This is a genomic window from Arthrobacter sp. Soil_C_60, assembly GCF_057656375.1.
In genome coordinates, this window is sequence record NZ_JBDGKM010000006.1 from 1 (window position 1) to 55273 (window position 55273).

General features: G+C 65.7%; 55 protein-coding genes, 1 pseudogene and 1 riboswitch (1 of these 57 cut by a window edge). Of the genes and pseudogenes, 28 read left to right on the forward strand and 28 right to left on the reverse strand.

Annotated features, from left to right (window positions below):
• The first annotated feature begins 115 nt into the window (after positions 1-115).
• The 5 genes from AC3A4M_RS13350 to AC3A4M_RS13370 all read left to right on the forward strand — a co-directional run bounded on the left by AC3A4M_RS13350 (position 116) and on the right by AC3A4M_RS13370 (position 4450).
• A complete protein-coding gene (locus AC3A4M_RS13350; RefSeq protein WP_498736200.1) occupies positions 116-361 on the forward strand; it encodes an AbrB/MazE/SpoVT family DNA-binding domain-containing protein in 246 nt (81 codons plus the stop codon).
• Positions 358-723, forward strand: a complete 366-nt coding sequence (locus AC3A4M_RS13355) for a PIN domain-containing protein (RefSeq protein WP_498736201.1) — start codon at positions 358-360, stop codon at positions 721-723. Before AC3A4M_RS13350 ends, AC3A4M_RS13355 begins: the two co-directional genes overlap by 4 nt.
• A gap of 141 nt (positions 724-864) precedes the next feature.
• Positions 865-1887, forward strand: coding sequence for a nitrilase-related carbon-nitrogen hydrolase (locus tag AC3A4M_RS13360; protein WP_498736202.1), 1023 nt, complete (start codon positions 865-867; stop codon positions 1885-1887).
• A gap of 2 nt (positions 1888-1889) precedes the next feature.
• Positions 1890-2927: an agmatine deiminase family protein gene (locus AC3A4M_RS13365; RefSeq protein ID WP_498736203.1), complete on the forward strand. Its 1038-nt coding sequence runs from the start codon at positions 1890-1892 to the stop codon at positions 2925-2927.
• Entirely contained in the window at positions 2924-4450 is a 1527-nt protein-coding gene (locus AC3A4M_RS13370) for an APC family permease (protein ID WP_498736204.1), read from the forward strand. Before AC3A4M_RS13365 ends, AC3A4M_RS13370 begins: the two co-directional genes overlap by 4 nt.
• A gap of 96 nt (positions 4451-4546) precedes the next feature.
• Here the strand turns inward: AC3A4M_RS13370 and AC3A4M_RS13375 are convergent, their stop codons facing one another.
• Positions 4547-5857, reverse strand: coding sequence for a Glu/Leu/Phe/Val family dehydrogenase (locus AC3A4M_RS13375; protein ID WP_498736205.1), 1311 nt, complete (start codon positions 5855-5857; stop codon positions 4547-4549).
• A gap of 222 nt (positions 5858-6079) precedes the next feature.
• Here AC3A4M_RS13375 and AC3A4M_RS13380 point away from each other — a divergent pair, with 222 nt between their 5' ends.
• Positions 6080-6364: a hypothetical protein gene (locus tag AC3A4M_RS13380; RefSeq protein ID WP_498736206.1), complete on the forward strand. Its 285-nt coding sequence runs from the start codon at positions 6080-6082 to the stop codon at positions 6362-6364.
• Positions 6365-6389: 25 nt separating this feature from the next.
• Here the strand turns inward: AC3A4M_RS13380 and AC3A4M_RS13385 are convergent, their stop codons facing one another.
• On the reverse strand, positions 6390-6782 hold the full coding sequence (locus AC3A4M_RS13385; protein ID WP_139005136.1) for a TraR/DksA family transcriptional regulator: 393 nt from the start codon (positions 6780-6782) through the stop codon (positions 6390-6392).
• A gap of 199 nt (positions 6783-6981) precedes the next feature.
• On the opposite strand from AC3A4M_RS13385, the gene AC3A4M_RS13390 reads away from it, so the two are divergent.
• Positions 6982-8517, forward strand: a complete 1536-nt coding sequence (locus AC3A4M_RS13390) for an FAD-dependent monooxygenase (RefSeq protein ID WP_498736207.1) — start codon at positions 6982-6984, stop codon at positions 8515-8517.
• Between the two features lie 85 nt (positions 8518-8602).
• On the opposite strand, the gene AC3A4M_RS13395 is transcribed toward AC3A4M_RS13390, so the two are convergent.
• The 7 genes and pseudogenes from AC3A4M_RS13395 to AC3A4M_RS13425 form a co-directional block, all read right to left on the reverse strand.
• Entirely contained in the window at positions 8603-9076 is a 474-nt protein-coding gene (locus AC3A4M_RS13395) for a carboxymuconolactone decarboxylase family protein (RefSeq protein WP_498736208.1), read from the reverse strand.
• Positions 9064-9426 (reverse strand): GNAT family N-acetyltransferase, encoded by a 363-nt coding sequence (locus tag AC3A4M_RS13400; protein ID WP_498736209.1) that lies wholly within the window; start codon positions 9424-9426, stop codon positions 9064-9066. Before AC3A4M_RS13400 ends, AC3A4M_RS13395 begins: the two co-directional genes overlap by 13 nt.
• A gap of 58 nt (positions 9427-9484) precedes the next feature.
• Positions 9485-10489, reverse strand: coding sequence for a pirin family protein (locus AC3A4M_RS13405; RefSeq protein WP_498736210.1), 1005 nt, complete (start codon positions 10487-10489; stop codon positions 9485-9487).
• Between the two features lie 76 nt (positions 10490-10565).
• A complete protein-coding gene (locus AC3A4M_RS13410) occupies positions 10566-11585 on the reverse strand; it encodes a universal stress protein (RefSeq protein ID WP_498736211.1) in 1020 nt (339 codons plus the stop codon).
• Positions 11586-11655: 70 nt separating this feature from the next.
• On the reverse strand, positions 11656-11997 hold the full coding sequence (locus AC3A4M_RS13415) for an FG-GAP repeat domain-containing protein (protein WP_498736212.1): 342 nt from the start codon (positions 11995-11997) through the stop codon (positions 11656-11658).
• A 586-nt stretch (positions 11998-12583) separates the two neighbouring features.
• Positions 12584-13054: pseudogene (locus AC3A4M_RS13420) on the reverse strand (CAP domain-containing protein); the annotation flags it as partial.
• Positions 13055-13253: 199 nt separating this feature from the next.
• A complete protein-coding gene (locus AC3A4M_RS13425) occupies positions 13254-15530 on the reverse strand; it encodes a hypothetical protein (RefSeq protein ID WP_498736213.1) in 2277 nt (758 codons plus the stop codon).
• A 532-nt stretch (positions 15531-16062) separates the two neighbouring features.
• Here AC3A4M_RS13425 and aztD point away from each other — a divergent pair.
• The gene (aztD, locus tag AC3A4M_RS13430; RefSeq protein WP_498736214.1) at positions 16063-17316 is read left to right on the forward strand and encodes a zinc metallochaperone AztD; all 1254 of its coding nucleotides are present in this window, start codon (positions 16063-16065) and stop codon (positions 17314-17316) included.
• Between the two features lie 68 nt (positions 17317-17384).
• Here aztD and AC3A4M_RS13435 read toward each other — a convergent pair whose 3' ends face one another.
• The 3 genes from AC3A4M_RS13435 to AC3A4M_RS13445 all read right to left on the reverse strand — a co-directional run bounded on the left by AC3A4M_RS13435 (position 17385) and on the right by AC3A4M_RS13445 (position 21115).
• Positions 17385-19052 (reverse strand): HNH endonuclease, encoded by a 1668-nt coding sequence (locus AC3A4M_RS13435; RefSeq protein WP_498736215.1) that lies wholly within the window; start codon positions 19050-19052, stop codon positions 17385-17387.
• Between the two features lie 125 nt (positions 19053-19177).
• Positions 19178-20527, reverse strand: a complete 1350-nt coding sequence (gene nhaA, locus AC3A4M_RS13440) for a Na+/H+ antiporter NhaA (protein WP_498736216.1) — start codon at positions 20525-20527, stop codon at positions 19178-19180.
• 180 nt (positions 20528-20707) lie between these two features.
• Complete coding sequence (locus AC3A4M_RS13445) at positions 20708-21115, reverse strand: four-helix bundle copper-binding protein (RefSeq protein ID WP_498736217.1); 408 nt, start codon at positions 21113-21115, stop codon at positions 20708-20710.
• Between the two features lie 453 nt (positions 21116-21568).
• Here AC3A4M_RS13445 and AC3A4M_RS13450 point away from each other — a divergent pair, with 453 nt between their 5' ends.
• The 4 genes from AC3A4M_RS13450 (at position 21569) to AC3A4M_RS13465 (ending at position 25255) form a co-directional block, all read left to right on the forward strand.
• Entirely contained in the window at positions 21569-21787 is a 219-nt protein-coding gene (locus AC3A4M_RS13450; RefSeq protein ID WP_498736218.1) for a heavy-metal-associated domain-containing protein, read from the forward strand.
• 28 nt (positions 21788-21815) lie between these two features.
• Positions 21816-23960 (forward strand): copper-translocating P-type ATPase, encoded by a 2145-nt coding sequence (locus AC3A4M_RS13455; RefSeq protein ID WP_498736219.1) that lies wholly within the window; start codon positions 21816-21818, stop codon positions 23958-23960.
• A 106-nt stretch (positions 23961-24066) separates the two neighbouring features.
• Entirely contained in the window at positions 24067-24528 is a 462-nt protein-coding gene (locus AC3A4M_RS13460; RefSeq protein WP_498736220.1) for a DUF6153 family protein, read from the forward strand.
• A 112-nt stretch (positions 24529-24640) separates the two neighbouring features.
• On the forward strand, positions 24641-25255 hold the full coding sequence (locus AC3A4M_RS13465) for a DUF305 domain-containing protein (RefSeq protein ID WP_498736221.1): 615 nt from the start codon (positions 24641-24643) through the stop codon (positions 25253-25255).
• Between the two features lie 79 nt (positions 25256-25334).
• On the opposite strand, the gene AC3A4M_RS13470 is transcribed toward AC3A4M_RS13465, so the two are convergent.
• Entirely contained in the window at positions 25335-25736 is a 402-nt protein-coding gene (locus AC3A4M_RS13470; protein ID WP_139005126.1) for a hypothetical protein, read from the reverse strand.
• Positions 25737-25810: 74 nt separating this feature from the next.
• Positions 25811-26536, reverse strand: a complete 726-nt coding sequence (locus tag AC3A4M_RS13475; RefSeq protein WP_498736222.1) for a hypothetical protein — start codon at positions 26534-26536, stop codon at positions 25811-25813.
• Between the two features lie 219 nt (positions 26537-26755).
• Here AC3A4M_RS13475 and AC3A4M_RS13480 point away from each other — a divergent pair, with 219 nt between their 5' ends.
• Positions 26756-27484 carry an HAD family hydrolase gene (locus tag AC3A4M_RS13480; RefSeq protein ID WP_498736223.1) on the forward strand — a complete coding sequence of 243 codons (729 nt, stop codon included), beginning with the start codon at positions 26756-26758 and terminating at the stop codon, positions 27482-27484.
• Between the two features lie 21 nt (positions 27485-27505).
• On the opposite strand, the gene AC3A4M_RS13485 is transcribed toward AC3A4M_RS13480, so the two are convergent.
• Positions 27506-28198 (reverse strand): TetR/AcrR family transcriptional regulator, encoded by a 693-nt coding sequence (locus tag AC3A4M_RS13485; RefSeq protein ID WP_498736224.1) that lies wholly within the window; start codon positions 28196-28198, stop codon positions 27506-27508.
• Between the two features lie 140 nt (positions 28199-28338).
• Here AC3A4M_RS13485 and AC3A4M_RS13490 point away from each other — a divergent pair, with 140 nt between their 5' ends.
• Entirely contained in the window at positions 28339-29283 is a 945-nt protein-coding gene (locus AC3A4M_RS13490) for an NAD-dependent epimerase/dehydratase family protein (protein ID WP_498736225.1), read from the forward strand.
• Between the two features lie 107 nt (positions 29284-29390).
• Positions 29391-29663: a DUF3040 domain-containing protein gene (locus AC3A4M_RS13495; protein ID WP_498736226.1), complete on the forward strand. Its 273-nt coding sequence runs from the start codon at positions 29391-29393 to the stop codon at positions 29661-29663.
• Positions 29664-29802: 139 nt separating this feature from the next.
• On the opposite strand, the gene AC3A4M_RS13500 is transcribed toward AC3A4M_RS13495, so the two are convergent.
• Positions 29803-30663 carry a pullulanase X25 domain-containing protein gene (locus AC3A4M_RS13500; RefSeq protein ID WP_498736227.1) on the reverse strand — a complete coding sequence of 287 codons (861 nt, stop codon included), beginning with the start codon at positions 30661-30663 and terminating at the stop codon, positions 29803-29805.
• Positions 30664-30901: 238 nt separating this feature from the next.
• Complete coding sequence (locus AC3A4M_RS13505; RefSeq protein WP_498736228.1) at positions 30902-31405, reverse strand: GNAT family N-acetyltransferase; 504 nt, start codon at positions 31403-31405, stop codon at positions 30902-30904.
• 79 nt (positions 31406-31484) lie between these two features.
• Here AC3A4M_RS13505 and AC3A4M_RS13510 point away from each other — a divergent pair, with 79 nt between their 5' ends.
• A complete protein-coding gene (locus AC3A4M_RS13510) occupies positions 31485-32480 on the forward strand; it encodes an NAD-dependent epimerase/dehydratase family protein (RefSeq protein ID WP_498736229.1) in 996 nt (331 codons plus the stop codon).
• 113 nt (positions 32481-32593) lie between these two features.
• Entirely contained in the window at positions 32594-32821 is a 228-nt protein-coding gene (locus tag AC3A4M_RS13515) for a hypothetical protein (protein ID WP_498730214.1), read from the forward strand.
• Positions 32822-32877: 56 nt separating this feature from the next.
• On the opposite strand, the gene AC3A4M_RS13520 is transcribed toward AC3A4M_RS13515, so the two are convergent.
• Positions 32878-34011 carry an ABC transporter ATP-binding protein gene (locus AC3A4M_RS13520; protein ID WP_498736230.1) on the reverse strand — a complete coding sequence of 378 codons (1134 nt, stop codon included), beginning with the start codon at positions 34009-34011 and terminating at the stop codon, positions 32878-32880.
• A complete protein-coding gene (locus tag AC3A4M_RS13525) occupies positions 34012-35826 on the reverse strand; it encodes an ABC transporter permease (RefSeq protein ID WP_498736231.1) in 1815 nt (604 codons plus the stop codon).
• Positions 35827-36136: 310 nt separating this feature from the next.
• Here AC3A4M_RS13525 and AC3A4M_RS13530 point away from each other — a divergent pair, with 310 nt between their 5' ends.
• Positions 36137-36427 carry a DUF3040 domain-containing protein gene (locus tag AC3A4M_RS13530; protein ID WP_498736232.1) on the forward strand — a complete coding sequence of 97 codons (291 nt, stop codon included), beginning with the start codon at positions 36137-36139 and terminating at the stop codon, positions 36425-36427.
• Between the two features lies 1 nt (position 36428).
• On the opposite strand, the gene AC3A4M_RS13535 is transcribed toward AC3A4M_RS13530, so the two are convergent.
• On the reverse strand, positions 36429-37460 hold the full coding sequence (locus AC3A4M_RS13535) for an ABC transporter substrate-binding protein (protein ID WP_498736233.1): 1032 nt from the start codon (positions 37458-37460) through the stop codon (positions 36429-36431).
• Positions 37444-38328, reverse strand: coding sequence for a metallophosphoesterase family protein (locus AC3A4M_RS13540; RefSeq protein ID WP_498736234.1), 885 nt, complete (start codon positions 38326-38328; stop codon positions 37444-37446). The genes AC3A4M_RS13535 and AC3A4M_RS13540 overlap by 17 nt, the downstream gene beginning before the upstream one ends.
• A gap of 183 nt (positions 38329-38511) precedes the next feature.
• Here AC3A4M_RS13540 and AC3A4M_RS13545 point away from each other — a divergent pair, with 183 nt between their 5' ends.
• Both AC3A4M_RS13545 and AC3A4M_RS13550 read left to right on the forward strand, forming a co-directional pair.
• Positions 38512-40260 carry a pyruvate dehydrogenase gene (locus tag AC3A4M_RS13545; protein WP_498736235.1) on the forward strand — a complete coding sequence of 583 codons (1749 nt, stop codon included), beginning with the start codon at positions 38512-38514 and terminating at the stop codon, positions 40258-40260.
• Between the two features lie 65 nt (positions 40261-40325).
• Positions 40326-40565 (forward strand): DUF6221 family protein, encoded by a 240-nt coding sequence (locus AC3A4M_RS13550; protein ID WP_498730226.1) that lies wholly within the window; start codon positions 40326-40328, stop codon positions 40563-40565.
• Positions 40566-40655: 90 nt separating this feature from the next.
• Here AC3A4M_RS13550 and AC3A4M_RS13555 read toward each other — a convergent pair whose 3' ends face one another.
• The 5 genes from AC3A4M_RS13555 to AC3A4M_RS13575 form a co-directional block, all read right to left on the reverse strand.
• A complete protein-coding gene (locus AC3A4M_RS13555; protein ID WP_498736236.1) occupies positions 40656-42260 on the reverse strand; it encodes a 4-hydroxyphenylacetate 3-hydroxylase family protein in 1605 nt (534 codons plus the stop codon).
• Between the two features lie 28 nt (positions 42261-42288).
• The gene (locus AC3A4M_RS13560; protein WP_498736237.1) at positions 42289-42879 is read right to left on the reverse strand and encodes a flavin reductase family protein; all 591 of its coding nucleotides are present in this window, start codon (positions 42877-42879) and stop codon (positions 42289-42291) included.
• A gap of 66 nt (positions 42880-42945) precedes the next feature.
• Positions 42946-43791, reverse strand: coding sequence for a catechol 1,2-dioxygenase (catA, locus tag AC3A4M_RS13565; RefSeq protein ID WP_498736238.1), 846 nt, complete (start codon positions 43789-43791; stop codon positions 42946-42948).
• Between the two features lie 184 nt (positions 43792-43975).
• On the reverse strand, positions 43976-45034 hold the full coding sequence (locus AC3A4M_RS13570; RefSeq protein WP_498736239.1) for a helix-turn-helix domain-containing protein: 1059 nt from the start codon (positions 45032-45034) through the stop codon (positions 43976-43978).
• 87 nt (positions 45035-45121) lie between these two features.
• The gene (locus tag AC3A4M_RS13575; protein WP_498736240.1) at positions 45122-45313 is read right to left on the reverse strand and encodes a hypothetical protein; all 192 of its coding nucleotides are present in this window, start codon (positions 45311-45313) and stop codon (positions 45122-45124) included.
• A gap of 163 nt (positions 45314-45476) precedes the next feature.
• Between AC3A4M_RS13575 and AC3A4M_RS13580 the strand changes: the two genes are divergently transcribed.
• Positions 45477-46874: a dihydrolipoyl dehydrogenase family protein gene (locus AC3A4M_RS13580; RefSeq protein WP_498736241.1), complete on the forward strand. Its 1398-nt coding sequence runs from the start codon at positions 45477-45479 to the stop codon at positions 46872-46874.
• Positions 46875-46922: 48 nt separating this feature from the next.
• Here AC3A4M_RS13580 and AC3A4M_RS13585 read toward each other — a convergent pair whose 3' ends face one another.
• Entirely contained in the window at positions 46923-47321 is a 399-nt protein-coding gene (locus AC3A4M_RS13585) for a hypothetical protein (protein WP_498736242.1), read from the reverse strand.
• Positions 47322-47492: 171 nt separating this feature from the next.
• Here AC3A4M_RS13585 and AC3A4M_RS13590 point away from each other — a divergent pair, with 171 nt between their 5' ends.
• The 4 genes from AC3A4M_RS13590 (at position 47493) to gluQRS (ending at position 51077) form a co-directional block, all read left to right on the forward strand.
• Positions 47493-47837: a hypothetical protein gene (locus AC3A4M_RS13590; protein WP_498730237.1), complete on the forward strand. Its 345-nt coding sequence runs from the start codon at positions 47493-47495 to the stop codon at positions 47835-47837.
• 71 nt (positions 47838-47908) lie between these two features.
• A riboswitch (TPP riboswitch) is annotated at positions 47909-48003 on the forward strand.
• Positions 48004-48054: 51 nt separating this feature from the next.
• Positions 48055-48819 carry a 3-oxoacyl-ACP reductase gene (locus AC3A4M_RS13595; RefSeq protein ID WP_498736243.1) on the forward strand — a complete coding sequence of 255 codons (765 nt, stop codon included), beginning with the start codon at positions 48055-48057 and terminating at the stop codon, positions 48817-48819.
• Positions 48819-50159 carry an LLM class flavin-dependent oxidoreductase gene (locus AC3A4M_RS13600; protein ID WP_498736244.1) on the forward strand — a complete coding sequence of 447 codons (1341 nt, stop codon included), beginning with the start codon at positions 48819-48821 and terminating at the stop codon, positions 50157-50159. The genes AC3A4M_RS13595 and AC3A4M_RS13600 overlap by 1 nt, the downstream gene beginning before the upstream one ends.
• A 9-nt stretch (positions 50160-50168) precedes the next feature.
• The gene (gene gluQRS / locus AC3A4M_RS13605) at positions 50169-51077 is read left to right on the forward strand and encodes a tRNA glutamyl-Q(34) synthetase GluQRS (RefSeq protein WP_498736245.1); all 909 of its coding nucleotides are present in this window, start codon (positions 50169-50171) and stop codon (positions 51075-51077) included.
• Between the two features lie 21 nt (positions 51078-51098).
• Here the strand turns inward: gluQRS and AC3A4M_RS13610 are convergent, their stop codons facing one another.
• A complete protein-coding gene (locus AC3A4M_RS13610; protein ID WP_498736246.1) occupies positions 51099-51797 on the reverse strand; it encodes a FadR/GntR family transcriptional regulator in 699 nt (232 codons plus the stop codon).
• Positions 51798-51921: 124 nt separating this feature from the next.
• Between AC3A4M_RS13610 and AC3A4M_RS13615 the strand changes: the two genes are divergently transcribed.
• The 3 genes in view from AC3A4M_RS13615 to AC3A4M_RS13625 are tightly spaced (at most 43 nt apart) and all read left to right on the forward strand, a layout consistent with a single transcriptional unit that may run on beyond the window.
• The gene (locus tag AC3A4M_RS13615; RefSeq protein ID WP_498736247.1) at positions 51922-53280 is read left to right on the forward strand and encodes an SLC13 family permease; all 1359 of its coding nucleotides are present in this window, start codon (positions 51922-51924) and stop codon (positions 53278-53280) included.
• Positions 53281-53323: 43 nt separating this feature from the next.
• On the forward strand, positions 53324-54559 hold the full coding sequence (locus AC3A4M_RS13620; RefSeq protein ID WP_498736248.1) for a CaiB/BaiF CoA transferase family protein: 1236 nt from the start codon (positions 53324-53326) through the stop codon (positions 54557-54559).
• Between the two features lies 1 nt (position 54560).
• On the forward strand, positions 54561-55273 hold the start of the coding sequence (locus tag AC3A4M_RS13625; RefSeq protein WP_498736249.1) for a carboxyl transferase domain-containing protein. It continues 793 nt past the right edge of the window; 713 of the gene's 1506 nt are visible here — the first part of the coding sequence; its start codon is at positions 54561-54563; its stop codon lies beyond the right edge, outside the window.

Consider the following 55273-nt stretch of genomic DNA (forward strand, 5'->3'; position numbering starts at 1 on the left):
GACACACCGCTACGCGGGCATTATCCAATGATTCTTCGATAGCAGCTACGCGGGCATCTTTGATGAGTCAACGCGGGCCCTGTGCGGGGGCTTCGCTGAGTGGGAGTATAGGAACATGAGTGGGACATATCAGGTAGTCATGGGCGAACGCGGCCGCCTGGTAGTGCCGGCTGAGCTGCGCGAGCGCCTCCACCTTGGGGCTGGAACGGTGCTAATTCTGCTCGAGACTCCCCAAGGAGTGGTTTTAGCCACGCGCGAACAGATCAAACGACTCGTGCGGGGCGAACTTGAGAGCACCGATATCGTCGGCGAACTGCTTGCGGATCGGCGGCGACAGGCGGCGGCCGAAGATGCTGCATGAATCTCTTTGATGCCTCCGCGTTACTGAGTTTTCTTGCCGCGGCAGACGGCGCCGACATTGTCGAGGAGCAATTGGTCAAAGGCGGAGCCTGCAGCGCCGTCAATTGGTCGGAAACCGCGCAAAAACTGCTCTCGCGAGGCAAAGACTGGGAGCTGTCGCGTCGCTTGCTTTTGAGCTACGGCCTCGTGATTGAGCCGGTCCACGCATCCGACGCCGAACAAGCCGCCCGTCTTTGGCGCCGGGGCAGCGGCCTGTCTCTTGCGGATCGTCTCTGTCTCGCTACAGCCGAACGACTTGATGCCCTCGTCTGGACCGCCGATACGGCGTGGGGCGCGGAGGGAAGAATCAGGCAAATCAGGTAGGACCGCCTCAACAGAACGCGCGGCATCCGCAGTTTAACGAACGGGATTCATTTTGCTCTTGTGTTGGGCGGCTCACACCTGCATAATAAATGAATCAAATTCATTTGATGTGACCCGCATCCCACGGAAGTGTTTCTCCCAATGATTGAACTGACTCAACTGGATCCGCCTGTCTCGTTTGCCCGTACCGAGCGGAGCGACCGCACTCCGCTGCGCGTCGGCCTGGTCCAACACCGCTGGCATGCCGACCCGGAGCAGACAAAAGCCGAGCTCGCCGAAGGGATCGCGCGTGCGGCAGCCCTCGGCGCCGCCGTCGTTTTCCTGCCTGAACTCACGCTGTCCAAATACCCCGCTGACAAGTTGCCCGAAGGCCGTGCCGCGGAACTGGCCGAAGACCTCCTGACCGGCCCCACCTTCACCTTCGCCGCCGAGGCCGCCCGCGCCAACAACGTGTGCGTGCACGCCTCGCTGTACCAGCGCGCCGATGACCCGGCCGACGAGCTCGGCCTGAACACCGCCATCCTGGTCTCGCCACAGGGTGAGCTGCTGGCCACCACCCACAAACTCCACATTCCGGTCACGGCCGGCTACTACGAAGACAAGTATTTCCGCCAGGGGCCCGCCGGCGAGGACGCCTACACAGTGCACGAGCCGGCGGAACTGGACGGTCTCCGGCTGGGCATGCCAACCTGCTGGGACGAGTGGTTCCCCGAACTCGCGCGGATGTACTCCCTCGGCGGCGCGGAACTCTTGGTCTACCCCACGGCCATCGGCTCGGAGCCGGACCACCCGGACTTCGACACCCAGCCGCTCTGGCAGCAGGTCATCGTGGGCAACGGGATCGCCAACGGCCTGTTCATGGTGGCCCCGAACCGCTGGGGCAACGAGGGCACCAACACCTTCTACGGCTCCTCCTTCATCTCCGATCCCTACGGCCGCATTCTGGTGCAGGCTCCGCGGGACGAGTCGGCGGTACTGGTGGCGGACCTGGACCTGGACCAGCGCAAGGACTGGCTGACACTCTTCCCGTTCCTGACCACCCGCCGCCCGGACACCTACGCCCGGCTGACGGACCCGGTCCGCGCGGACCAGCCCTTCGGCTCGACTTCGGCGCAGCCGGCAGCAGGATCCGTGGCAGCAGCCACTGCAAGAACGGTGGCCTGACCATGGCCTGGAAGATGCCCGCCGAAACGGCCGAACAGTCCCGCATCTGGATGGCTTTCCCGCCCGGCGGCTACACACTGGGCGACACCGAGGAGCAGGCCCATGCCGCCCGCTCCACCTGGGCGGCCGTTGCCAACGCCACCGCCGAATTCGAACCGGTCACCATGGTGGTGGACCCGGCCGACATCGCCACCGCGCGGGACTACCTCTCCCCGGCAGTCGAAACGGTCTCGGCCCCGCTGAACGACGCGTGGATGCGGGACATCGGCCCCACCTTCGTCACGAACGACGACGGCGGGCTGGCTGCGGTCGACTGGGTGTTCAATGGCTGGGGCCAGCAGGACTGGGCCAGCTGGGACAAGGACGAAAAGATTGCCGCCCGTGTGGCCGAACTTGCCGGCGTCGAACGTATTGCCTCCGCGCTGGTCAACGAGGGCGGCGGGATCCAGGTGGACGGCGAAGGCACCGTCCTGGTCACCGAGACCGTCCAGCTGGACCCGGGCCGGAATCCCGGGGCCACCAAGGCGCAGATCGAGGCCGAACTCGCTCGTACCATCGGCGCCACCAAGGTCATCTGGCTGCCGCGCGGACTGACCCGCGATTCGCAGCGCTACGGCACGCGCGGGCATGTGGACATTGTGGCCGCGATCCCCTCCCCCGGGACGCTGCTGGTCCACGCCCAGAACAACCCGGAGCATCCGGACTATGAGGTCAGCCGCGAGATCATCGCTTTCCTCCACGGCACCACCGACGCCGCCGGCCGGAACTGGAACATCGTCGAGGTGCCCGCGCCGGAAACGCTGCGGGACGACGAGGGCTTCGTGGACTACAGCTACATCAACCACCTGGTGGTCAACGGCGGCGTCATTGCCTGCACCTTCGCGGACCCGTCGGATGAAAAGGCGCTGGCCATTCTCGCCGACGTCTATCCCGGCCGCCGCGTTGTCGGCGTGGATGCCCGCGAACTCTTTGCCCGCGGCGGCGGCATCCACTGCATCACGCAGCAGCAGCCCCGCACCTCCCGAAAGGCCATGACATGAGCCAGACAACACGCACCGCCCCGGCGGCCCGGACCGGCAAGGGGCTCGCCAGCGGACAGCTCGGCCTGCTCGCCGTCGTCGTTATTGGTATTTCCACCATCGCCCCGGCCTACGTGCTGACCTCCACGCTGGGTCCCACCGTGCAGGCCATCGGCACCTATCTGCCGGCCATCTTCATTGTTGGCTTCGTCCCGATGTTCCTGGTGGCGCTGGGCTACCGCGAGCTGAATGCGGACTCGCCGGACAGCGGCACCACGTTCACCTGGGTAACCAAGGCATTCGGACCGTTTGTGGGCTGGATGGGCGGCTGGGGGCTGCTCGCCGCGAACATCATTGTGCTCTCTAACCTGGCCGGCGTTGCGGTGGACTTCTTCTACCTCTTCCTCTCCCAGCTCACCGGTTCCCAGGCCATTGCCGATCTGGCCGCGAACAAGGTAGTCAACGTGCTGACCTGCCTGGTGTTTGTGGCGCTGGCGGTGTGGGTTTCGTGCCGCGGCATGAAGACCACCAAGACCGTGCAGTACGTGCTGGTGATCTTCCAGCTGGGCGTGCTGGCCTGGTTTGTGCTCGGCGCGCTGGCCAAGATCGGCACTGTCCCGGAGGCGCAGCCGCTGGCGTTCGACTGGGAGTGGTTCAACCCGTTCGGCATTGAGAGCTTCTCCGCCTTCGCCGCTGGCCTGTCGCTGTCTATCTTCGCCTTCTGGGGCTGGGACGTCTGCCTGACCATGAACGAGGAAACCACCAACGGCAAGCGGACTTCCGGCATCGCCGCCGCGGTTACCGCCGTCGCCGTTCTGGTCATCTACCTGCTGGGCTCCGTTGCGACCATCATGTTCGCCGGCATCGGGGACACCGGACTGGGGCTGAACAATCCGGACATCTCCGAGAACGTCTTCACGGCCATCGCCGGCCCGGTGATGGGACCCTTCGCTATCCTGCTCTCGCTGGCCGTGCTCTCCAGCTGCGCGTCCTCGCTGCAGTCCACCATGATCTCCCCCGCCCGCAGCCTGCTGGCCATGGGCTACTACAAGGCCCTGCCGGAGCGGTTCGCGAGGATCAACCCGCGTTTCCAGTCGCCGGTGTACGCCACCGTGGTGGCCGGTGCCGTATCGGCGGGCTTTTACACGCTGATGCGCTTTGTCAGCGACAACGTCCTCAACGACACGATCATGGCGCTGGGCCTGATGATCTGCTTCTACTACGGACTGACCGCGCTGGCCTGCGTCTGGTATTTCCGCCGGACCGCGTTCGTGAACGTGCGCAGCTTCCTGTTCCGGTTCCTGTTCCCGCTGCTCGGCGGCCTCGCCCTGGTGGTCGTCTTCCTCCAGACGGCGGTGGACAGCTGGGATCCGGCGTTCGGCAGCGGCTCGGAGGTCTTCGGGATCGGGCTGGTGTTCATCATCGGCGTGGGCATCATCGCGCTGGGCCTGGTGGCGATGCTGCTGTTCTACCGGCGGAACCCAGGATTCTTCCGCGGCGAGACGCTTGAGCAGGATTCGCCGGCCCTGGTGGTGCCGGAGTAGTTCCTGCGCACTCACCTCGATAAAAGGGTGCTGCCGCAATCTGCGGCAGCACCCTTTGCTGTACCTGTACCTAGGCCCGGGGCTTAGGCTCCGGGCTTAGGGGTAGAGGCCGCGGGTGAGGTGGGCTTCCGCCACGCGCTCAACAGCGGTCACGGTTGCCGCCTCGCGCAGGCTCAGGCCGCGCCGGGCCGCAACGGCCAGCACGTTCTCCCACGCGGCGAGCATGCGCTGTTCCAGCCGCTCCTCGACCTCGGCCGCGGTCCACCAGTAGGCCTGGTTGCCCTGCACCCACTCGAAGTAGGACACGATCACGCCACCGGCATTCGCGAGGATATCGGGCACTACCAGCACGCCGTTCTCGCGGAAAACAGCATCCGCGGCAGCCGTGGTGGGTCCGTTGGCGCCTTCCACGATGACCTTTGCCCGTACCCGGCCGGCATTCCCGCCATGCAGGACACCTTCGACGGCGGCCGGCACGAGCAGGTCGACCTCCAGTTCGAGCAGTTCTTCGGAGCCGACGGCCTCAGAGCCCTTGAATCCGACCACGCTGCCCGTTTCGCGGACATGCTCGGTAAGCGCCTTGATCTCCAGCCCGGCTGCGTTGTAGATCGCGCCGTACTGGTCTCCAACAGCGACGACGGCGACGCCGGCTTCGGCGAGGAATTCCGCGGCACCGGCACCAACCTTGCCGAAGCCTTGCACGGCGGCGGTACTCCCGACTGGGGCGATGCCAGCCTGCCGGAGGGCGGCCAAGGCAACGTGGACCACACCGCGGGAGGTCGCGCTGGCCCGGCCAAGGGAGCCGCCCACGCTGACAGGCTTGCCGGTCACCACGCCGGGCACCGTGTAGCCGACATTGACGGAGTAGGTGTCCATCATCCACGCCATGGTCTGTTCGTCGGTTCCGATGTCCGGAGCCGGAATGTCCTTTTCGGGGCCGATCACCGGCAGGATCTCGCTGGTGTACCGGCGCGTCACGCGCTCAAGTTCCTGCTGCGAGTAGTTGCGCGGATCAATCGTGATCCCGCCCTTGGCCCCGCCGTAGGGCACGTCAAGGAGGGCGCATTTCCAGGTCATCCACATCGCCAGCGCCCGGACCTCGTCAAGCGAAACCTCCGGGCTGTAGCGCAGACCGCCCTTGGCCGGCCCGCGGGAGAAGTTGTGCTGGACGCGGTAACCGGTGAGGATTTCCACGCTGCCATCGTCCCTGCGCAACGGGATGCTGACAGAGAGCTCGCGGCGCGGCCGGGCCAGCATCTGGTGCAGCCCGGAGCTGTAGCCGAGGGTGCGGACGGCCGAGGCCAGCTGGCTTTGTGCGCTCTCCCAAGGGCCCGCGTCTGTGCCGGCGGCGGCCGGGTCCTGGCCGGAATTGCTTGAGGGGTGCGGTGATAAAACAGTTGTCGTCATTGACGTTCGATCCTTATTTATCTGGATGGCGGATAGCTGCCTTCCTGAGGCTATAAGGACGAACGGGGAACGTCAGTGGGCGAGTGCACAGCAGCCCGCCTCGTTGTTGTGGCCAACTACAGCGCGCCTGACCGCCTGCGAGCCGCCCGGATCTGCGCCGTGCCATTGCAGCCGGCCGGTAGGGCTCATAGGGTGGAAAGACCCCCAAGCGAAGGAGCGACCATGTCTACCCCACGCGAAGAAAACTCCCCCAACCTCGACGACGTCATAGACCCGCAGGAAGACGCGCTGCCGCAGTCGACACGGACCGGCCACGGCAAAATGCCCGAAACCGTGGACGACGACGATCTGCAGGCCGCCGCTGAACAGGAGCGCGTGGCCGCGGGGCTGCAGGACTACGCGCCGGGCCAGGTGCCGCCGGCAGCAGATCCGCTGCCTGAGGAAGCCTCCGATGAGGCCGACCGTGCCCAGCGCGGGCTGAGGGACGATCCCGGCACCGACGTATAAGCAAGCCCAGGCTTGGCGGCGGTCTTTACCGCCGTCGGGCGCTGGCGCACTGCACGCAGAACCGCGCTTCCGGCCGGACTTCGAGCCGCTCGCGCGGTATCTCGCGCCCGCAGTTCTCGCACGTGCCGTAGGTGCCCTTCTCGAGGCGGTCCTCGGCTTCCAGCAGTTCGGCGAGCGACTTCTCGGTGCCGTCGAGCAGCGCGACCTCGCGGGCACGTTCGAGCGTGAGCGTGGAACCCTCCGGGTCGTGCTCGTCGTCGGCCGGAATATCGTGCGCGGCCAGTGTCGCCTCGTGAATGTCAGCCGTCAGCCGCTCGATCTGCAGGCGGGCCTCGGCGATCTTCTCCTCCAGCAACTGCCGGTACATTCCTTTATCCGCCGTGGCTGCCGTGGACCCTACATCCAGCGCATCGCTCATGACGCCACCATCCTCTCGGAGTTATGAGAGCATCATAGTCCCCTCCGGCGCCGTTATATCCGTCTTGCGGCCCCTCTGTTATGCGATCGTTCCGCAACTGTCACCCGCCCCTCCCCTTGACCGTTTCCGGCTCGGTACCGCACGCTGAGGTGAGGGCCCGGCGGCGCCGCTGCCCGGGCAAAAATCGCTCGATTACGGGGTGCGGACTGACATGGCGGAGCGGCAGATCCAGACCGATGTCCTGGTGGTCGGCGCGGGACCGACCGGACTGATGCTGGCCAACTGGCTGGCCAAGCTAGGCGTGCCCATGCTGGTGGCCGACGGCAAATCGGAGCCCACGCGGGAGTCCCGCGCCCTGGGCCTGCAGGCCAGAAGCATGGAGATCTACGACCAGCTCGGCGTGATCGACAAGGTTCTCGCCGAGGGCACCGTCGCACAGAAGCTGGTCTTCGGCTACGAAGCGCGCGAGCTGGGACGGGTTCCCATCGGGCGCCTGGGCCGCGGCGTGACACCGTATCCCGGCATCACCTTCCTGGAGCAAAGCCGGAACGAGCAGCTCCTGGTGGACAATCTCAAGGCGCTCGGCTCCGATGTGTTCTGGCAGCACCGGCTGACTGCCCTGGACGTGGACCTGTCCGACCCGCTGCCGGTGACGGCAACGCTGGCGACCGACGACGGCGTGGTGCGGATCCGCGCACGGTACTGCGTGGGTTCCGACGGCGGTTCCTCCACGGTGCGTTCGGTGCGCGGCATCGCGTTCGAAGGAGTCACCAACGCGCACACTTTCTACGTCTCGGATGCGACCGAGGTCCGGGGGCTCGCCCTTGATGCCGTCAACATCCGGCCGGGCACTGAGGACTTCCTGCTCGGCTTTCCGATGGGCGGCGACTCCGACGTGCGGCTGATCGGTACGGTGCGGAACTCCGACATCGCCGGCGACGAACTCTCCGAGGACACGGTGCGCCGGCGCCTGCAGCGGATCTACTCCGTCAGCTATGGACCGTCCCGCTGGTACTCCACCTACAAGGTGCACCACCGCACCGCGGCAGTCTTCCGCGATGGGCCGGTGTTCCTGGCCGGCGACGCCGCGCACGTACACTCCCCCGTTGGCGCCCAGGGAATGAACACCGGGTTGCAGGATGCACACAACCTTGCCTTCAAACTCGCAGACGTATTGCAGGGCCGGGCGTCAGAACGCTACCTCGACCGCTACGAGGCCGAACGGCGTCCCGTTGCGCGCCGGCTGATCTCGACTACGGACCGGCTGTTCGGCATCATCACCTCGGCCCGTCCGGTGCCCCGGACCCTCCGCAGGCTGATCCTTCCCGTGCTCGCACCGGTGGCGACGAACATCCTGCCCCGGCTCAGGGGTGCTCCGCGCCTGTTCGAGTACGTGTCCCAGGTGCGGATCCACTACTGGATGAGCGATGAAGCCAAGCAGGCAGCCAAGGGCCGCCGCGGCAAGGTGGACGGGCGCCGGCTGCCGTACACCGGTTCAAACTTCGAGACGCTCCGCTCGCTCACCTGGCAGGTCCACGCCTACGGCGGGATCGACGACGTCGCCGTCCACCACGTCCGCTCCGCGCTGGGTCTGGACGTCCAGGTCCTGCCGCTGAACGGCAATACGAAGCTGCAGCCGGGGTATTTCTACCTGGTCCGGCCCGACGGTTTTGTCGCGGCGGAGTCCCTGCCGGTCAGCGCCGTCTCGACGTTCTCCGCCGCGATGGCACGGTGAGCCCGAGGCGGCCAGTGCCTTTTCGGCTAGAGCGGGAGGCATTGCTTCCATGGCCTGCCGCATCGGAGGGAGGACCGGCAGATGCTCAGGACTTGGCAGGTCGCACCGGATGCTCACTGACGATCGAGAGCCGGTTGAAGGCATTCATGGTCAGCGTGATCCAGCTGACGGCGGAGAGCTGGTCCTCGGTGAGGCATTTGCGCGCAAAGGCGTAGGCCCGGTCCTGGCTCTCATGGTCCGGCAGTTCGGTCAGCGATTCGGCGAGGGCCAGGGCGCCCTGTTCCTGGGCGGTGAACAGCTGGGTATCCCGCCACGCCGGCAGGACCACGATCCGCTGGATGGTTTCCCCGTTGGCCAAGGCATCCGTGACGTGCATGTTCAGGCAGTAGGCACACCCGTTAATCTGGGAGACCCGGATGTTGATCAGTTCGGTGACCGTGCGGTCGATCCCGGCTGCATCCGCGGCTTCGCGAACCTTGAGGCCCAGACCGTTCAGCGCCCGGTAGGCCGCCGGGTGCTGCTTATCGATGAAAATCCGCTCCCGTGTCACTTGCTCCACCGGGCCTCCTCGGTTTCAGCCTCGCCCTGCGCGGGGACGTCCAGGACGTCGTCGTACTCGTGGTGTTTACGAACGAACGCGGCGATGTAGGGGCAGAGAGGGAGGATCCGGCGGCCGCTGGATTTCACGTCGTCGAGGGCGAAACGTGCCAGCTTCGAGGCCAGCCCCTGGCCGGCATAGGCATCATCCACTTCGGTGTGGATGAACACCACCTGGTCCTGTCCGGGCTGCAGCCGCCGGTAGATGGTAAAGCCGATGGTGGCATCGCCGTCGCGCAGTTCATAGCGGTGGCGCTCGGGCGCGTGGACCACGGTGATCTCCCGGGCCTCGGCGGCAGTTTCGTTGGACATGGTGTTCCTCTCCTCGATGGATAAGTGGCGCGCCCGGAGGGCGGGGCTGGCGTTGCTGCTAGCGGCGCGGGCGGATGCGCGCATTGGGCAGCGTCGGGGCGGGAAGCGGAGCCAGAGTGTTTCCCACCACCGTGCCGAACTGATTGGTTGCCGCGGCTGCGGCCGGATGCGGTTCGGCGCCGATCTCGGCCTGCCAGTTGGCGCGGAATTCGACGACCTCGTCGTGGTCGCGTCCGACGAAGTTCCACCACATGACGATTGCTTCGCCCATCGGCTCGCCGCCGATCAGCAGCAGGCGGACGGGCTCGTCCGTCTCCGAGGCCAGCTCGATTTCCCGGTGCCCGGTGGGCAGGTAGGCCAGCTGGTCGGCGGTGGCCGTGGCCCCGTTGAAGCGGACGGTACCGCTGTCTACCAGGACGCCGTATTCGAAGGATTCCTCGACGTCGAAGACGGCGCTCTGCCCCGGCTTCAGCAGGAGCTCCGCTCCGAGCAGCGGCGAGTGGAGCGCCACCGGGGACACGCTGCCGGCGAGCGACCCCATAAAGACGCGCAGTTCAAAGGCATCGGTGCTGACCGGCTCCGGCGCGTAGTGGTCGAATCCGGGATCGGTGAAACGGGCATGATCCGGCAGCGCCACCCAGAGCTGGGCGCCGTGCAGGACCGTTGTTTCGGCGGTGGAAACCTCGGAGTGGCAGATACCCCGGCCCGCCGTCATCAGGTTCAGTTCGCCGGGGCGGACAAACGCGTGGAATCCAGCGCTGTCGCGGTGTTCAATCTCGCCGGTGAAGAGCCAGCTCACCGTCTGCAGGCCAGTGTGCGGGTGCGGCGGAACGCGCATGCCGCCGGTTTCGGACACCTCGTCCGGACCGTAGTGGTCTACAAAGCACCAGGCCCCGATCAGGGAACGCTGCCGCTGCGGCAAAGTGCGCCGGACGTTCATGGCGCGCGGGCCGCCGAGCGGCAACTCGCGCGGCTCCAGCAGTTCCACGCGCGACCGGGCTACGCCCACTTCGGCCTCGTTCCCGCATAGCATTTCCTGCGGATGCGGCTCCAGGTTACTCATTGCCCAACGCCCTTTCCCTGTCCACGCTTACATGCAAACACATGTATAGCTTACACGCTGTCCTCGCAGACCAGGCCTACTGCTGCTCTGACTGCTGTCTGGACCTCGGTACCACCATCATGGGCGAAGCTCCGTGCTGGAGGACGGCCTGACTGACGGATCCCAACAGCAGCCCGGGAAAGCCGCCGTGTCCACGGGTTCCGAGCACCAGCAGATCCGCGGTCTGCGTGGTTTGGACCAGGATCTCTGCAGGCTTGGCGATGTAGAACTGCCAGCTGGCCTTGACGTTTGGATACCGCGAGCGGACTTCCGCCAGGACAGAGTCCAGGTCATGGGCGACTTCCTGGCGGAACCGGCTGGCACCTTCGGCATGGTCCAGCCAGACCGAGTCCCGGTAGTACGGCGCGCGGGTGGAAACCAGGGTCAGCGCCTTGGCATGGAACTGCGCCGTTTCCGCTGCAGCCCAAAGGGCCGGATTCTTCGTTCCGAGGGCATCCATGGCCATGACAATCTGGCCTGAGTAGCTCCAGGACTGGCTCTCGTCGTCGGGGTGCACGCCCTCGGCGCTCATGCCATCCGGGGCCGATACCAGCCATGGAACCGGTGCCGTCTCCGTCCTGCGGGCAGGTACTTCGCTGCGCTCCGCTGCAGTGAAGCCGGCGTTCCGGGCTGCATCGCCCGCTTCGGGAATCACCACGGTGGGGCACTTCGAGTGCGCCGCCAGCCCCGAGGAGACACTGCCCATCAGCCGGCCGGCAAACCCACCGCGGCCCCGCTTACCGACCACGGCCAGCGCGGCGGACTTCGAGAGGTCCACGAGCACGCCGCCGGGATTCCCCGCCACCACGCGGGACTCCACCGTCACGCCGTGGTTCTTGGCCCGCTCGAGGGCTTCCTGCAGCATGGACTCGCCCCGGCGGGTCTCAAGCTCGACGTATTTGCCCTCCACCATAGGATCGGTAATATTCTGGGCCGGCGAGAAGGCAGTCACCAGCCGCAGCGGCCAGCCACGGAGCCGGGCCTCGTCGATGGCCCAGTCCAAGGCGCGGCTGCTGGCCGGCGAACCGTCATAGCCCACAAGTACAACGTCTTCCATGACTCAACCCTAGGCGTCCTCGCGCTGGCTGAGTAGAGGGAAGGCGCGGCAGGCAGGAGAAGCCTCTATATCAGTGGCCGGCGAGCTCCATGCCGTTCCAACCGGTCCCCACGGTGACCCGGCCGGCCCATCTGGAATCATTCGCCTGGTAGTAATACAGGAGGCCGGCAGTGGAGCGGGCCAACAACCCCTGGGTTCCCGGACCGTTGTAGCCGCGGATCGAGGTCAGCGCAGTCATCGAGTTCCACCCGCCGTTGCCGATGATCCTGCGGCTCTCCGCAACAAACTTCCCGTTGCCGTTGGTGCGGTAGAGCTTCAGCTGTCCGGCCGACGTGCGGGCCACGATGTCGGCGTTTCCGTCCTTGTCCCAGTCGAGCTGGTTGATGGTCAGGGATTTCCAGCCGGTGTCCACCTGGCTCCGTGCGGAGCCCGGTGTCCACCTGGCTCCGTGCGGAGAGTTTGCCGCCGGAGAGGTTCGGGTAGTGGAACAGAATGCCCGAGCCGCTCTTGGCGACCACGGAGGGGTAGCGGTCCGTTTTCTTCCAATTCCCGACCGTGACCTCGTAGCCGGCCCAGCCGCTGGCGCCGATGGTGATGGCGCTGGAGAAACCGCCGCCGGGCTTGCCCGGGTAGACGCTGAGCTTGCCGCTCTCCCACTGGGCCACGATGTCCATCGTCCTGTCCGCGTTCCAGTCTGTGACGTGGACTTCCTTCGCGTTGCCAAAGCCGGAACCAATCTTCCACGCGGAGGAACTCGCGTTGTTCTTGCCGGTCCCGTAGTTCCACAGCACGCCGGTCTGATCCACGGCCACGATGTCCCCGGCGGACTGGATGGACGGTCCAGCCGGAGCAGAAACAACAGCAGGAGCCGGGGCGGGCGACGGCGAGGACGCGGTGGAGCCGAAGAATGCCGAGGCCGTGTTGTACTGCCCGGCCGGAGGCGTACGGAACTTGAAGAAGTTCACCGTGCCGTACATCTTCACGCGCCCGTTCGCGTCCTTCTTGATGGAGATGCCGACGCCGATCGTGTCGTACGCCGGGTCGCTCATGATCCGGTTGTGGCCGGGAGAGCCTATCCACTGGTCCACCAGCCCCTGGCCCCTGGTATCCGTCCGGTAGGCGATGATTTCGCCGGCATTGGACCAGCGGTCGGCGACGCGGGGATCTTGGGTGTAGCCGGGGTTGTGCTTGAAGTCGCCCGTACTGGCCATCTTGTCCGACCAGTCCTCGGACAGCTCGGAGACGGTGGCATTGAACTTGACCGGCTCGAGGCCCTTGCTCGCCCGGAACTTGTTGATCCCGTTGAACACGTCGATGATCTGCTGCTTGTTCGCGGTGTTGAGTTTGTCCCCCGCGGCCTGCGGAACAACGACGCCGGCACCTTGGTTCGGCTGCACAGCGGCCAGGGCGGCGGGTACGGGCCCCACAACGGCTGCGGCAGCCACGGAGGCGCCGAGAGCAAGGGACATTAATGCTTTAAGTTTCGACACTGTCTTTATCCTGTTTTTCCTTGGGGAGGGTCACAACGACGGCGGCGTTCCATCTCAGGTGGGGCGCCGCCGTCGTTAGCTCACAAAACCATAACGAATGCGCGCACAATGGCCCAAAGACCCTTGTCGGCGCCCGTCATCTGCTACTGGCCGAACCGGCGGGATACTGCCTGCGGGCCTATTTGAAGATGTCAGCCCGGACGCCCATCACAATCCGGTCGCCCTTGTCCGCCGTCTTCAGGTATCTCGTCACATTGGACAGATCCAGCGCGATGCAGCCGTAAGTAGGAACCGCATTCGCGTGCAGGAAGATGGCGAAACCTGCCCCCTGCTTGATCTTCTGCCCCGGCCCGCGGTTGTAGTCGATCACCGCGCCCTGGCGGTAATCGCCGGTGGGAGCGCGCATGATCTGCCACATCTGCTCGTCCGGCCAGCGGTTGAAGGAGGACTCGAAGTACTTGTTGTACCCGCTGCCCGGCGTGCCGGACCACTGCGACCGCGAATTCAGCTTCTGGTAGTTGAGCCCGGTGCCCGGGTTGCCTTCACCGAACGCATCCGTGACGGTGAAGCTGCCCTGCGGCGACCAGCGGTACATCGTGTGACCAGAAGCGACGCCGGGCTTCTTGAAGCCCTTGAGACCTACCGTGGCCCTGGACGTTTTCCATTCCTGCTTGTAGACGGAGCCGATCCGCACGCAGTTGATGAAGCTGGCCTTGTACGTGCCGTACTTCTCCGAGATGGTGAACGAGACGCGGTTGGCCCAGCCATGGTAGTAGCGGGTCTTGTGCGCGCCGATGGCCCAGCACTCGTTCTTCGGCAGGTAGCTGGCCCCGACCTTCGCGGCGATCAGCGAGCCGCCTTGGAAGACCTGCGTGGTTTTGCCGCTGCGCGTCACGGCGTCCTGCAGCGGGTAGCCCAGCGTCCCGTTCTGGCTGCTGCGTGACTTCCAGCTGTAGTTGATCTGGGCGGTCAACGTCCGGGCGCCGGTGGCCGGCGAGTACGCGATCTGCCCCTTCTGGAAGACCTGCACGCAGCCTCTGGACTTCAGACCGCACTTCATGTCCCCCATGGGGTAGCCGAGAACGCCGCGCTCGTATTTGGCCGCCGTAAATTTCTTACCGACGGCGTGGGTCAGTTCCACGGTGCGGGCACCGGTCTTGGCGGTCCAGTAGATGGCCATGCGCCGCTTGCTCGAGAGCGAGGGCTTGTAGGTGCGCACGCAGCCGTTGCCGGCCAGGCGGCAGTTATAGTCGTTGACCGCCGTGTAACTTAGTTGCTTGGCCCGGGCATCCAGGGCCTTCAGGCCGGCCGTTACATGCGCCGGCGTGTGGACAATCTTGCCCTTCTGGAAACTCTGCGTTGCCACCAAGGTCCTCGAATTCACGCTCAGATCCGAGGTCGGGTAGCCGTACTTGCCCTTCTCGTAGCCGGACGCCCTGTACGCTTTTCCGACGGCGTGGGTCAGTTCCACGGTCCGCGCACCCGTGGCCTGGGTCCAGTAGATCGCGATGCGCTTGCTGCTGCCGGCCGGTTTGTACGTACGCACGCAGCCGTATCCCCGTAGTTCGCAGGCGTAGCCGTTGACCGCGGTGAGCTTCAGTTTCGAGGCCCTGTCCGCCAGCGCCTTCCTGCCAGCGGCATAGTGGGTTGACGTATCGACGATTTTGCCGCGCTCGAAGGACTGCACCGAAACCTTGGTGTTCGGCACGTCGGACATGTCCGACGTCGGATAGCCGTACTTGCCCTCTTCCCACCCCGCGCTGCGGTAGGCCTTGCCGACGGCATGGGTCAGGTCCACAGTGTGTGCGCCGGTGGCGGCGGTCCAGTAGATCGCGATGAGTTTGGCGCCCGACTTGTATGTACGCACGCAGCCATCGCTTGCCAGCAGGCAGTTGAAGTCGTTCGCGGCCTGCGTATAGTTCATCGCCGCGGCCTTGGCCCTGATGGCCTCCTGGCCGCTGGCGACGTAGGAATTGTCGATCGTCCCGTGCTCGAACGTTTGAGAAACTGTTCCGGTTACCGCCGCATCCGGCGCGTCCGAAGTGGGGTAACCGTACATGCCTGCTTCGTACTTTTCGCTCCGGTACTTTTTGCCAATGTAGTGCAGCAGATCGACGCTGTGCGCACCGGTTTGCGGGCTCCAGTAGATGGCAATGCGCTCCGTGGGACGCTCGGCGGACGTAAAGGTCTGCACGCAACCCTCGCCGACCAGGGTGCAATTAAGGTCGTTGCGCGGCACGAGTTTCAGCTCATCGGCCTTCGCAGCGATAGCCTCCTCCGCTGTCGGTTCCGCTTCGGCTGCTTCCTCCGTAGATTCCGCCTGATCCGTTTCGCCGGGATCGGGAGTCAACTGCCCATCGGGCGTCTGCGTTTCAGCCGGAGCGGAGGTCTCCGCTGGCGTGGAGGGCTCGACCGGGACACTGGTTTCCGTTGGATCCGCAGTTTCGGTCGGCACAGTCGATCCCGCGGGCGCTTCGGTCCCGCCCGTCGTCGTCTCCCCTGGCGTTTCAGTCCCCGCCGTCGTCCCTGCATCCTCCGACGTGGGATCAGCCGAGGCGTCCGACGGAACCCCGGAGGAGGATCCAACCGGTTCCGATGCTGACGACGGAGACGTCGTCGACGGCATAGCGGTGTCCGTTGCCCTCACTTCACCGGCCGGCCGCTGCGTCGCGGACGCGCCGGACACTTCGGGCAGGTCCGCGGCTTGCGCCGGCAAGCCAGAGGCCAGGAGCGCCAACGATGCAAGTGTTGCTACGGCAAATCGTCCCGCCAGACATGGCCGGAAAAGCCTGAGACCCTTGATGATGTACCCCCATGACTCGTTCCGAATGGGGGTCCACGACATCGCTGCCGCTCCCCCAAACGACATTATGCGGCCAAATCTGTTGAAACGTTAGACCTAGTGCGCCACTTTCTGTTCTCAAGCCCAAAACAAGCTGTCATTGCCCCTAACGCAAATGATTCTCATTTAATGCTAACTTCAATGCATGCATTCACTGACACCACCTTCCCGCAGGCTCACTTGGCTCACCGCACCTTTTGCCCTCACACTCCTGACCTCCTGTGGGGCAGCCGCCGCAGGACCGGATCCTGCCGACTCCCCTGCTGCTGACCCCATCCCGAAGTCCGATGTCGTCGAACTGGATAAGGCCGCACCGCGGCTGAGTCTGACGTACGACGGCGGCGTCATGGTTCTCGACGGCGCAAGCCTTGAACTGCTGGAAACTGTGGAGCTGGACGGCTTCAACCGGCTCAGCCCGGCCGGCGACGGCCGGCACGTCATGATCTCGACGGGCAGCGCCTTCAAAGTCCTTGACACCGGCAGTTGGAGCGAGGCCCACGGTGACCATGCACATCATTACGCCACAACGCCCTCGTTGACGGACATCCAGTTCGTGGCGGACGAACCGGGCCATGTGGTCAGCCATGCCGGACGGACTGTCCTGTTCAGCGACGGCTCGGGAGTCATCGAATCCTTCGACTCTGCCCAGCTTGCCGACGGACAGCCGAAAACTGACACCTACACCGCTGCCGAAGCTCATCACGGTGTCGCCGTCGGACTGAAAAACGGCAACATGTTGCTGACTGTAGGCAACAGCACTTCCCGCTCGGGACTTGCGCTGCTGGATAAGGATCGCCGCGAGATTACCCGCAACGAGCAATGCCCCGGCGTGCACGGCGAGGCAGCGGCTGCAGACGAAGCGGTCACCGTTGGGTGCGAGGACGGCGCCTTGGTCTACCGGGACGGCAAGATCACCAAGGTGGACAGTCCTGATGCCTACGGCCGGATGGGAAACCAGAAGGGCTCGGAGGAGTCCGCCGTCGTACTTGCGGATTACAAAACGGACCCCGACGCTGAACTGGAACGGCCCGAGCAGATCGCCCTGATCGATACCAGCAACAACACCGTGGACCTGGTCGAACTGGGCACGAGCTACTCCTTCAGATCGCTCGGCCGGGGTCCGCACGGTGAAGCCTTAGTACTGGGTACGGATGGATCACTCCACGTTATCGAGCCATCTAGCGGAGCCGTCACCGCCCGTATCCCTGTGATTGACGAATGGGAGGAGCCGGTGGAATGGCAGCAGCCGCGGCCCACATTGGCGGTCCAGGGCCATACCGCGTATGTGACGGATCCGGGCAGTTCATCCATCCACGCAGTCGATCTGGAATCCGGCGACGTGCTTGAGAGCGCAAAGCTACCGCATGTTCCGAATGAGTTGACTGACGCAGGCCACTGATGCCGTTCCTTACCTGGCAAGTGTCAAGGTGAACACCTTCACCTTGGTAGCTTCGGATGTCACTACTATCAGGCGGCGGGGCGGTAGAGGAAGTCGATGCGGCCGAGTGCCTGTTCGAAGATTGACACCGGCTCCGGCATCTCGTCCGGTTGTTCTGTTGCCGGTGGTGTGCCGGGCAGTGCCGGTGCGGTGGATTGGTAGGTGTGCCCGGTCGGCGTTGTCGTTTCGACGGTGTGCCGCGGCCCGGGGACGGTTCGGGCGTGCCAGCCGTCGGCTTCTTTCGCGAGGTTGCACGCTTCACACAGGCCTTGCCCATTGATCTCGCTGGTCTCTCCGGCGTCGCGCCAGGGCACGACGTGGTCGTGGTGGCGGATCGGCGCGTCGCACCACGGGGTGCGGCAGAGCTGGTCCCTGGCCTGGATGACCCGCTGCATTCCGGCGGGCATCAACCGCGCCCGCGAATCCATTCCGAGCAACTGCCCGGTACCCGGCGCGGTGTAAAGCCGGCGTACCCACACTTCCACCTCGCCAGCATCGGCTGCATCGCCGGGGTCTCTTCGCTTCGCACCGGGAGGTCCGGTCGCCGAGCCGGCATTTCCGGCGGTTCCGGGGTCCGTGTTCCCGGCAGCAGCATCGGGGAGCGGTTCCGGTTCGCCGCTGGCCGGCGGACCGGAACCGGTAGCACCGCCCCCAAAGCCGGCATCCGCTGCGCGGGCAACGGCTTCGTCTTCGCCAGCGGCACGATTTTCCGGAGTTGCGGCGGCGGAATGGCCGGTGCCGGCCGCTCCCTTAACCTCGGTGTCGGTGTCGCCGGTGCGGAGCAGGTTCCGGGCCCATTGGGCGGGGACGATGCCGTACCCGGTCAGGTGGGCCGGTTCGGAGTCGCCTTGGAACAGGGTGCGGTCGGTCATGACCAGCTGTACTTCGATTTTCGCGGGGTTCTCGGCGGGCTGGCCGGTGACGCGTTCGACGAAGATGTCGGCCATGAGCTGTCCCCGGGAGCGTTCATCGCCCTGCGCCTTCAACCGGTCGGCTTCCTTCGTCAGGGCGGCGAGGACGGCCACGCCCTGCCCCGCCGGCACAAGGCAGGACACCTGGGCCATGGTGTCCGGCGCCGGACGGCAGGAGACGTGGCGTTCGGTTTCGGCTTTCGCGGCCCGGCGGACCACCGACAAGGGATCCAGCCGCAGCGCGGCCTGCTTCGCCATCGCCCCGATCCGTTTATCCCCGCAGCCGTGCAGCGTCTTCGGATCAGCACATAATTCCCGGTCGACCTTGGCGCGGTCTTCCACGCTCAGGCAGGCGGTTTCGCGGACCAGGATGGTCGCCCGCCACTCGTTCAGCCGGCCCTCGGCCAACGCCGCATACGTGTGCGGCATTTCCCGGATCAACGTGGTGGCCAAGCCCAGGTGCTTCCCGCCCCGGTTGGGCGAGTCCTTCCTGGCTAGGCCGATCTCCTTGGCCAGGCCCCGGCCCCGCCTCTCCGCCGGAACCCCGGCCGCGGCGCGGGCCTCCCGCCGGGAGGCAACAAACGCTTCCGTCTCCCGCGCCTGCGCGGCAGCGAGGGCGCCCTTGAGTTCCTCCAGGGCGCTGATCCGGTCAATCCGCACCCCCTCCGAGACGTCCTGGTCCAGACCTGCGAGTCCGGCGGCCCAGCCGCGGACCAGCGCAGCACCCGGATCACCGGGGACCGGCTTCACCGGATCCATCTCTGCTGGAACGATTGACTCGAACATACATTCGATTCTACCGCGATGTGATGAAGCGCACAACCAGAGTGGAGTGAGGGTGGATATCTTTCCGTTGCACGACCGACACGGGAAACGAAACTCGAGGAGTTCGGGATCTATGGGTTCAAAGCTTACGAAGCGTCCTGGTCCTGCTGGTAGACATCAGGAACGCCGTCTTGGTCGGCGTCGATCTTTTCCTCTGCTTCGATCCTGCGGTAGTGCCGGTTGCGTGCACGCAGGACAACTGTTGCCAAAAGCGCCGCAAGCAGCGAAGCGACGAGGATGGCGACCTTGGCATGGTCGTTCGCCGCAGAGCCGAGCCCGAAACTAAGTTCGGCAACCAGCAGCGAGACGGTAAACCCGATGCCGGCCAGCAGGCTGATGCCAAGCAGGTCGATCCACCTCAGCGACGGATCAAGCTCGGCGCGAGTGAACTTACTCATCAGCCACGTGGTCGCCACGATACCGATCGGCTTACCGAGGACCAGGCCGGCAATGATGCCGATGGCCACTGTGTCGGTGAGCGAGGCGGTCAGGCCATCGAAGCCACCGATCTCCACTCCCGCCGAGAAGAACGCGAAGACCGGAACTGCGAATCCGGCAGAGACGGGGCGGAAACGGTGTTCGAAAATCTCCGAGAGGCCTGGCCCCGCCGTCGGTCCACCGCTGGCCTTGCCGCGCAGCACCGGGATGGCAAAACCGAGCAGGACACCTGCAACCGTCGCATGGATACCGGAGGCGTGAAGCAACGCCCACGCCACAATGCCGATCGGCAGCAGGATCAGCCACGCGGCCGCTGGTTTGAGACCGAAGAACCGCCGGTATTTCTGCGCCAGAAGAGCGTAAATGGCAAGCGGGATAAGTGTCAGCAGTAGCGGGGCAACGTGAATATCGCTGGTGTACAAGAACGCGATGATGGCGATGGCGATCAGATCGTCGACCACCGCCAGTGTCAGCAGGAAAATCCGTAAGGCAGTTGGCAGATGGGAACCAATGACGGCAAGAACCGCGACGGCGAAGGCAATGTCCGTGGCTGTCGGAATGGCCCATCCGCGGATGGTATCCGGGCTACCCCAGTTCACAGCTGCATAGATGACCGCCGGCACAACGACGCCGCCGACGGCCGCCGCCACCGGCACCGCGGCCTTGCGGGCGTCGCGCAGGTCTCCGGCAACAAACTCACGCTTAAGTTCCAGGCCTACCAGGAAGAAGAAAACCGCGAGCAGACCATCGGCCGCCCAAGCACCGAGACTCAGATCGAGATGCCACGGCTCGTAACCGATCTTGAAGTCCCGCAAGGCGAAGTAGCTCTCAGACGCTGGTGAATTGGCCCAAATCAGGGCGATCAGCGCCGTCGCGACGAGCAATGCCCCGCCAACGGTCTCTTTCCGGAAAATTTCACCGATCCGCAGGGCTTCGGCGTAACTGCCCCTGCCGAGAACGCGCGGCTTTCGGGGACGGTCGGGGGAACTTTGGGACATGCGGGGCTCCTAGGGGAAGGGTCGACGAAATCTCGTGCCGACCAGACTTCCCGGCTCACCAGAATCCACCCTATCGCCTCAAGCTCTCGCAGCGAAACAGCAGTGCCCATGGGAATAGGCCGCGGGGTTATGGGTCGTTATCCATGAAGAGGTGGATCGCAAGACGCCCCTTGCGGCGGACTAGCCGAGCGCTCCCAACAATTCAACACAGGCTTGCTCGCATCGTCGGCAGGCTTCGGCACAGACGCGGCAGTGCTCGTGCATCTGCGCATGGCTTTCGCATTCGTCTGCACAGGCTTTGCATGTGACCCGGCAGGCCTCCAGTACAGCGCGGGTAACGTTTGCGTCATAACCCGTGTGGCGGGAGAGGATCTTGCCGGTCGCGGCGCAGATGTCCGCACAGTCGAGATTTGTCCGGATGCACTTCGTCAGCTCAGCCACCATATCTTCGCTGAGGCACGCATCCCCGCAGGCCGTGCAGGTCTGGGCACATTCGAAACATGCCGCGATACAGTCCGTCAGCTTCTGCCTGTCGATTCCACCCAAATCCTTCGGGTAAGTCTCCAGCATGGACTTGATGTGCCTCATTGTTCTGCTCCTTCTGCGATTGGCCAGGGAACGAACCGGCAGTCCGACACCCCACAAAACCACAGTAGCCTTACCATTCCGATGGGGAAACCTTGCTGCGTGCCCACGCAGGGCAAGCTCGGGTCGGCCCAGGCGACTACCGCCGGCCCAGCAACCCGCCATAAAATGCCATTTGACTCATACCCCCAGGGGGTATATCGTGGTCAGTACCGGAAACAGCGTCGGATCCTCGCGGTCCCTACGCCCCCAACGGTCCACACAATGGCTCAAGCGCACGCCTTTCTGATGGAAGGTTCTGGCGGAGGCCAATCTCGAAACCTTATGGAGGAGATCATTATGTGTGGCACATCCAGCCATAACCTGCCGCTTACTCAGGCTTCATCAGGCTGCGCCTGCTGTTCCTCGCAAGGAAACAGCGCAGCGGTGCCAGCGGTCGCGGCAGGCGCAGGACACTTGTCGACGCAGTTCAAAGTCACCGGCATGACCTGCGGACATTGCGTTGCCGGCGTCTCCGAGAAGCTGGGCAGGCTCGAGGGCATCGCCGACGTGGCAGTGGACCTTGTGCCGGACGGCGTTTCCACCGTCACGGTTTACGGCTCCGGAAGCATCAGCCCTGACGCTGTGCGCGCTGCCGTCTCTGAAGCAGGATACGAATTCGCCGGCACGGGTTGATCGGCCGGATTTGGAGGGGAGTAAGACCATGAACCACGAAGACCACCGACGGCACACATCCGGAGACTATTCCGCCGGTGCGCCAGTTTCCGAAGCTGAGCACATGGACCACAACACCCATGGGCAGGCGATGCCTGAAGGCCATGCCCACTCCGCCGTGGACGAGGATCACGCCGTCCACCAGCACGGCCAGCATGCCGGGCACAGCACGGCCATGTTCAAGAACAAGTTCTGGCTCAGCTTGGCGCTGTCCGTTCCGGTGGTCTATTTCAGCCCGATGTTTGCCCACCTGCTCGGCTACCACATCCCGGAATTCCCGGGCTCCAGTTGGATCCCGCCGGTCCTGGGATCGCTGATCTACGTCTATGGCGGTACACCGTTCCTCAAGGGCGGTTGGACGGAGCTGCGCAGCCGGCAACCGGGCATGATGCTGCTCATCGCGATGGCCATCACCGTTGCGTTCGTCGCGTCCTGGATCACCACGCTGGGCATCGGCAACTTTAATCTGGACTTCTGGTGGGAGCTGGCCCTGCTCGTAGTCATCATGCTGCTGGGCCACTGGATCGAAATGCGCGCCCTCGGCTCGGCCCGCGGCGCCCTGGATGCACTCGCCGAACTGCTGCCCGATGAAGCCGAACGCATCACCGAACACGGCACGGAAACGGTCAGCATCAGCGAGCTCTCCGTCAACGACGTCGTCCTGGTCCGCTCCGGCGCGCGCCTGCCCGCCGACGGCGAAATCATCGAAGGCCGGGCCGAACTCGACGAATCAATGATCACAGGTGAGTCGAAGACCGTACCGCGTGGCCCCGGCGATACCGTGGTGGCCGGAACGGTGGCAACCGACAGTGCCGTGCGCATCAGAGTGGGCGCGGTCGGCACCGACACGGCGCTGGCCGGCATCCAACGGCTGGTCGCCGAAGCACAGGCGTCCTCCTCCAAAGCCCAGGCTCTGGCGGATAAGGCGGCGGCGTTCCTGTTCTACTTCGCCCTCGGCGCCGGCATCATCACCTTCATCGCCTGGGTGCTGCTGGGCAGCCCCGACGAGGCCGTGATCCGTACGGTTACCGTCCTGGTCATCGCCTGCCCGCACGCCCTCGGCCTGGCCATCCCGCTGGTCATCGCGATCTCCACGGAACAGGCTGCCCGCGCCGGAGTCCTGATCAAGAACCGCATCGCGCTCGAGCGGATGCGCACCATCGACGTCGTACTCTTCGATAAGACGGGAACCCTGACCAAGGGACAGCCCGGCCTGACCGGCATTGCAGCAATCGAAGGAATGAACGACGACGACGTTCTGGCGCTGGCCGCGGCCGTGGAAGCGGACAGCGAGCATCCCTCCGCCCGGGCGATCGTCACCGCAGCCCGGAACCGCGGTCTCCGCGTACCGGCCGCCAGCGGGTTTGCCTCGCTGACCGGCCGCGGCGTCAAGGCCGACGTCGGTGCCTCCGTCGTCATGGTCGGCGGACCTAACCTGATCGCTGCCGAAGGCCTGCAGGTCCCAGCGGAATTGCGGGAACAGACCCGTCCCTGGGTTGAACGCGGCGCTTCCGTGCTTCATGTGGTCCGCGGCGGACAGGTTATCGGGGCCGTCAGTCTGGAGGACGAGGTCCGCGAGGAATCCCGCCAGGCGATCACCGCCCTGCAAAGGCGGGGCATCCGCGTCGCCATGATCACCGGGGACGCACAGCAGGTCGCCGACACCGTGGCTGCCGAGCTGAATATCGACGAAGTCTTCGCCCAGGTCCTGCCGCAGGACAAGGACAAGAAAGTCGGCGAACTGCAGTCCCGCGGCTTGAAGGTGGCCATGGTTGGCGATGGCGTGAACGATTCCCCTGCCCTCGCCAGGGCCGAGGTCGGCATCGCCATCGGGGCGGGAACGGACGTGGCGATGGAATCGGCCGGCGTGGTCCTAGCCGGCAATGATCCGCGGGCCGTATTGTCCATGGTAGATCTGTCCCGGGCCAGCTACCGCAAGATGATCCAGAACCTCATCTGGGCCACCGGCTACAACGTCATCGCCGTTCCCCTTGCCGCGGGCGTGCTGGCTTTTGCTGGCGTCGCAATCTCCCCGGCAGTAGCAGCGATACTGATGTCGGTGTCCACCATCGTTGTGGCTCTGAACGCGCAACTGCTACGCCGGATAAAGCTCGACCCGGCCGCGGTTCAATGACCGGTCGGCCGACGGGAGCGGGTCTTGGCGGTTTCGCCCGGACCCGCACCCTTCGATACCGTTGATGGCGGCCAGCAGATGCGGCCCGAAGGAAAGGCAGGGAACCATGAGCTACGGCGCGGCACCCCGCCTCGGCCTGCACCTACGTCCCACCCTGGCATTGTTTCTAGGACTGGCCGCGATCATCTTCGGCATCATCGGCATGCACATCCTGAATGTCTCACACCAAGCTTCCGTACCGGCCATCTCGGGTCACTCCACGTCAGCTCCCGCCCATGCCACGCATCATGCGCCCGCCGCGGAGAAGGCCATCCCCTCGGCTGACACGCCCGCAGACATGCTTCCCGCCGATGGCTGCGCCGGCGGCCCTTGCGCCGGAGACCACCATCTGATGGCAGCTGTTTGCGTGCTGATGACGATCGTGGCCGGATTCGTCCTGCTGTTCGTCCCCACATGGCTCCGGGCTCGAAACAGGCCCGGCCTCCGCGCGCCACCCACAGCAGCAGGCCCCGGCGCCCCTGCGCTTCGTCCTCCTTCACTCGTCCAGCTCTCGATCAGCCGCACCTAGAATGCCTGCGCTTTCCCGCATACCGGGGAAGGCGGCGCCACCCCCGCAACTTCTGCCGGGCGGGCGCAAATGCTAGTCAGCAGTTTGAGACCACTTTCGAAGGAACCCGATCATGAAACGCTTTACCGCCATTTCGGCTACCGCCGTCGCCGCTGCCCTCTTCCTGGCCGGCTGCGGCTCGGACACCGGTTCGAACACCACCGGAGAATCCACGGGAATGGACCACAGCACCATGTCCCACTCCCCCGCCCCTGCCTCGTCTGACGCTGGCGGCACCCACAACAGCGCCGACGCGATGTTCGCGCAGATGATGATCCCCCACCACCAACAGGCCGTGCAGATGAGCGACATCATGCTCGCCAAGGAGGATCTCGATCCGCAGATCACCCAATTGGCAGAAGACATCAAGGCCGCACAAGGCCCGGAAATCGAGAAAATGACCGGCTGGCTACAGAGCTGGGACGAACCGATGGAGATGTCCGGCGACCACGCCATGGAAGGCATGCTGAGTCCCGATGACCTGGCGGAGCTGGAGGCAGCCCAAAGCGCCGAGGCATCCCGGCTGTTCCTGACCCAGATGATCGAACACCACGAGGGCGCCATTGCCATGGCCGAAGAGGAGGCCGCCAACGGGCAAGACCCGGACGCCGTCGACCTGGCGGAAACCATTGTGGCGGACCAGAAAGCGGAAATCGAGAAGATGAACAACCTTCTCGCTGGCCTCTAGCATCTGCCATCAGCGCTGCCGAGCGGGGGACACGAGCCGCCGCTCGGCAGCGCACCCACTGCCGCGTCGCCGGGACCAGTCAGAGCATCAGCATGACGATGAGCCCGGCCACGAAGGCCGCGACGCCGACGGCGGTGAGGATCTTGCCCAACAGCAGCAGTATCGTGCCGCGTTCCGGCGGCGGCGTGGTCCGGTAGGTCATCGGCCGGTGCGCGTCGTAATAGATCAGCACGTCGGATCCGGGCACCACGCTGCGCTCCTGTTCGACCGGCAGCCTGGCCTGCAGGAAACCATGGTGCTTGTCGAACCAGCGGAAACCGGTCCCCTCGCCGTCCATGAAGACTACGCCGTCCGCGCTGCGCCACTTCACACCCGAGTGCCGCACAATCCAGCCGGCCAGCAGGAGCAGCAGCCCGGGCACCAGCCCTACCCAGGTCAAAATTTCGGTGATCAGACCGATGGATTCCAAAGCGCTGGGCATACTTCCGATGTTATTCCAAAGTACGACGACGGGAGACCGGCTCCGTCACAAATCTCCCCTTGGCCGTGGACTACTCAGAGTGCAGGGCCCTGGTCCATCCGGTCCAACTGCCCCGCGACGAAGCTGAGGTGTTTCCAGCCCCGCACGGCAGCGGTAGCGGTCTGGCGGTCCACGGCAACCCGCTTATTCTGCAGCACGGCCAGCAGGGTGGCATCAACCACGTCCTGCCGCAGTTCCTTGACCCAGCCGCCACGGACGGGAGGATGGACCGGCAGCCGCAGCCACTCCGTTACCACGCCGCCGAGGTACATGGCCGCCAGGATCGAGGCCACGCCGATGAGCACCAGGACCAGCAGCGGAACATCGAAGCTGACTGCGAGCACGGCCGGGCCGATCAGCAGCACAATCAGGAACAGCCGCAGGAACAAAGCTTTTGCCAGCATGCCGGCGGTCTGCCGGCGGGCGGCCACCGGGGCGAGGCGCCGGCTATAGATGGTGCGGGCCTTGTGCAGCCACTGCTTCGTGCTGCCCAACTTCTCGTTGACGATCTTCTCTGCCACGGCCAGTTCCAGCGGATTCTCGTTCCGAAGCGACACCAGCAGCGCATCATCCTCGTCTGCCCAGGACTGGTTCAGCCGGTGTTCCGCACCCGCAGCCAGATGGTGCAATCCCAGTTGCGACGCCTCACGGGCAATCGTTTCCGGGCTGCCGCCCCGCGGGAGCGCGTCCTGCTGCAGTGCCTGGTCATGATGGTCGGTGCGGATGCCATAACGCGGCGATCCGTCCTTGAGCTGGTACACAGCCGTACCTCGATCCGGTAAGTATTGAGGGGCAGGTCCTGGGGGTGCTGCGCCGACCGGCGGGCCCCTACTGCTGTCGATGAACTACCAAGGATACTCTCCGAAACTGGGTAGTTGAAGGTTGATCGATCAAACCCTCTGCCACTATTACCCGCCGTGGCGTGGCAGACTTGCCGCTAGACTCGGTCACATCCACGCATCAACAGCCAGGAGGAGACCATGCCGCAGACCCACCGCAGGCTCGGCGTCCTGTTCGATGTGGACGGCACCCTGGTTGATTCGAACTACCTTCACACCATCTCGTGGTGGCACGCTTTCCGCCAGCTGGGCCGGAATGTTCCCATGGCCACCATCCACCGCGCGGTGGGCATGGGCGCGGATAAGCTGATCGCGCACCTGCTGGGCGAGGACCGGGACAAGGACCAGGACAGCCAGGCCGAAGACGCCCACGGCACTGTTTTCTCCACCTACTGGCCGGCGCTGCGGGCGTTCGACGGCGCCAAGGACCTGCTGGAGCGCTGCTCCGGAGCCGGCCTTACCGTCGTGCTGGCGTCCTCGTCCAAACGGCGCGAACTGGACGTGCTCACCGCGGCCATCGGGGCCAACCAGGCGGTGGCTGGCACTACCAGTTCCTCGGATGCCCAGGAGAGTAAGCCGGCGCCGGATATCTTGGCCGCGGCCCTCAAAGTGGGCGGATTGCAGGCGGCGGACGCGCTCTTCGTCGGTGACGCCGTCTGGGATGTGATGGCCGCTAGCGAACTGGGCATCCCCACCATCGGCCTGACGTGCGGCGGCACCGGCGAGGCCGAACTCCGGGACGCCGGCGCCATCGAAATCCACACGGATCCGGCGGCCCTGCTGGCGGGCTTCGAGGCCAGCGCCCTAGGCCGGCTTGCCGCGGGTGCCGCGGCTGCAGGCCAACCCGTAGAACCAAGCCAAAACCCGTAAAACAACGACGGCGGCGCCTGGCTATTTGAGTCCGAGCAACCTTATGTGGACCTCCAGATGCTGCTCGAACAGTCCGGCCGGGTCGGTGAAAGTGTTCTCCCCGTACTGCCCGAAGACCTCGAAGCTGACGGCACCGAAAAGCGCGGACCAGACCATCACGCCGCGGATGACCACCAGCTCCGGAGCAGACAAATACAGCTCAGAGCGGATCCGGGCCAGATCATCGGCGAGGACCGGCTGCAGCGCGCTCTGCTCCCCCGGCACTATCTTCCCCGAACGATGGGCGGCTTCGATGATGTCCACCAGCGCCCGGATCACCCGCGTTCCCGGACCGGTGGTCCGTTCTGCCGGGGCACGGTAGCCCGGAACAGGGCTACCGAACAGCAGCGCATAGCGGGACGGTTCGCGGATTCCCCATGCGCGTACCGCCCTGGCCAGAGCCTTGTACTGCGCAATGTAGTCCGCACCGGCGGACACGACTGCCTTATCCACCTCGTTGCCCAGCTCGTTGTAGGCATCCACGACCAGCAGGGTCAGCAGCTCGTCGCGGTTTTTGACGTACCGGTAGACCGCACTGGAGACCACGCCAAGATCGCGCGCAACAGCCCGCAGGGACAGCGCAGCGGCACCCGCGCTGGCCAAGTGCTCCCGGCCGATCCGGATAATTTCAGTGATGGTTTGTTCTCGTGCGCGCTCCCGCGGGGTACCAGCCATGCCCTCCACCTTGCCGCCGCAAGAGAGCACTGTCAACTTAAGAGAGCATCGCTCTTGACAGGACATGGCGCGGTGGCGGATTCTGGATTGAGAGAGCACCGCTCTCGGATTCTAGAAGGCTCCAGAGATGGGACAAGCAAATGTCAGACCTGCACATCGTCACCGGCGCCGGGCCGATCGGTTGGACCGTGGCCGAGCAACTCGCCGGGCAGGGCCACCGGGTCCGCTTGCTGACACGCTCGGGCAGCGGGCCCGAGCACCCACTGGTGGAACGGCGGAAAGTCGATGTCTCGCAGCCGGCCGGATTCGAAGCCGCTATCGAAGGCGCCGTAGCGGTCTTCCATTGCGTCCATGCCAGCGCCTACAGCGCCAAGACGTGGTCCCGCGAGCTCCCGGCCACTGAACAAACGGTCCTTAAGGCAGCCGGGCGAGCCGGCGCCGTCGTTGTTTTCCCTGAAAGCCTTTACGCCTATGACCGGCCGCAGGACGTGATGACGGAGCGCAGTTCACGGGAGGCAGCGTCCGGCAAGCGCGGCATCCGCGCGCAACTGATTCAGGCGCGGGCGGCGTCAGAGACGCCGACTGTCAGCATGGTGGCCTCGGATTACTTCGGCCCGCGGGCGCTCAATGCCCACGCCGGCGAGCGCATGGTGCCTGCAGTCCTGGCGGGCAGGACCATTCGGGTGATGGGGAACCCGGACACACCGCATTCCTTCACCTACGTGCCCGACCTCGCCGCGGCGATGATCGCGGCCGCATATAGCCAGGCGGCCTGGAACTCGGTGCTGCATGCGCCCACCGGACCGGCGGTGACGCAGCGGACCATGGCGGCGGCCTTTGCCCGCGCCGCCGGAGTAGCAGCGCCGAAGGTAGGTTCGATTCCGGGCTGGGTGGTACGCGCCGCGGGTCTGCTGTCGGCAGATGCCCGCGAGCTGGCGGAGATGCTCTACCAGTTCGAGGAGCCGTTCGTCATGGACTCGTCCTACACACAGGCGCTGTTGGGGCTGGCTCCTACTCCGCTCGCCACGGCAGCGGAAGAAACCGTGCAGTGGTGGCAGGGAGAACATGCCGCTGCCCTGCGGTAAATCCGGCCGCACCTGCCGCTAAACGGCAACCGGTACGTATACTGATGGTCCGCCGCCGAAGAGCGGAGGGTCGTCCCGCTGACATCATCCAGTTTGAGGAGCCGTCCATGCCCCTGTCCGATGAGGAGAGAAAGCGGCTGGCCGAACTGGAACAGCAGCTGGAATCGGAAGACCCCAGGCTCGCGGCCTCGCTGTCGGGCCAGGGCCGCCAGCCAGGATCCGGTTGGAAACTGAGCTTCGGCGTCAAGCTCATGCTGATCGGCGCTGTGCTCCTGCTGTTCAGCATTTCGACGAACATCTCGGTGCTGTCCGTGATCGGCCTGGTCATGCTGCTCGCGGGGATGTTCCGGATGGCCACGGACTGGATCCGTCGGAACTGATGCGTGATGTTTATGTCCGGAAGGACCAGAACCTGCGTGAGACTGCGGTGCGCTTCAGGAACTGAAACGCACCGCAGTCCCAGCGGACGGCAATGGACTTGGACCGGCCGGGCCTGATGACCCGCCGGCACTGATACCGCTAAGCGCGGCTGACGTCTCTGGTCTTGTGGTCGTAGTGGAAGGTCAGGGCGCCGCCGTCGTGGTGGAACTCGTGGTTGGCTCCGTCACGGACGCCGAACGCGCCGTAGTTCTCTTCCCAGGACCGGTCCAGCGCGACCTTGTAGGTGTAGTAGCCAGCAGGCAGTTCGGCGCTCAGCTTCCAGAGCGAATCTGTCTGATCCAGTTCCATCTGGACCTCGTCAAAATGCGGCTGCCAGTTTTCCGGTGCACCGAGCTTGGTGCTGAAGTCGCCGGCGATCGCCACGGCTGCAGGCTGCCCAATGGTATCCACGTCGGCGGCCGGCACTGCGGACCCGGAAGGAGCGGCAGGTTCGGCGGGAGCTGCGGGTTCGGTTGCGGCCGGCGCTGCAGGCTCAGCGGCTGCGGCAGCAGCCTTCTTCGCGCGCGGCTTACGGCCCCCCGCCTGCTTGGATTCCTCGACCTGCGCCACCGCGGACTTTGATCCCGAGGTCTTCGCGGCCGCCGCTGCGGCAGCCGGAACCGGCGAGCCGTTCTGCAGTGCCTCGGTCAGGGATTCAGCATCCGGGAAAGCGGCCGCGGCGCGCAGCCCCTCGTCCGTCAGCACCCAGCCGCCGCGCTTCTTGACCAGCCAGCCGGCCTTGACCAGCTTGCTCGTGGCTGTGGTCAGGGACTTGTGCCCGCGCGGGACTCCCCCGGCGAGCAGCTCGCTTTCGGCATCATTCAAGGGCAACTGCTTAATGGCCTGCGCCAGGACTGCGCTGCCGCCCATGGCAGCCTCGCCGGAGGCAGCCGCCTCCGCCAATGTGTCCAGGACAATTTTCAGCCGCAGGTTAGTACGGTCGGCAGGATGTGTGCTCATTATGGTTTTTCCCCATCGTCGATCGCTTACTTGCAGTTTGGCATGACGGTGATGCCGAAAGGATAAGTTAAAGGTTAATTCCTCATGACTTAACGGTTTGTGACACCGCTCTCCCCAATCCGCAATGATGTTACCTGTGTCCTACCCTGATCCGGAACACGGCGCGCCGGTTCAGCTTTCGTCGCGGAAGTGCACGACGGGTTTAAGGACCGAGCCTTCCTTGGCCGCCTGGCAGCGGTCAAAGTTTCTTGAAGTACCTCGCGATCGGCAGCTGCACGAAACCGGACCGTTCATAGGAGCGGCGTGCGGGCGCATGTCCCGGGTCGCCCCCGGTTTCCACCATGGCCAACGCCATGCCGTTCTGCTTCATCCAGGAGAGCGCGAAACCGGTCAGCGCCGTCCCGATCCCGCGGCGCTGGTGGGCAGGATCGACAGCAATCATGTAGATCTCACCCATACTGTCTTCGCGGTGGAGCTGCACGGCAACGAAACCCGCGGCCTGCCCGTCGGCTTCGGAAACCCAGACCTGCATGTCGGCAGAACTGCAGGCCTGCTCAACGGCCCGCCGCTGGTCTTCGCGCCAATCGGTGTGCATCAGGGCGAAGATTCCTGAACCGCCCAGCACCTTTTCCAGGGAGGCGAAGACCGGCGCCCACGCACGCAAGGACAGGGCGACAACCGGTTCCAGGTCCGCTTCGCCGAAGGGCCGCACCACGGGCTCCTGCCCGGAATGTCCGTCCATGCCTCAATGGTAGGCAACGCCAAGTTCACCGTCAGTGAATCCGGCACCGTACGGCGATGATCGGGGGTTGCATAAAACCATGAGAATCCTGGTGCTCGGCGGTACGGCATGGCTCGGCGGACAAATTACGACGACGGCGCTGCGGCGCGGTCACGACGTCACCGCTTTGGCGCGGGGCGAGTCGGGGACGGTGCCGGACGGAGCAGCCTTCCTCCGTGCCGACCGGGATTCGCCGGGTGCCTACGGTGCCGTCCCGCGGCAGTCCTGGGACGCCGTCGTCGATGTGTCGCGCCAGCCGGGGCAGGTGAGGCGGGCGGCGGAAGCCCTCGCCAACTGCGCAGACCGGTACATCTTCGTCTCCTCCTGCAGCGTTTATGCGGATCATGCTGTCCCGGGCGCCGATGAATCTGTCCAGCTGCTTCCGGCCCTCGAGTCGGACGTCATGGAGTCGATGGAGACCTATGGGGAGGCCAAGGCTGCCTGCGAGCAGCACGTGCTGGAGGCCTTCGGCCCCGGCCGGACACTCATCGCCCGGGCCGGTCTGATCGCCGGTCCCGGTGATCTCTCCGACCGCACCGGCTACTGGCCGCTGCGCTTCGCCCGTCCGGCGGCCCCTGACGGCAGCGTGCTGGTGCCCGATTCACCGGAGCTGGCAACGCAGGTGATCGATGTCCGGGACCTGGCGGCCTGGCTCGTCCGGGCGGCGGAGCACAAGGTCAGCGGTACGTTCAACGCCGTCGGGGACCCGATGATGCTGCCCGCGCACCTGGAGCTTGCCCGCCGGGCCGCGGGCCACACCGGTCCGGTGGTTTCCGTGACGCCGCAATGGCTGGCCGATGCGGGCGTCAGCTACTGGTCCGGCGAGCGCTCCCTGCCGCTGTGGCTGCCGCTGCCCGAATACGCAGGTTTCGCGTCCCGGGACAACCGCGCCGCCGTGGCAGCCGGGCTGAAGCTGCGGCCGCTGTCGGAAACACTGGCGGACGTGCTGGACTGGGAGCAGGCGGCCGGCCCGGACCGCCCACGCAAGGCCGGGCTGACCGTCCAGGACGAGCGCGAACTCCTCGCCACGATCTAATGGTCCACTGCAGGGCGGGGCCAGTGCCAGGCAGCGCCGCTAGGGCAAGAGCCATTGTGGCGTCAGGATCCCGGTTGTACGCTGGCAACACGCCGCGCAGAAGGGGCATCGTCATGACTATTCCACAACCGCCGCCGGAACCGGATCCGGATCCCACCTCGCCGCACCCGTCAGAGCCCGGCAGGCCGAACGAGCCCGAGCCGGATCCGATGACGCCGGATCCGTTCCCGAATCCATTGCCCGGCCCCGAGCCGGACAACCCGCCGGAACCGCCGCCACCGGGCCCCGGCCCGCTGCCGATTCCGGAACCCGGACCGGTCATCCCGCCGCGCGAACCCTAAGCAGGGCCAGCCCGGCCAGCCCGCCGGCAGGATGGATGCGACTCGGCCGGTTGTTCTCAGGCGGCCGCGCGCTGCCGCAGGACACCGGTTGTCCTGCCGGCCGCGCCCGATTCGGCTGGCGGATAGACGTGCACGCGCTTGATCACGGGCTTGACCACGTCCCCGGCGCGCGGGACCCAGTCGGACACGTGGGCGCGCAGGGGCACGCCATTCCAGTCCGCTAGCACGTCGAAGCCGTGCGCCCCGTACAGCGCCGAGGTGACCACGGCGCCGTCGTTAGTTGGCGAGGAAAGCTTCTCCAGGCGCACGTCGGACGGACAGACTGCCGCTTCGGCCCGGCGGTTCACCGCGGAGAGCGCGTGGGCCGCGGAGAATCCGACCAGCCGGAGCCGGTCCGCCGGTATCGCTGCCCCCACGGCCTGCAGCACCAGGAAGCCGCTGCCCAGGGTCGCTTCGAACACGGTGGCGTCCGAGACAAAGGACGCGACGAACGCCGTGCTGGGCCGCCGCAGCAGCTGGGCCGGCGTGTCCACCTGCTCGATCCGTCCGGCGTTGAGCACCGCCACCTTGTCCGCGAGCCCCAGCGCCTCGGCCCGGTCATGCGTGACGTGGATGGCGGTCAGCGACTGCTCGCGGGTCAGCGATTTCAGCTCCAGCCGGAGCCGGGCGCGCAGCGGCTCATCGAGCGAGGACAGTGCTTCGTCCAACAGCAGCGCCCGCGGTGCCGCAACGATGGCGCGGGCCAGCGCCACCCGCTGGCGCTGCCCGCCGGAGAGGGCGGCGGGATTGCGCGCGCCCAGCTCCCCCAGCCCCACCTGGTCCAGCACGGCCTGCACCCGTCGGGCGGCCTCAGCCCGCGGCACGCCGGCCAGCTTCAACGGATACCCTACGTTGCGGGCCACGGACCAGTGCGGCCAGATGGCATGGTTCTGGAACACCATGCCCAGCTTCCGCCGCTCCGGCGGCAGCCACGCGCCGTCGCCCGCCACGGTTTCCCCGCCGATCCGCAGCGATCCCGCCTCGGGCCGCAGGAAGCCGGCGATGCTGCGCAGCAAGGTGGTTTTCCCGGAACCGGACGGACCCAGCAGCGCCAGGAACTCGCCGTCGTTCGCCTGGAGGTTGATGTCGGCCAGGGCCACGTGGCCGTTGGCGTAGACGTGGCGCAGGCCGGAAATCTCGATCGCTGGCATTTAGGTCCTCTTGCTTGTTGCTGTTGTGTCGGGCAGCCGGCGCGCGCCGGTGAGGCCGGCGGCCAGGGACAGGCCGGCCACGCCGACCAGGGTCACGAGCAGCGCCAGCGCGGAGGCCGAGTTGTAGTCGCCGGCCTGCTGCAGGTTGAAGATCACCACGCCCAGGGTCTGCGTGCCCGGGGCCACCAGCAGGATCGAGATGGTCAGCTCGCGCACGGCGGTCAGGAGAACGACGACGGCGCCGGTCAGCCCAGCGGGGGCGGCGAGCCTGCCGGCCACATCGGCCAGCGCCCGGACCGGGGAGGCCCCCGAGATGCGGGCGGCCTCCTCCAGCGCGGCGGGCACGGACTGCAACGGCGCGCGCACGGACTGGACCACGATGGCCAGGAACGCCATCACGTAGGCGCCGAGAATGATCCACGGCGTGTTGAAAATCCCCAGCGCCGGGGCGATGAGCAGCCAGGCCACGGCGATGACCAGCCCGGGCAGTGCCTGCGGCAGCATGGCGGTCAGATCCAGCGCCGTGTTGTTGCGGTGGCTGGTCCGTGCCAGCAGCGCGCCGATAGCCAAACCGAGCACGCCGCAGACCAGCGCGGCCCCGCCGGCCAGCAGCACCGAATTGGCGATCCCGGCTGCGGCACCGCGCGAGGTGACCGCGTTGGCGATGTTGGCCAGCGTGATGTTCGCCCAGGTCAGCGGAACGCCCGGGGCGGGCAGCAGCGCCTGGGACGCCAGCGCGAGCAGCGGCAGCACGCAGATGGCCAGCGCCGCCAGCCACAGCCCGGCGGCGGCCGCGACGCGGAACCGGCCGAGCTCCAGCGGCAGCGTCGCCGGGGAGCCGGTTTCGAGTTCGGAACCGGAGGGCAGCCGGCGCTGGAGCAGCACGGTCACCAGTGCCAGCAGCAACAGCACGACGCCGATGGCCGCCACCGCGGGCAGCGGGTTGCCGATGGTGCCGGAGGCCAGGTAGCGGTAGACCAGCGTGGTCAAGGTGGTGTAGCGCTCGGGCAGGCCGATCAGCGCGGGGATGCCGAAGTCGGACAGGTTGGCCACGAACGTCAATACGAAAGCGGCGAGCAGGCCCGGACGCAGCAGCGGCAGCGTCACATGCAGCAGCGTCCGTCTCTGGGAGGCGCCGCCGATCCGCGCGGCTTCCTCCAGGCTGCCGGGCACCCGTTTGAGCGCCGCGGCGATGACCAGGTAGGCCATCGGGTAGGAATGGATGGCCAGCAGCAGCACCACACCCCAGCCGCCGAAAACGCTGACCACCGGCCCGCCGCTGCCGGTGACGCCCTCGAGGAACAGGTTGACGGGACCGCCGGGAGCCAGCAGCGCCATCCACGCCATCGCCCCGATGAACGGCGGAATCAGGAACGGCAGCAGGAACACCCAGCGCAGCGCGGTCCGGCCGGGCACGTTGCTGCGTTCCAGCACAATTGCCAGCAGGGCGCCGAATCCCGTGGCCAGCGCCGCCGACCCGGCGGCGGAGGCCACCGAATTCACCGCCGCCTCGAGGACGTCCGCGTCGCCCAGGACGGCCAGGTTCTCCGCACGCAGCCCCATCATGACCACCGCGCCCAGCGGCAGCAGCACCAGCAAGGTCAGAGCGCTCCACACCACGAGCCGGAGCGCGCCCAGACCGTCCGGCCGCTTCGGTCCCCACCGGCCGGCGCCGTCGTGATGGTGCCGCTGGACGGTTGGTTGGTGAGCCGAGGGCGCAGGCCGGGTGCCGCCGTCGTGCGTGGGATGCGGAACGGGCGCGGCCGCAGCCTCGGCCGAAGCCTGGCGGGTTCGTTCGGACAGATGGTTACTCAAAGACGGTGCGGACCTTCCCGATCCCGCGGCTGCCGGATCACTGGCTATCGATCTAAGCCGGGCCAGTTGTCGGGAAAGTGAACGGCGGCCAGCCGCCGAGCCAATTCGGTGCAAGCATCGTCCGCCGTACGCGGTGTGAAGCGGGCCGACCTGTCACGGTTCGGCAACGTCCCGCCGTCGTTATCCTTGCCCGGCTCCGGCGCGATAACGATTGCGTTGGATCCGGATCCTCGGGGCACAAGGTCCTGCCCGTTTCCGTCCAACAGCGGTAAATTTGTAGTACGTCGGCACGGTCTCGAGGAGGCGCGAAATGTCATTATCCGATGAGGAACGACAACGGCTGGACAAGCTTGGGCACCAGCTGGAAGAAGATGATCCACGGCTCGCGAAATCCCTCTCCGGCAAGGGAGTCCTCGTCTTCGGGCACCGAATCGGAACCGGGGCCTTGATGGCGCTGGCCGGGGCACTCCTGCTGCTGGCCGGTATCGCCGGCAACTCACTGCTGCTGGCGATGGTGGGCATCATCGCCTTCACGGGCGGGCTGCTGGTTTCCGGCACGGACTGGTTCCGGGGGCACGTTCACCACGGCCCCCAGCACTAGCTCAGTCCAGCAGTGAGTTGAACTTCTCCACCGCGGCGTCCTGCCCGGCGGCGATCTTTTCCAGGTCCGGGTTGATCAGCTTCAGCTCGGCCAGTTCCGGCGCGCCCGCGGGCACGCCCACGTCCCCGCGCACCGGGACGTAGGACTGCTCGACGGCGAGCTTCTGGCCTTCCTGCGAGATCAGGAAGTCGATGAAATCATTTGCCGCCGCGGGATTTCCGGCGTCGGTGAAAATACCGGCCGGCTGGGAGACGTAGGGAACGCCGTCGGTGGGATAGTTCAGTGCGACGGGCGAACCCTTCTCGGCCAGTTCGCGCGCCACATAATCAACGACGACGCCGATGGGTGCCGTTCCGCTGGCCACGGCCTGGCCGACCGGGCCGTTGGATTCGAGCACCGTCGGTTGGTTGGCCATCAGCTTGGTCAGCCACTTCTCGCCCAGGGCCTCTTCTTCGAGCCAGACCGCAGTGTTGAAGGCCGCGGCACCGGAGACATCCGGGTTGGGCATGGCAATCTTGCCCTTGAACTCCGGATCGGCCAGCTCCGCCCAGCTTTCCGGCGCGGCATCAAGGAGTCCGGTGTTGTAGGCGATGACGGTGGGAATGATGCGGGTGCCCACGTAGAAGCCCTCGGCGTCGACCACGTCCTGGTTCAGCTCCCCGGCATTCTCGAGGTCCAGTTCCTGCAGATCGCCTTCGGCCACGTAGCCCTCGAACGTCGGCACGTCCGCGGCCAGGATGACGTCCGCCTGGATTTCCCCGGTCTGCTTCTCGGTGGCGATGCGGGTCTTCAGCTCGCCGGTCCCGGCGCGGAAAACCTCTACCTCAACGTTAGGGTTCACCTCGTTGTAGGCGGCGATGACCTCGTCGATCTTGGCCTGCGGCTCCGAGGTATAGACGGTCAGCGTGCCGGACGGCCCGCCGGCCGCAACGTTGCCGGTCTGGCCGGACTGGCCTTCGGCGGAGCCGCCGCACGCGGTCAGCAGGGCCAGCGGCGCCAAGGCCAGGGCGAGGTACTTAGAACGGTGACGCAATGGGTTCTCCTTGAACGGGCGGCAGGCCGAGCGCCTGCGCTGACGGGTTGCCGGCCATTCCGGCCGGCATTCCAGGGCCCACCAACACGGGGGCGGCACTGAAAGAATCGGGGCGCAGCCGGATCACCGAGATCCAGCTCGAATCACCGGTGTCCGCGGATCCGGGCGGCGGCGGGTTGTAGGCGACGGCAGGGCCGATCCACACGGGAACCGAGCCGAGCAGGCCCGATTGGGCGTGGTGGTAGTGGCCGCAGAGGATCCCGCGGACGTCGGTCCCCGCGATGACCGAGCGCAGCAGCTCGGGAGCAGCGAGCCCGCGGCCGGCCAGCAGCGGCAGCGTCGATTCGACCGGCGGGTGGTGCAGTGCCAGCACCGTTCCCTGCGTTGCCGGCGTGGCCAGCTCATCCCGCAGCCAGTCCAGCTGCTCCGTCGACAGGATGCCCGCGGGCCGGCCCGGATCGTCCGAATCCAGCGTGATGATCCGCAGCCCGCCCAGAAAATGCACCGTCTCGCCCGGCCCCGGTCCGTTCGCAGCCCGGCCGCGGTTGAACAGCCCGGCCTGGCGCACCGGCACGTCATGGTTGCCCGGCAGCGTGATCACAGGGCAGCCCAGTTGCGCGGCGGCGTGGTCCAGTAGGCGCGCGGCGTCGTCGTAAATATCGCTGCAGCAATCCGCAAGGTCACCGGTCACCACGACGGCGTCCGGCCGGAACCGCTCGGCCTCCTTGAGCGCCGCCAGGGTCAGCGCCCAGGTGTCGATCCGGCCGAACAGCAGCTCCGGATCCGGCCGCAGGTGGGTGTCCGTGAGCTGCACCAGGGTGAAGCTGCTTTGCGCGGCCGGCAGCTCACGCCAAGCGGGTTGTTCCACGCACTCCCCCGGTCTGCCTCGTGTGAATCCTCAACCACGATCAAACACGCACCCGTTTACGCAATGGTGAACGCCTGGAGTCCGGCAGGCCAACGCAGGTCCAACCCGGCGCCCCCGGCAGCGGCAACTCGGCTATATTGGCCGGAATAGGTAACATCCTCCAACCTTCAGGAGCGTTCCGCAATGGCCCAGGAAGTCGCAGCCCAGCTCATCGACCAGCTCCGCGCCGCGGGGGTCCGCCGGATCTACGGGATCGTAGGCGACAGCCTCAACCCGATTGTGGACGCGGTCCGGCAGACCGGCGGGGCGGCCAAGGGCGGCATCGACTGGATCCATGTCCGCCACGAGGAAGCGGAGGCTTTCGCCGCGGCGGCCGAAGCCCAGCTGACCGGGCAACTGGCGGTGTGCGCCGGCTCCTGCGGGCCGGGCAACCTCCACCTCATTAACGGGCTGTACGACGCCAACCGCTCCGGCGCGCCGGTGCTGGCGATCGCCTCGCACATTCCCAGCAAGCAGATCGGCACCGGCTACTTCCAAGAAACCCATCCCGACCGGCTCTTCAACGAATGCTCGGTCTACTCGGAAATGGTCAGCACCGCCGAGCAGGCCCCGCGGGTCACGCAGAGCGCCATCCGGCATGCCCTCGGCAGGCGGGGCGTCGCCGTCGTTACCTTGCCCGGCGACGTCGCCAGCCTCGAGGCCGTCGCCCCGACGCCGCTGTGCACCCCCTTCCTGCCCGCCACCGTGGTGCCGGCCGCCGAAAGCGTCAAGCAGCTCGCGGACGCGATTAACGACGCCGGCAAGGTCGCCATTTTCGCCGGTGCCGGTGTGGAAGGCGCGCATGATGAAGTGGTGGCCCTGGCCGAGCTGATCGGCGCGCCGATCGGGCATTCGCTGCGCGGCAAGGACTTCATCCAGTACGACAATCCGTACGACATCGGCATGACCGGCCTGCTGGGCTACGGTGCCGCGGCCGAGGGCATCGAGGATGCGGACCTGCTGATCCTGCTGGGCACCGACTTCCCGTACGACCAGTTCCTGCCGAACACCCGCACCGCCCAGGTGGACCGGGCACCGGAGCATCTGGGCCGGAGGACGGATGTGGAAATCGCGATCCACGGCGACGTGCTGCCCACGCTGGCGGCCCTGATGCCGCTGCTCAAACGCAAGAAGAGCCGCCGCTTCCTGGACCAGATGCTCAAGAAGCACGACAAGCTGATGAACAAGGCCGTCGGCGCCTATACCCGGCGCGCCGACAAGATCAAACCCATCCACCCCGAGTATGCCGCCTCCCTGCTGGACCAGGTCGCCGCCGAGGACGCTATCTTCACCGCGGACACCGGGATGTGCAACGTCTGGACTGCCCGCTATATCCCCCCGCGCGGCACCCGGCGGCTGATCGGCTCCTACCTCCACGGCTCCATGGCCAATGCCCTCCCCCACGCCATCGGCGCGCAGCTGGCCTACCCTGAACGCCAGGTCATCTCCGTGTCCGGCGACGGCGGCTTGTCCATGCTGCTGGGCGAACTGGTCACCGCGGCGGCTTACCGGCTGCCGCTGAACGTCGTCGTCTTCAACAATTCCACCCTCGGCATGGTGAAACTGGAGATGCTGGTGGACGGGCTGCCGGACTTCGGCGTCGACGTTCCGGACACTAACTACGCCGCCATCGCCCAGGCCATGGGCTTCCACGCCATCCGCGTCGCCGATCCGGCCGGCATCGAGCGGGCCTACCGCGATGCCTTCGCCCATCCGGGCCCATCGCTGGTGGAACTCATTACCGATCCGAAGGCGCTGTCCCTGCCGCCGAAGATCACCGGGACCCAGGTCTTCGGCTTCGCCACCGCGATGTCCAAGATTGTGCTGAACAAGGGAGCGGGCGAAGCGGTCAGCATGGCACGGAGCAACCTGCGCAACATCCCCCGCAGCTGATCCCGGACAGGACAGATCTTTAGCCACGCCGGACGCCGCGTGCCACGGCGGCGTACGGTGTGGGTATGGAGGACATCGTCGAATTCCTGCTGGCGAGGATCGCCGAGGACGAGTCCAACCTGCACTCCTGGTGGAACACCGCATCCGTCCCGGTGCTGGACCGGGCCCTGGCCGAGTGCGAGGCGAAGCGCCGGATGATCGATCAGCTGCAGCGCCTTGACACCGGCGACCGCCGGCCGATGCTGCTGATCATGGCCGTGCCTTACGCCGGGCATCCCGCGTACCGGGATGAGTGGCGGCTGTAGGTCCGGCAAACCACGTCCGACGGCGGCCGGTCACGGATGGTGACCGGCCGCCGTCGTTGTTCGCACCGGCGCGGTGGAGCAGGACTGCGGCTAGTTCTTTTTGAGGAAGATGCTGACGTCGTCGTTGTTGATCAGGTCGGGTACGGTCCAGCCGTCCAGGTCGTACTCGGACATGCATTGGTCGGCGAAGCCGGTCATCATGTCGGTGTGGCCCTGGGCCTGGGCGGCGAAGAGGATTTCTGCCTTCACGTTTTCGTGGTTGCCGGAGTAGTTGCGTTCGTAGAGTTCGTGGCGGCCACCGAACTCGGTGCCGATCGCGTCCCAGAGCAGCTTCATCAGCTTCACCCGGTCCACGGCCTGGATGCCATCCGAACCTCGGACGTACTTGTCCAGGTAAGGGCGGATCTCCGGGGTCTTGAAGTCCAGGGCGGAGGAATTCAGGTAGATCAGGCCGGAAGCGACGTCCTGTTCGATGATTTCCTTGATCCGCGGGTAGCCGGTGGACATGAACATCCGGTACGCCAGACCGTAGTCGAGCTTGGGCAGCACGGTCCCGTCGGGGCCGGCATCCGGGTTCAGCGCCATCGCATCGGCGAGGGCGTAGAACATGTTGCGCCAGCCGATAACTTCGCCGGCGCGGGCTTGAACGCCGCGGAAGTCCTTCGTTCCGGCGATTTCCAGCGCCTTGAGCAGCAGGCCGGCGATGAAGTCCAGCTTTACGGCCAGGCGGATCACGCCCTGGAACGTGAACCGGTTCAGGAACCCGGTCTGCGGGAAGAAGTTGTTGATCTTCTCAATGTCCCCGTACGCGAACACGTTCTCCCACGGGATGAGGACCTTGTCGAAGACGAACACCGAATCGTTCTCATCCAGTCGGGAGGAGAGCGGGTAATCGAACGGGGTGCCCATCACAGCCGCTTGATGCGAGTAGGAGGCACGGGAGATCAGTTTCACCCCGGGTGCGTCCATGGGAACGGTGCAGATCAGCGCGAATTCCTTCTTCTTGATCGGCAGCCCGTAGTGCGCGATGAAGTTGTACTGGGTGATGGCCGAGCCGGTGGCAACGACCTTCGCGCCGGAGACAACGAGCCCGGCGTCGGTCTCCTTTTCGACCTTCATGAACACGTCGCCGACTTGGTCCGGCGGCAGGTGCCGGTCCACCGGTGGGTTGATGATCGCGTGGTTCCAGTACAGGACCTTCTCCTGGGACTCGGCATACCAGCGCTTGGCGTTGTCCTGGAACGGCTCGTAGAAGTCCGGCATCCCGCCCAGCGTGCCCAGGAACGCACCCTTGTAATCCGGTGACCGGCCCATCCAGCCGTAGGACATCCGTGCCCAGGTTTCGATCGCGGTACGCGAGGCCTTCAGGTCATCGATGGACCGCGCGGCTTTGAAGAACGGGTGCGTCAGGCCGCCGGAGCCGGTGTCGGTGGGGACCAGGAGCTTATCTGCCGTTTCCGGTTTGTGGAAGCCGTCGTAGAGGCGGGCGGCCATGCGCACGGAGTTGCGGAACGCCGGGTGCGTGGTGACGTCCTTGACCCGCTCGCCGTAGATCCAGACCTCGCGGTCGTCCCGGAGCGACTCGATGTATTCATCGCCGGTCTGGGGTTTGAGCTGATCCGCCTGCGTGGTCCGGGCACTCATGTCGGCTGCGCCGGTGCCTGCGGTGGTCGTGGTGTCGATAGTTTCAGTCATCGTCTTGTCCTTATCAGTTCAGTGGCCGTCAGGCCTGGATGAGAGGTTTGAAGGAATCGGCACCGGAGAACCAGCCCGCCTCCAGCGAGTCTCCGCAGTGGTGCCAGTGGCTGGAACCGGACAGCGGGCCGATCTCGCGGAACTTGCCGCCATAGAAGAGCAATGGCTCCCGGCCTGTGGTCTCGAGTTTGTGGACTTCGCCGATCACGATCACATGATCGCCGCCGTCGTACACCTGCCAGGGCCGGCATTCCAGGGTTGCCGTGTTCTCCAGCAGGACCGGGACGTCCCCGTCCACGGTCCAGGCCGGTTCTTCCGGTAGCGGCTTGCCGGCGAAATGCCAGGCGACGTCCAGCTGGTCCTGGGAGAGGATGTTGATCGCGAACGGCGCGCCCTCCAGGTACTGGGCCGCCTTGGAGCTGCGGGTCAGGGTGACCTGGGCCAGCGGCGGATCCAGCGACACCGCGGTAAACGCGTTCACCGTCGCACCGTGCGGGGTGCCGTCCGCGGAGCGGCAGGTGACCACGGTCACGCCGGTCGCGAACTGGCCGAACGTGTTCCGCAGCTCGCGCGGATCGATAGCCGTTGCGGCCGCGGCAACGGGGGTTGTTTCAGACATTTTGTCCTCCTGCTGTTGGGGCACGGCCGGCGGGGTGGGGTCGCCCGCCGGCCGCACAGCTTGCGGTTACGCCGGGTCCAGTACGAAGTTGTAGGTGACTTCGCGGCCGTGCCCATCCGCCCTGGGCGTGGGATCGAGGATGAGTTCGGGCTTGACGGCGGAGGCAATGTCGTCGCCCACATGTTCATCCCCTTTGAAGTAGAGCTGCGAGGTGATCAGCTGGTGCCCGGGCGCGGAGATCTTCAGGTGCAGGTGCGCCGGCCGCCAGGCATGCCAGCCGGCCGCCGCGATCAACTTGCCGCAGGAACCGTCCGTGGGAATCTGGTACGGGGCTGGCTGCATCGTATGGATTCGGTAGTCGCCGTTCTGATCCGCGATGACGGTCGCGCGCAGGTTCCATTCCGGCAGGCCCGGGGCGAACTGGGAGTAAAAACCCAGATCGTCTGCGTGCCAGATCTCCACCGTGGCCCCGGGCAGCGGCTTTCCGGCCAGATCAGTGACGCGGCCTTGGAAGAGCAGCGGCGTGCCCTGCTCGCCATCGCGCATCGGCAGGGTCGCTGGGGACTCAAGCTTTGGGGCGTCCGGAATGTAGTACGGTCCCTCGATGGAGCCCTTTGTGCCCCCACGGTTCTCGTTGGCCACCTGCTCCACCGAGTGCTCCACCCATACGTCCAGGAATAACGGCCACTCCCCGTCCTCGCCAACCTGGATCAGCCACGCCTTCAAAGCGTTGTACTCGTCGTAGGTGACCTTTTCTTCCAGGATTGTTTGGTTGATGGCTCCGATGACCCGCGAGGCCAGCAGGTCCACCCGCTCCTGGCTGGTACCGGCCGCGAACTTCTTGTTCTCCCGGAAGCGGTCCGTCGCATTGGCGCCGGAAGCAGCCGCCGTTGCCTGTGTTTCCGTAGTCATTACTGTCCCTCCTGTGGTCTTCGGCGATATCGCCGTTACACAAGAGTGTTCTGGATCACCCCGGATGGCGGGGCCTGTTCACGAGGATCCGGCCGAACAGTGACAAAACAGGTCCGGTGGGTGCTAATCCGGCACGATGCACCTCTGTCTGCGGCCGCAGACGACTACGACGGCGGTGCGGAACCTACAGCGCGACGCCGAGGAGGGCGTCTTTGCGCAGCTGGAGCGGAGTGAGGCCGAAACGGGCCTTGAATGCACGGGTGAAATAGCTTTGCGACGCGAAGCCGGCCTGCGCGGAGATCCGGCCCACCGGCGTCGTTCTTTGGGTTGGATCGGAGAGGATGGTCCGAGCCAGCTCCAGCCGCAGGCCCAGGACGTAAAGGCTGGGCGGTTCCCCGGCCTCGGCAAAGATCCGCGTCAGATGGCGTTCGCTGATGCCGACCGCCGCGGCAACTTCGGCGGCGCTGAGTTGCGGATCGCCCAGCCGGTCCTCGATGTAACTGCGGGCGGTGGCAAGGTAACCGGCACCGGTGCCGCTGCGCTCCCCTCTGATCATGAGGCTGAGCAGTTCAAGGGCAGAGTCCTCCGCGCGCTCCAAATTCGCGGGCTGGCTGTGCTGGGCTTGCCCGGCGATCGTACCGCTGACCAACTTGGCCAAGGCGAGCATGTGGCGGTTCGCCGCCTCGCCCTGATTGAAGTTGAAGACCCGGGGCTTTAGCAGCGGTTTCCCGCCGGACAGTTCCAGGTAGTCATCACGCGGGATGGTGAGCACCAGTTCACGCAGACCCTTGCAAAAGCCTCGCAGAAACGGCCGGTCGGCGTCGTAGATGACCGCTTGGCCGGGTTTGAGCGATTCCTGTCCGTCGCCATAGTAGAAAAATGCTTCGCCTTCCAATGCGAAGAAGAGGGCAATGGCGTCCATGGGGTTCTGCCGGATGAACCGTTCGTTTCGTTCCACCACCTGCGCGCTGCCCTTGACTTGGGCAAACTTCAGCGAGGGGAAATGCAGGTTCACCTCACTGGCCTGCAGCGGGGCATCGTCCATGGTGCGGATGTCCAGCGGAATCAGCGCCTTGGAGTTATGGTGCTCCCAAAGCTGGACGCGATTGGTCGCGGGGATGCCGTCGGTGTTGAACTTCAGAAGCTTCGCCGGCCTGGACCCGGGCAGCACGGGAACCGGTCCTACGGTTGTGCCGTGCTCATCGGCAGTCCGCCGTGCGGCATCGAGATGGTGCTGGCTCATGGATCCAGAAGTGTAGCCTGAATCACATCGACGCGGTAGCCCGGGCACCGCGTTATGAGGGCGTCCGCCTGCTCCTCACGCAAAGCGTCAGTACCCGTAACCGCCTTCCTTGGCATTATCGGCCTCGGCTGAACCGTCCACCTTTTCCGAATCCGGGCCGGCCGCCGCTTCCAGCGGCTCCTCCTGGCCGCTACCGGATTCGGCAACCGGCTGGGGTTCGTGTGGATGCAGTTCCGAGTCCTCGGGCTGATCGCTGTTTTCGTTGGCTTCGCTGGTCATCGTGGGGCTCCTGGCCGTTGCTCCGTCCCGCGTGGTTGCCGGACGACGGATTCCCAGCGTAGGTAGCTGCTAAGCAACCTGTCCATACCCCTGCTGGAAGGCGACCCGCGTAGGATCGACCCGAGGGCGGCACCGCCCGGCGGCACACTTCAGGAGGACCATCATGGACATTGAAGAAGTCGACCTACTGGTCATCGGCGGCGGCAAGGCGGGCAAATCCCTGGCCATGGACCGGGCCAAGGCCGGGCAGAAAGTAGCCATGGTTGAACGCAGCATGATCGGCGGCACCTGCATTAATGTGGCCTGCATTCCCACGAAGACCCTCATCAACAGCGGCCGGGTACTGGAGACCGTCCGGCGTGCGGCCGAGTTCGGTATTTCCGGCGTCGAAGATCCGCGGATGGATCTGGCCCTGCTGCGGCACCGCAAGGATGACGTCGTCGGCACCATGGTCAAGGGACAGCTCGGCAGTTTCACCGATTCCGGGATGGACTTCATCCTGGGCGAAGCGAAATTTACCGGGCCCAGAACCGTACACGTGGACCTTAACGACGGCGGCACCCGCGTCCTGCGCGGCACCGACGTCGTGATCAATCTCGGCACCGAGCCGGCGCTGCCTCCGATTGCGGGGCTGGCGGAGGCCCGGGTGCAGACCAGCAATACCATGCTCGAGCTTGAGTCGTTGCCGGAGAGCATTGTCATCCTCGGCGGCGGTTACATCGGCTGTGAATTCGCGGACCTGCTCAACACCATCGGCGTCAATGTAACGATCGTCCAGCGCGGGAACCAGTTGCTGGGCCGCGAGGATGCAGACGTGTCCGCCGCGGTCAAGAAAGCCTTTATCGACGCCGGCATCACCGTCCGCCTCGGCGCCGCAGCCGAGAAAATCCAGCGCGCTGCAGACGGCACGGTCAGCGTGACCCTTGACGATGGCGAAACGATCAGCGCGGAGGACGTCCTGGTGGCGCTCGGCAGGAAACCCATGACCGACGGCGCCAATCTGGAAGCCGCCGGCGTGATCCTGGACGACCGCGGCTTCATCGAGGTCGACCAGCAGTTGCGGGCGGCCGACGGCGTCTGGGCTGCCGGCGATGCTGCCGGGACCCCGCAGTTCACGCACGCTTCCTACGACGACTACCGCATCCTCAAGGCCAATCTGGCCGCCCGGCATGGCGACGGCGAGGCCCGCACCACCGAGGGACGGCTCATTCCCTACACGGTCTTCATCACGCCCGAACTGGGCCGGGTCGGCCTGACTGAGCAGCAGGCCCGCTACGCCGGCCACGATGTCCGCATCGCCAAGATGCCGGTTGCCGCCATTCCGCGCGCCCGTACACTCGGCCAGACCGAAGGCGTGTGGAAGGCCGTGCTGGACCGGAAGACCGGCAGGATTCTGGGCGTGGCGCTACTGGGCACCGAGGCCAGCGAAGCCACCGCCGTGGTCCAGATGGCCATGCTGGCGGGGCTGGAATTCACGGCGGTGCGGGACGCCGTCATCACCCATCCGACCATTGCCGAAGGACTGAATCTGCTCTTCACTCCGGCTTACCTGGAGGATTGAGCCACCCGGGACGGCAGCCACGCAGGGCAGCCCTTTGACGTGGCGCGTTTAGCCTTGCTGACGCTCCCGGAAGAAATCGTCCTCCCGGCCGTGCCGCAGCGCCTGGTCCCATTCGGCGATCAATTCGCCGAGGTTCCCTTGCTCTTCGGCGGCAATAAACAGTGCCATGTCCTGATTGGCTGTATCCCTGCGGGTGACGGCCCAGATCTCCTCGTACCGGCCGGCACGCCCGGCTTCCCGCAGCACGATCCGGAACCGGCGGCTGTACTCCCGTTCCTCCGGCCGGCCGAAGCGCTCTGACTTCAGGTACACAAACGCCAACACCGCAACCACCGCTCCACCGAACACTACGGTTCCAACCAGCGCGATCCCGTCCGGCAGCAGGAGGGTGAGGACCCACCAGAGCAGGCCCAGGAAAACCATCAATGCCCCAAGGACGATGATCACCGCTCCAGATTAGCCTTCCAAACGGGGACCGCGGCGACGGGGAACGATGCCCGGCTGCCTAGCACCGCCGCATCCCTCAGATTGAGGGTGTCGGCGCTCCCGGGCCGGGCCTACCATGAGCCCTACACCGGCTCGCATGAGCTCCCCGCAGCAGCAAAAGAAGGATCTGTCATGGAATGTATTACCTGGTTTGTGCCTATCCTGCCCGGGAAGCTTGAGGCGTGGAGGGCTTTCGTGGAGGAGATCAACGGTCCGCGGAAGGACGATTTCGCCCAGTCCCGGCAGCGCCTCGGGGCCAGCCGTGAAGTGATCGGCCTGGTCCAGAGTCCCGAAGGAGACTTTGCCGCTTTGTTCCACGAGGGCGAGAGCGTCTCCGCGGGGTTCAGCAAGCTGGCTGCCTCCGAAGACCCCTTCGACGTCTGGTTCAAGGACAAGATTCTGGAGCTCCATGGGGTCACCAAGGAAATGCTGGCTCAGGGACCGCCTTCTCAAGTGGTGATGGACTACCGGGCGTAACGGCGCGGAGCTTCATGGACCGTCTGGAGGCGGCGTTGCTGCAGTAGCCGGCTCCGGCAGGTAGACTCGCAGGCAGTGACACGGGGTGCCCCCTTGAGGGGCTGAGAGCAAACCCGTTGAACCTGATCTAGTTCGTACTAGCGAAGGGATGTCATGCAGCGGCTGCCGTGCGGTGCGTTGCACCATCTTTTCGCCTTATTCAAGGTGGAGAACCTCAATGCAGCTCGCAGCACAGACCGTACTGGTAACCGGCGGCGGCCGTGGCCTCGGCGCCCGGATCGTCGCAGCCTTCGCGGAAGCCGGCGCCCGGGTAGTCATCAATTACCGCAACAGCGGTTCGGCCGCGGAGGAGCTGGCCGCCAAGTTCGGGCCGGAGCAGGCCGTGGCTCTGCAGTCGGACGTCACCGATGCCGGGCAGGTGGCGGAGCTGTTCAGCCGTGCCGAAGCCCATTTCGGTGGCGCAGTGACCACGGTGGTCAACAACGCGCTGGCGGATTTCTCGTTCAACGGGGATGCCCGCTCCAGCGCCTCCGATATTTCCTGGTCCGAGTTCGAGACCCAGTTCTCCGGCAGCGTGCGTGGCGCGCTGAACACCGCGCAGCAGGCACTTCCCGGCATGCGCGGCCACCGATTTGGCCGGATCATCAACATCGGCACCAACCTCTTCCAGAATCCGGTAGTTCCCTACCACGACTACACCGCGGCCAAGGCGGCCCTGCTCTCGCTGACCCGGACGCTGGCGGCGGATCTGGGCCAGCACAACGTCACCGTCAACATGGTCTCCGGCGGATTGCTCCGCACCACCGACGCCAGCGCTGCCACACCGGATGAAGTCTTCGAGCTGATCGCCGCCTCCACTCCGCTGCGCAGAGTAACGACGCCGGAAGAACTGGCCGACGCGGTACTGTTCTTCGCGTCGCCCTGGGCCCGCTCGGTGACCGGGCAGAACCTGATGGTCGACGGCGGACTGGTGATGAGCTAGTGGCGGCGCGGCAACTGCACTTCAACGCGTTCCTGTTCGGCTGCGGCCACCACAACGCCGCCTGGCGTCGGCCGCAGTCGCCCATCGAGCAGCTCGGCGACATCGCCTTCTACGAGCGGCTGGCCCAAACCGCGGAGCGGGGCCTGTTCGACGCCGTCTTCTTCGCGGACGGACACTCGGCGGGCAACGTCGGCGCAGGGCCGCTCTGGCATCTGGAACCCCTCACCGCCCTGTCGGCCATGGCCCGGGCCACCAGCAGGATCGGCCTGGTCAGCACGGTTTCGGCCACCTTCTACACACCGTTCCATGCCGCCCGCATGCTGGCCTCCATGGACCACATCAGCGCCGGGCGCATCGGCTGGAATGTCGTCACGTCGATGTTCGACGCCGAGGCACGCAACCACGGTATGGCGGCCATGCCCGGGCATCAGGAACGTTATGAACGCGCCGCCGAGTTCATCGACGTCGCCCTCAGGTTGTGGGATTCCTGGTCCGACGACGCGCTCGTCCTCGACCGCCAGGGCTGCTACGCGGATCCGGCCGAAGTCCAGCCGCTCCACCATTCCGGACGGCACTTTCTGGTGGACGGCCCGCTCACCGTCCCGCGCTCCCCGCAGGGTCGGCCGGTGCTGTTCCAGGCCGGCGCCTCGGAGCAGGGACGCGACCTCGCCGCCCGTTATGCCGAAGGCATCTACGCCGTCGCCTACGATCTGGTCAGCGCGCAGGCCTACTACGCGGATGTGAAGCGCCGTATCGCCGGAGCCGGACGGAATCCGGACAAGGTCGCCGTCATGCCAGGCCTGGTGACCTACTTCGGGACAACGACGGCGAAGGCAAAGACCAAGCAGGCCGACACCGACGCGCTGCTGCCCACGGAACACTCCCTGGCCCAGCTGGGCACCTTCATCCAGCAGGACTGCAGCGGCTGGGAGCTGGACGCGCCCGTGCCCAGCTTGCCGCCGGCGTCGGAATTCACCGGCCCGCAGGGCCGCTACACCACCATCCTGCGGATCATCGACGCCGAAAAGCCCACGGTGCGCCAGCTGCTCGGAAGGCTGGCTGCCGGTGGCGGACACTGCACCATGACCGGCACACCCGAACAGGTGGCGGACCAGATCGAGCTTTGGTTCGCCTCCGGCGGCGCGGACGGATTCAACCTGATGCCGCCGCTGCTGCCGGATTCCCTGGAGGAGTTCGTGGACCGCGTCGTCCCGGTGCTGCAGCGCAGGGGGCTGTTCCGCACCTCCTATACCGGCAGCACGCTGCGCGAGCATCTGGGGCTGGAGCGTCCGGCTGCCGCGGCTGGAGTAAGGGCAGAAACCGCCGGCTCCGCTTTATAGACTGGACCCGTGCCTCCTATCGACGCCGGAGCCGGCCGCTTCGCCCCTAGCCCCTCGGGTGAACTGCATGTGGGAAACCTGCGCACCGCCATCCTCGCCTGGCTTTTCGCCCGCAGCACCGGCCGCGATTTCCTGCTGCGGATCGAGGATCTGGACCGCGCCCGCGCCGGAGCGGAAGACAAAGTGCTCGAGGATTTGGCCGCCGTCGGGCTGACGTGGGACGGCAACGTGCTCAGCCAGACGGACCGCTTCCCCCTCTACCGCACCGCCATCACCGCCCTGGCCGACGCGGGCCTGGTCTACGAATGCTTCTGCACCCGCCGCGAGATCGCCGATGCCCCCAGCGCTCCGCACGCCCCGGCCGGAGCCTACCCCGGAACCTGCCGGAACCTCAGCAATTCAGAACGCGAACGACGGCGGCAGGAGCGGCCCGCGGCACTCCGGCTGCGCGCCGGGGTCACCGAATACACTGTGACGGACCGGCTGCACGGCGAGTACACCGGCGTCGTCGACGATCTGGTGCTGCTGCGCAACGACGGCGTGCCGGCCTACAATCTCGCCGTCGTCGTCGATGACGCGGAGCAGGGCATCGACCAGGTGGTCCGCGGCGATGACCTGCTCAGCTCCACGCCCCGGCAGGCGTATCTGGCATCCCTGCTCGGCCTGGCGCCGGTCGAGTACGCGCATGTGCCGCTGGTGTTGAATACCCATCACCGCCGGATCGCCAAACGCGACGGCGCCATTTCACTGCGCACCCTCGCGCTGGCCGGGATTGGTCCGGACACGGTGCGGGACATGGTCCTGCGCTCGGTAGGTCTCCCGGCCGGGCCCCTGGATCAGGCACTCGAGGCGTTCTCACCCGGTCAGCTGCCCACCGAGCCGTGGATCTTCGAACCGCCGGTGCTCGAACTGCCCTGAAAAATCCACATCCCAACTTGCTTACTTGAGCAGCGCTACATCCGAGACCAGTTCGATGTGGGACAACATCGCTGCAGCAGCCAGGTCCGGGTCCTGGGCCCGGATGGCATCGGCGATCCTGCGGTGGGATGCCAAAGACTGTTCAGGGCGACCAGGCTGTCCTAATGATTCAAGACGCGTTTCGAGAACCATTTCGGCGATGAAAGTCATCAGCTGCGCAAGCACCGGCGAGTGCGCGGCCTCCGTTACGGCTTGGTGGAAAAGCTCATCCCCGTGGGCGCCCCGGTCACCCTTGCCGACTTCGTCTTCCATGACGCCCAAGGCTTTCTCAATGCCGGCCAGATCCTCGTCCGTCCGTCTCGTTGCAGCCAACGCGGCCAGCTTCACCTCCAGAGTGCTGCGCGCTTCAACGATCTCCGGCAGCCTGTTCTGATGCTCGCGCAAGTCCCGAAGCACGGTGGCAATGCTGGGCCGGTAGACCAGCACCGCGCCAGTGCCGTGCTGGACGCTGATAACGCCGAGCACCTCCAAAGCTACAAGTGCCTGCGCCAGCGTGGCTCGTGAAACTCCGAGCTGCTCCGCCAAGTCACGCTCAGCCGGAAGGTGATCACCCGGCCCCAGCTGCTCGGCCTCTACGTAACTCAGGATTTGCTTCATCAACTGCTCATAGAGTCTTGGCCGAGCCACCCGGCCCAAGAGTGAAACAGGCTTGTCAGGCATAGCGTTCCTCCCCACATCGGAATTGCCTCCACAGTACACCTATTGACAAGAGACTCAGTGTCTAGGAGGCTAGGCCAGTGAGCCAGTGACCTACTTCACCAATAAATCTTCTGGAGGAACGCCGATGTCCGCTCCTGTCTTATCAATCATCGTTCTGGCGGCGATGTTCCTGATCGCTACAGTCCTGCCCATCAACATGGGCGCACTCGCCTTTGTCGGCGCTTTTCTGCTCGGAGCCGTCTTCCTGGGCATGGACACCGATGCCATTTTGGCCAACTTCCCTGGCGGTCTTTTCCTGACGCTGGTGGGCGTCACCTACTTGTTCGCTATTGCACAGAACAACGGCACCATCGACTTGTTGCTCAGTCGGGCAGTGAAGCTGGTCGACAACAGAATTGCCCTCATCCCGTGGGTCATGTTCGTTATCACCGCCGCGATCACCGCGGTCGGCGCACTGGGTCCGGCAGCAGTTGCCATCATGGCGCCGATCGCACTCGGCTTCGCCGCCAAATACAAGATCAACCCGCTCATGATGGGCATGCTGGTAGTCCACGGCGCACAGGCCGGAGGCTTCTCGCCCATTGCCGTCTACGGGGTCATCGTCAATGGCCTGATTACCGACGCCGGCTTCGCCTTTAGCCCCGCAGCCCTGTTCCTGACGAGCTTCGCCTTCAACTTGGCAATCGCTTTGGTGCTCTTCCTGGTACTCGGTGGCCGCAGCCTGTCCATGACAAGAGTGGGGCAGTTCGTCGAGCAGGTAGCTGAGGCACGAATGTCCTTGAGTGTCGGCAGCAGGGCCAGCGACGTCACATTCAAGGGAGCCGGCAGCGGCACTTATGGGCCACGGGATCCAGCAGGAGACGGCTCCTCCAAGCCGTCCGGCGAGCGCCTGCCGCAGTTGCTGACCATCGCCGGCCTGATCGTACTCGCCGTCGTTGCCCTGGGCTTCAAAGTCGACGTCGGATTCGTCTCCATCACCATCGCCGTGGTCCTCGCGCTCGTGTCGCCGAAGGCCCAGAAAGGCGCTGTCAACAAGATCAGTTGGTCAACCGTACTGCTGATCTGCGGCATGCTGACCTTCGTCGGCGTGCTGCAAGAGGCCGGCACGATCAACTACGTGTCGGATGGCGTCGCAAACCTGGGTGTCCCGTTGCTGGCCGCATTGCTGATCTGCTACATCGGCGCCGTCGTCTCCGCTTTCGCCTCCTCCACTGCCATTCTGGCGGCACTGATCCCGCTGGCGATCCCGTTCCTTGATTCCGGCGAGATCGGTGCCGTCGGCGTTGTCTGCGCCCTGGCAGTCGCTTCCACGATTGTGGATGTCTCACCGTTCTCAACCAACGGAGCCCTGGTGCTGGCGAACGCACCGGAGGGCACCGACAAAGACCGCTTCTACAAGCAGATCCTGGGCTACGGCGGCATCGTCGTGGTGGCCGGACCCGTTTTGGCCTGGCTGACCCTGGTACTGCCCGGCTGGCTGTGACCGGCCGTTCCTCCAATTGCTGACCCACATCAAAGGAGTCAAAATGACGCTTGTAACCGAACACCGCACAGGAGCTTCCCCGGATGAAGCCGAGGCTGTGGGGCCGTTGACCGGATTTACCGTAGTTGACCTCAGCCGTGCGCTGGCCGGGCCGCATGCCGGCATGATGATGGCCGACCTGGGCGCACGCGTCATCAAAGTGGAGAACCCGGGCCACGGGGATGACACCCGCGGCTGGGGCCCGCCCTTCGTGGGCCCGGAGGATAATCCACAGGCCACGTACTTTCTGTCCTGTAATCGGAACAAGGAATCCATTGCACTGGACCTGAAGAGCGACGACGGCAAAGAGGTCCTCACAGGACTCATCCGCCGCGCGGACGTGTTGATCGAAAACTTCCGCCCAGGCGTACTCGACCGGCTGGGTTTCGACGCCGCCCGGCTGCACGAACTCAACCCCGGGCTGGTGATCCTCTCGATTACCGGGTTCGGGCACGACGGCCCCGAATCGCACCGCAGCGGCTACGACCAGATCCTGCAGGGCGAAGCGGGCCTGATGTCCCTGACCGGCTCCGGACCCAACGACCCGCAGCGCGTGGGCGTACCGATCGCGGATCTACTCTCCGGCATGTACGGTGCATACGGTGCGCTGGCCGCTCTGATGGAACGCGAACGTACCGGGCGCGGACAGGTGGTCCGCACCTCCCTGCTCGCGGCCATGGTTGGGGTCCACGCTTTCCAGGGCACCCGGGCCACGGTGGCCGGAGAAGTGCCCCAGGCACAGGGCAACCACCACCCCTCCATCGCACCCTACGGATTGTTCAGCTGCCGCGGCGGCAAGGTCCAGATCAGTGTCGGCAGCGAAAAACTGTGGGCCGCCTTCAGCAATGCCTTCGGTATCGACGGCTCGCGCCCGGAATTCGCCACCAACGCGGACCGGGTCAACAACAGGTCCCTCCTCATTCAGGAGGTGGAGCGGGCTTTCGCCACCTATGGCGCGGAAACGTTGCTGGAGAAACTGGACGATGCCGGCATTCCGGCGGGCAAGGTGCGCAGCCTGGACGAGGTCTACGCTTGGGACCAGGTCAAGTCCCAAGGCCTGCTCGTCGACGTCGAGCATCAGGTCCTGGGCAAGGTGACACTTCCGGGACCACCGCTGCGGTTCTTCAACCCGGCCAGCGCCGAGGAAACCACCCGCAGAACCCATCAGGCCCCACCGATGCTGGATGCAGACGGTAAAACTATCCGGGCCTGGCTTGCCGGCGCAGAAGAGGCAGATTGAGATGGAGACTTTGCAGAAGGCACACCATTTGAACGCCGTCGAACTCATTGACACTGTTCTCGATCCAGGATCCTTCAATTCCTGGGATACACCGCCGGCGCAGCCTGCGGCGGACGAGAAGTACCGCCGTGACCTGGATGCTGGCGCCCGAAAGAGCGGAACGGACGAATCCGTCCTGACCGGAGAGGGTCTCATCCGCGGACGGCGGGTGGCCGTGATCGTCTCGGAGTTCGCTTTCCTGGCCGGCTCCATCGGACAAGCTGCGGCGGAGCGGATTACCGCCGCAGTGGAACAGGCCACAGCTGAACGACTCCCGCTGCTCGCCGGCCCCGCCTCCGGTGGGACACGCATGCAGGAAGGAACACTCGCTTTCCTGGCAATGGTCAAGATCACCGCGGCTGTGCACCGCCACCGGCAGGAAGGCCTGCCCTATCTGGTTTACCTCCGCCACCCCACCACCGGCGGAGTAATGGCCTCATGGGGCTCGTTAGGCCATGTCACAGTTGCCGAACCGGGCGCGCTCCTCGGGTTCCTCGGTCCCCGGGTTTTCGAGGCGCTGAACGGCGAACCGTTCCCGACCGGCGTCCAGGTTTCCGAAAACCTCTTCCACAAAGGACTCATCGATGCCGTCGCTCCGCCGCAGGAACTAGCGGAGATTCTGGACCGGGCATTGAACATCCTGCTGCCAGGAGCGGCCGATCCGGTTCCGGAACC

Bases quoted from the DNA above. Each gene is read 5' to 3' on its own strand.
- AC3A4M_RS13530 (WP_498736232.1), top strand. From the start codon at position 36,137: ATGTCATTATCCGATGAGGAACGACAACGGCTGGACAAGCTTGGGCAC.
- AC3A4M_RS13595 (WP_498736243.1), top strand. From the start codon at position 48,055: ATGCAGCTCGCAGCACAGACCGTACTGGTAACCGGCGGCGGCCGTGGC.
- AC3A4M_RS13350 (WP_498736200.1), top strand. From the start codon at position 116: ATGAGTGGGACATATCAGGTAGTCATGGGCGAACGCGGCCGCCTGGTA.
- AC3A4M_RS13410 (WP_498736211.1), bottom strand. From the start codon at position 11,585: ATGGAAGACGTTGTACTTGTGGGCTATGACGGTTCGCCGGCCAGCAGC.
- AC3A4M_RS13380 (WP_498736206.1), top strand. From the start codon at position 6,080: ATGTCTACCCCACGCGAAGAAAACTCCCCCAACCTCGACGACGTCATA.
- aztD (WP_498736214.1), top strand. From the start codon at position 16,063: ATGCATTCACTGACACCACCTTCCCGCAGGCTCACTTGGCTCACCGCA.
- AC3A4M_RS13510 (WP_498736229.1), top strand. From the start codon at position 31,485: ATGAGAATCCTGGTGCTCGGCGGTACGGCATGGCTCGGCGGACAAATT.
- AC3A4M_RS13505 (WP_498736228.1), bottom strand. From the start codon at position 31,405: ATGGACGGACATTCCGGGCAGGAGCCCGTGGTGCGGCCCTTCGGCGAA.
- AC3A4M_RS13480 (WP_498736223.1), top strand. From the start codon at position 26,756: ATGCCGCAGACCCACCGCAGGCTCGGCGTCCTGTTCGATGTGGACGGC.
- AC3A4M_RS13370 (WP_498736204.1), top strand. From the start codon at position 2,924: ATGAGCCAGACAACACGCACCGCCCCGGCGGCCCGGACCGGCAAGGGG.
- AC3A4M_RS13545 (WP_498736235.1), top strand. From the start codon at position 38,512: ATGGCCCAGGAAGTCGCAGCCCAGCTCATCGACCAGCTCCGCGCCGCG.
- nhaA (WP_498736216.1), bottom strand. From the start codon at position 20,527: ATGTCCCAAAGTTCCCCCGACCGTCCCCGAAAGCCGCGCGTTCTCGGC.
- AC3A4M_RS13365 (WP_498736203.1), top strand. From the start codon at position 1,890: ATGGCCTGGAAGATGCCCGCCGAAACGGCCGAACAGTCCCGCATCTGG.
- AC3A4M_RS13550 (WP_498730226.1), top strand. From the start codon at position 40,326: ATGGAGGACATCGTCGAATTCCTGCTGGCGAGGATCGCCGAGGACGAG.
- AC3A4M_RS13520 (WP_498736230.1), bottom strand. From the start codon at position 34,011: ATGCCAGCGATCGAGATTTCCGGCCTGCGCCACGTCTACGCCAACGGC.
- AC3A4M_RS13500 (WP_498736227.1), bottom strand. From the start codon at position 30,663: ATGAGCACACATCCTGCCGACCGTACTAACCTGCGGCTGAAAATTGTC.
- AC3A4M_RS13485 (WP_498736224.1), bottom strand. From the start codon at position 28,198: ATGGCTGGTACCCCGCGGGAGCGCGCACGAGAACAAACCATCACTGAA.
- AC3A4M_RS13405 (WP_498736210.1), bottom strand. From the start codon at position 10,489: ATGAGTAACCTGGAGCCGCATCCGCAGGAAATGCTATGCGGGAACGAG.
- AC3A4M_RS13445 (WP_498736217.1), bottom strand. From the start codon at position 21,115: ATGAGGCACATCAAGTCCATGCTGGAGACTTACCCGAAGGATTTGGGT.
- AC3A4M_RS13580 (WP_498736241.1), top strand. From the start codon at position 45,477: ATGGACATTGAAGAAGTCGACCTACTGGTCATCGGCGGCGGCAAGGCG.
- AC3A4M_RS13355 (WP_498736201.1), top strand. From the start codon at position 358: ATGAATCTCTTTGATGCCTCCGCGTTACTGAGTTTTCTTGCCGCGGCA.
- AC3A4M_RS13570 (WP_498736239.1), bottom strand. From the start codon at position 45,034: ATGAGCCAGCACCATCTCGATGCCGCACGGCGGACTGCCGATGAGCAC.
- AC3A4M_RS13575 (WP_498736240.1), bottom strand. From the start codon at position 45,313: ATGACCAGCGAAGCCAACGAAAACAGCGATCAGCCCGAGGACTCGGAA.
- AC3A4M_RS13375 (WP_498736205.1), bottom strand. From the start codon at position 5,857: ATGACGACAACTGTTTTATCACCGCACCCCTCAAGCAATTCCGGCCAG.
- AC3A4M_RS13465 (WP_498736221.1), top strand. From the start codon at position 24,641: ATGAAACGCTTTACCGCCATTTCGGCTACCGCCGTCGCCGCTGCCCTC.
- AC3A4M_RS13560 (WP_498736237.1), bottom strand. From the start codon at position 42,879: ATGTCTGAAACAACCCCCGTTGCCGCGGCCGCAACGGCTATCGATCCG.
- AC3A4M_RS13470 (WP_139005126.1), bottom strand. From the start codon at position 25,736: ATGCCCAGCGCTTTGGAATCCATCGGTCTGATCACCGAAATTTTGACC.
- AC3A4M_RS13495 (WP_498736226.1), top strand. From the start codon at position 29,391: ATGCCCCTGTCCGATGAGGAGAGAAAGCGGCTGGCCGAACTGGAACAG.
- AC3A4M_RS13515 (WP_498730214.1), top strand. From the start codon at position 32,594: ATGACTATTCCACAACCGCCGCCGGAACCGGATCCGGATCCCACCTCG.
- AC3A4M_RS13590 (WP_498730237.1), top strand. From the start codon at position 47,493: ATGGAATGTATTACCTGGTTTGTGCCTATCCTGCCCGGGAAGCTTGAG.
- AC3A4M_RS13385 (WP_139005136.1), bottom strand. From the start codon at position 6,782: ATGAGCGATGCGCTGGATGTAGGGTCCACGGCAGCCACGGCGGATAAA.
- AC3A4M_RS13490 (WP_498736225.1), top strand. From the start codon at position 28,339: ATGTCAGACCTGCACATCGTCACCGGCGCCGGGCCGATCGGTTGGACC.
- AC3A4M_RS13455 (WP_498736219.1), top strand. From the start codon at position 21,816: ATGAACCACGAAGACCACCGACGGCACACATCCGGAGACTATTCCGCC.
- AC3A4M_RS13555 (WP_498736236.1), bottom strand. From the start codon at position 42,260: ATGACTGAAACTATCGACACCACGACCACCGCAGGCACCGGCGCAGCC.
- AC3A4M_RS13435 (WP_498736215.1), bottom strand. From the start codon at position 19,052: ATGTTCGAGTCAATCGTTCCAGCAGAGATGGATCCGGTGAAGCCGGTC.
- AC3A4M_RS13360 (WP_498736202.1), top strand. From the start codon at position 865: ATGATTGAACTGACTCAACTGGATCCGCCTGTCTCGTTTGCCCGTACC.
- AC3A4M_RS13610 (WP_498736246.1), bottom strand. From the start codon at position 51,797: ATGCCTGACAAGCCTGTTTCACTCTTGGGCCGGGTGGCTCGGCCAAGA.
- AC3A4M_RS13615 (WP_498736247.1), top strand. From the start codon at position 51,922: ATGTCCGCTCCTGTCTTATCAATCATCGTTCTGGCGGCGATGTTCCTG.
- catA (WP_498736238.1), bottom strand. From the start codon at position 43,791: ATGACTACGGAAACACAGGCAACGGCGGCTGCTTCCGGCGCCAATGCG.
- AC3A4M_RS13400 (WP_498736209.1), bottom strand. From the start codon at position 9,426: ATGTCCAACGAAACTGCCGCCGAGGCCCGGGAGATCACCGTGGTCCAC.
- AC3A4M_RS13460 (WP_498736220.1), top strand. From the start codon at position 24,067: ATGAGCTACGGCGCGGCACCCCGCCTCGGCCTGCACCTACGTCCCACC.
- AC3A4M_RS13620 (WP_498736248.1), top strand. From the start codon at position 53,324: ATGACGCTTGTAACCGAACACCGCACAGGAGCTTCCCCGGATGAAGCC.